Annotated in this window: 48 protein-coding genes (2 of these 48 cut by a window edge); 24 read left to right on the top strand and 24 right to left on the bottom strand. The window is 31.2% G+C overall.

Annotated features, from left to right (window positions below; genetic code table 11):
- The 6 genes from HW119_RS09180 to HW119_RS09155 form a co-directional block, all read left to right on the top strand.
- Positions 1–469, top strand: the final stretch of a protein-coding gene (locus HW119_RS09180) for a TolC family protein (RefSeq protein ID WP_255497849.1). 914 nt of this gene lie to the left of the window's left edge; the window shows 469 of its 1,383 coding nt (coding positions 915–1,383); the start codon falls outside the window, past its left edge; it ends in the stop codon at positions 467–469.
- Between the two features lie 9 nt (positions 470–478).
- A complete protein-coding gene (locus tag HW119_RS09175) occupies positions 479–1,465 on the top strand; it encodes an HlyD family secretion protein (RefSeq protein WP_177763663.1) in 987 nt (328 codons plus the stop codon).
- A gap of 20 nt (positions 1,466–1,485) precedes the next feature.
- Complete coding sequence (locus HW119_RS09170; protein WP_177763660.1) at positions 1,486–2,652, top strand: ABC transporter permease; 1,167 nt, start codon at positions 1,486–1,488, stop codon at positions 2,650–2,652.
- A complete protein-coding gene (locus HW119_RS09165; RefSeq protein ID WP_255497848.1) occupies positions 2,642–3,898 on the top strand; it encodes an ABC transporter permease in 1,257 nt (418 codons plus the stop codon). The genes HW119_RS09170 and HW119_RS09165 overlap by 11 nt, the downstream gene beginning before the upstream one ends.
- A gap of 68 nt (positions 3,899–3,966) precedes the next feature.
- Positions 3,967–4,653 (top strand): TIGR02117 family protein, encoded by a 687-nt coding sequence (locus tag HW119_RS09160; RefSeq protein WP_177763658.1) that lies wholly within the window; start codon positions 3,967–3,969, stop codon positions 4,651–4,653.
- A 72-nt stretch (positions 4,654–4,725) separates the two neighbouring features.
- Complete coding sequence (locus HW119_RS09155; protein WP_177763655.1) at positions 4,726–6,294, top strand: M28 family peptidase; 1,569 nt, start codon at positions 4,726–4,728, stop codon at positions 6,292–6,294.
- A 711-nt stretch (positions 6,295–7,005) separates the two neighbouring features.
- On the opposite strand, the gene HW119_RS09150 is transcribed toward HW119_RS09155, so the two are convergent.
- From HW119_RS09150 to HW119_RS09130, 4 genes are read right to left on the bottom strand one after another with little or no spacing between them, the layout of a single operon-like run.
- Entirely contained in the window at positions 7,006–7,509 is a 504-nt protein-coding gene (locus tag HW119_RS09150; RefSeq protein WP_177763652.1) for a GNAT family N-acetyltransferase, read from the bottom strand.
- Positions 7,509–8,441 (bottom strand): DUF1801 domain-containing protein, encoded by a 933-nt coding sequence (locus HW119_RS16635; RefSeq protein ID WP_218620345.1) that lies wholly within the window; start codon positions 8,439–8,441, stop codon positions 7,509–7,511. Before HW119_RS16635 ends, HW119_RS09150 begins: the two co-directional genes overlap by 1 nt.
- Positions 8,442–8,444: 3 nt before the next feature.
- Positions 8,445–8,870, bottom strand: a complete 426-nt coding sequence (locus HW119_RS09135) for a DUF1801 domain-containing protein (protein WP_177763649.1) — start codon at positions 8,868–8,870, stop codon at positions 8,445–8,447.
- A 58-nt stretch (positions 8,871–8,928) separates the two neighbouring features.
- Positions 8,929–9,318, bottom strand: a complete 390-nt coding sequence (locus HW119_RS09130) for a hypothetical protein (RefSeq protein WP_177763646.1) — start codon at positions 9,316–9,318, stop codon at positions 8,929–8,931.
- Positions 9,319–9,419: 101 nt separating this feature from the next.
- Here HW119_RS09130 and HW119_RS09125 point away from each other — a divergent pair, with 101 nt between their 5' ends.
- Positions 9,420–10,556, top strand: a complete 1,137-nt coding sequence (locus HW119_RS09125; protein ID WP_255497847.1) for an MBL fold metallo-hydrolase — start codon at positions 9,420–9,422, stop codon at positions 10,554–10,556.
- 42 nt (positions 10,557–10,598) lie between these two features.
- Here the strand turns inward: HW119_RS09125 and HW119_RS09120 are convergent, their stop codons facing one another.
- Positions 10,599–12,434: a hypothetical protein gene (locus HW119_RS09120; RefSeq protein ID WP_177763643.1), complete on the bottom strand. Its 1,836-nt coding sequence runs from the start codon at positions 12,432–12,434 to the stop codon at positions 10,599–10,601.
- Between the two features lie 15 nt (positions 12,435–12,449).
- Positions 12,450–13,601, bottom strand: coding sequence for an ATP-binding cassette domain-containing protein (locus tag HW119_RS09115; protein ID WP_177763640.1), 1,152 nt, complete (start codon positions 13,599–13,601; stop codon positions 12,450–12,452).
- 194 nt (positions 13,602–13,795) lie between these two features.
- Here HW119_RS09115 and HW119_RS09110 point away from each other — a divergent pair, with 194 nt between their 5' ends.
- From HW119_RS09110 to HW119_RS09100, 3 genes are read left to right on the top strand one after another with little or no spacing between them, the layout of a single operon-like run.
- Positions 13,796–14,350 (top strand): LemA family protein, encoded by a 555-nt coding sequence (locus tag HW119_RS09110; protein WP_177763637.1) that lies wholly within the window; start codon positions 13,796–13,798, stop codon positions 14,348–14,350.
- Positions 14,351–14,353: 3 nt separating this feature from the next.
- On the top strand, positions 14,354–16,387 hold the full coding sequence (locus HW119_RS09105) for a DUF2207 domain-containing protein (protein ID WP_177763634.1): 2,034 nt from the start codon (positions 14,354–14,356) through the stop codon (positions 16,385–16,387).
- Positions 16,388–16,429: 42 nt separating this feature from the next.
- Positions 16,430–18,190 carry a DKNYY domain-containing protein gene (locus HW119_RS09100; RefSeq protein ID WP_177763631.1) on the top strand — a complete coding sequence of 587 codons (1,761 nt, stop codon included), beginning with the start codon at positions 16,430–16,432 and terminating at the stop codon, positions 18,188–18,190.
- Between the two features lie 35 nt (positions 18,191–18,225).
- Here HW119_RS09100 and HW119_RS09095 read toward each other — a convergent pair whose 3' ends face one another.
- Both HW119_RS09095 and HW119_RS09090 read right to left on the bottom strand, forming a co-directional pair.
- Positions 18,226–18,675, bottom strand: coding sequence for a GyrI-like domain-containing protein (locus tag HW119_RS09095; RefSeq protein WP_177763628.1), 450 nt, complete (start codon positions 18,673–18,675; stop codon positions 18,226–18,228).
- Positions 18,676–18,739: 64 nt separating this feature from the next.
- Positions 18,740–20,014 carry a hypothetical protein gene (locus tag HW119_RS09090; RefSeq protein ID WP_177763625.1) on the bottom strand — a complete coding sequence of 425 codons (1,275 nt, stop codon included), beginning with the start codon at positions 20,012–20,014 and terminating at the stop codon, positions 18,740–18,742.
- 429 nt (positions 20,015–20,443) lie between these two features.
- Here HW119_RS09090 and HW119_RS09085 point away from each other — a divergent pair, with 429 nt between their 5' ends.
- Both HW119_RS09085 and HW119_RS09080 read left to right on the top strand, forming a co-directional pair.
- The gene (locus HW119_RS09085) at positions 20,444–21,793 is read left to right on the top strand and encodes a hypothetical protein (RefSeq protein WP_177763622.1); all 1,350 of its coding nucleotides are present in this window, start codon (positions 20,444–20,446) and stop codon (positions 21,791–21,793) included.
- A complete protein-coding gene (locus HW119_RS09080) occupies positions 21,790–23,586 on the top strand; it encodes a WG repeat-containing protein (RefSeq protein WP_177763618.1) in 1,797 nt (598 codons plus the stop codon). Before HW119_RS09085 ends, HW119_RS09080 begins: the two co-directional genes overlap by 4 nt.
- Positions 23,587–23,635: 49 nt before the next feature.
- Here the strand turns inward: HW119_RS09080 and HW119_RS09075 are convergent, their stop codons facing one another.
- From HW119_RS09075 to HW119_RS09060, 4 genes are all read right to left on the bottom strand, one after another.
- Positions 23,636–25,312: a formate--tetrahydrofolate ligase gene (locus tag HW119_RS09075; protein WP_177763615.1), complete on the bottom strand. Its 1,677-nt coding sequence runs from the start codon at positions 25,310–25,312 to the stop codon at positions 23,636–23,638.
- Between the two features lie 243 nt (positions 25,313–25,555).
- A complete protein-coding gene (locus tag HW119_RS09070; protein ID WP_177763612.1) occupies positions 25,556–28,975 on the bottom strand; it encodes a methylmalonyl-CoA mutase family protein in 3,420 nt (1,139 codons plus the stop codon).
- A 145-nt stretch (positions 28,976–29,120) separates the two neighbouring features.
- Complete coding sequence (locus tag HW119_RS09065; protein ID WP_177763610.1) at positions 29,121–34,877, bottom strand: T9SS type B sorting domain-containing protein; 5,757 nt, start codon at positions 34,875–34,877, stop codon at positions 29,121–29,123.
- 3 nt (positions 34,878–34,880) lie between these two features.
- Positions 34,881–35,303: a hypothetical protein gene (locus tag HW119_RS09060; RefSeq protein ID WP_177763607.1), complete on the bottom strand. Its 423-nt coding sequence runs from the start codon at positions 35,301–35,303 to the stop codon at positions 34,881–34,883.
- Between the two features lie 219 nt (positions 35,304–35,522).
- On the opposite strand from HW119_RS09060, the gene folE reads away from it, so the two are divergent.
- The 5 genes from folE (at position 35,523) to HW119_RS09035 (ending at position 39,911) form a co-directional block, all read left to right on the top strand.
- Positions 35,523–36,194: a GTP cyclohydrolase I FolE gene (gene folE, locus HW119_RS09055; RefSeq protein WP_177763604.1), complete on the top strand. Its 672-nt coding sequence runs from the start codon at positions 35,523–35,525 to the stop codon at positions 36,192–36,194.
- A 20-nt stretch (positions 36,195–36,214) separates the two neighbouring features.
- The gene (cysS, locus tag HW119_RS09050; protein WP_177763601.1) at positions 36,215–37,693 is read left to right on the top strand and encodes a cysteine--tRNA ligase; all 1,479 of its coding nucleotides are present in this window, start codon (positions 36,215–36,217) and stop codon (positions 37,691–37,693) included.
- Positions 37,694–37,747: 54 nt separating this feature from the next.
- A complete protein-coding gene (gene yidD, locus HW119_RS09045; RefSeq protein WP_177763593.1) occupies positions 37,748–37,978 on the top strand; it encodes a membrane protein insertion efficiency factor YidD in 231 nt (76 codons plus the stop codon).
- 53 nt (positions 37,979–38,031) lie between these two features.
- Complete coding sequence (gene lgt / locus HW119_RS09040) at positions 38,032–38,961, top strand: prolipoprotein diacylglyceryl transferase (RefSeq protein ID WP_177763590.1); 930 nt, start codon at positions 38,032–38,034, stop codon at positions 38,959–38,961.
- Between the two features lie 101 nt (positions 38,962–39,062).
- Positions 39,063–39,911: a flagellar motor protein MotB gene (locus tag HW119_RS09035; protein WP_177763587.1), complete on the top strand. Its 849-nt coding sequence runs from the start codon at positions 39,063–39,065 to the stop codon at positions 39,909–39,911.
- Positions 39,912–40,021: 110 nt separating this feature from the next.
- Here the strand turns inward: HW119_RS09035 and kynU are convergent, their stop codons facing one another.
- Both kynU and brnQ read right to left on the bottom strand, forming a co-directional pair.
- A complete protein-coding gene (gene kynU / locus HW119_RS09030) occupies positions 40,022–41,299 on the bottom strand; it encodes a kynureninase (protein ID WP_177766596.1) in 1,278 nt (425 codons plus the stop codon).
- A gap of 72 nt (positions 41,300–41,371) precedes the next feature.
- The gene (brnQ, locus tag HW119_RS09025) at positions 41,372–42,682 is read right to left on the bottom strand and encodes a branched-chain amino acid transport system II carrier protein (RefSeq protein WP_177763584.1); all 1,311 of its coding nucleotides are present in this window, start codon (positions 42,680–42,682) and stop codon (positions 41,372–41,374) included.
- A 197-nt stretch (positions 42,683–42,879) separates the two neighbouring features.
- Between brnQ and pepT the strand changes: the two genes are divergently transcribed.
- Entirely contained in the window at positions 42,880–44,133 is a 1,254-nt protein-coding gene (gene pepT, locus HW119_RS09020; RefSeq protein ID WP_177763581.1) for a peptidase T, read from the top strand.
- A 135-nt stretch (positions 44,134–44,268) separates the two neighbouring features.
- Here the strand turns inward: pepT and HW119_RS09015 are convergent, their stop codons facing one another.
- The 7 genes from HW119_RS09015 to HW119_RS08985 all read right to left on the bottom strand — a co-directional run bounded on the left by HW119_RS09015 (position 44,269) and on the right by HW119_RS08985 (position 48,036).
- Positions 44,269–44,421, bottom strand: coding sequence for a DUF4295 domain-containing protein (locus tag HW119_RS09015; protein ID WP_177763578.1), 153 nt, complete (start codon positions 44,419–44,421; stop codon positions 44,269–44,271).
- 11 nt (positions 44,422–44,432) lie between these two features.
- Positions 44,433–44,615 carry a 50S ribosomal protein L33 gene (gene rpmG / locus HW119_RS09010; RefSeq protein ID WP_125019556.1) on the bottom strand — a complete coding sequence of 61 codons (183 nt, stop codon included), beginning with the start codon at positions 44,613–44,615 and terminating at the stop codon, positions 44,433–44,435.
- Positions 44,616–44,642: 27 nt separating this feature from the next.
- Entirely contained in the window at positions 44,643–44,879 is a 237-nt protein-coding gene (gene rpmB, locus HW119_RS09005; protein WP_125019557.1) for a 50S ribosomal protein L28, read from the bottom strand.
- Positions 44,880–44,953: 74 nt separating this feature from the next.
- A complete protein-coding gene (locus HW119_RS09000; protein ID WP_177763575.1) occupies positions 44,954–46,207 on the bottom strand; it encodes a CinA family nicotinamide mononucleotide deamidase-related protein in 1,254 nt (417 codons plus the stop codon).
- Entirely contained in the window at positions 46,208–46,567 is a 360-nt protein-coding gene (locus tag HW119_RS08995; protein ID WP_177763572.1) for a hypothetical protein, read from the bottom strand.
- Entirely contained in the window at positions 46,567–47,178 is a 612-nt protein-coding gene (locus tag HW119_RS08990; RefSeq protein WP_177763569.1) for a fumarylacetoacetate hydrolase family protein, read from the bottom strand. The genes HW119_RS08995 and HW119_RS08990 overlap by 1 nt, the downstream gene beginning before the upstream one ends.
- A gap of 84 nt (positions 47,179–47,262) precedes the next feature.
- Positions 47,263–48,036 (bottom strand): 3'-5' exonuclease, encoded by a 774-nt coding sequence (locus HW119_RS08985; protein WP_177763566.1) that lies wholly within the window; start codon positions 48,034–48,036, stop codon positions 47,263–47,265.
- A 143-nt stretch (positions 48,037–48,179) separates the two neighbouring features.
- Between HW119_RS08985 and HW119_RS08980 the strand changes: the two genes are divergently transcribed.
- Positions 48,180–49,019, top strand: a complete 840-nt coding sequence (locus HW119_RS08980; protein WP_177763563.1) for a carboxypeptidase-like regulatory domain-containing protein — start codon at positions 48,180–48,182, stop codon at positions 49,017–49,019.
- Between the two features lie 214 nt (positions 49,020–49,233).
- On the opposite strand, the gene HW119_RS08975 is transcribed toward HW119_RS08980, so the two are convergent.
- Both HW119_RS08975 and HW119_RS08970 read right to left on the bottom strand, forming a co-directional pair.
- The gene (locus tag HW119_RS08975) at positions 49,234–49,653 is read right to left on the bottom strand and encodes a hypothetical protein (protein ID WP_177763560.1); all 420 of its coding nucleotides are present in this window, start codon (positions 49,651–49,653) and stop codon (positions 49,234–49,236) included.
- A 312-nt stretch (positions 49,654–49,965) separates the two neighbouring features.
- On the bottom strand, positions 49,966–51,525 hold the full coding sequence (locus tag HW119_RS08970; RefSeq protein ID WP_177763557.1) for an NAD(P)/FAD-dependent oxidoreductase: 1,560 nt from the start codon (positions 51,523–51,525) through the stop codon (positions 49,966–49,968).
- Positions 51,526–51,611: 86 nt separating this feature from the next.
- On the opposite strand from HW119_RS08970, the gene HW119_RS08965 reads away from it, so the two are divergent.
- Positions 51,612–51,866 carry a hypothetical protein gene (locus HW119_RS08965; protein ID WP_177763554.1) on the top strand — a complete coding sequence of 85 codons (255 nt, stop codon included), beginning with the start codon at positions 51,612–51,614 and terminating at the stop codon, positions 51,864–51,866.
- Between the two features lie 21 nt (positions 51,867–51,887).
- Here HW119_RS08965 and HW119_RS08960 read toward each other — a convergent pair whose 3' ends face one another.
- Positions 51,888–54,083 (bottom strand): RecQ family ATP-dependent DNA helicase, encoded by a 2,196-nt coding sequence (locus tag HW119_RS08960; RefSeq protein WP_177763551.1) that lies wholly within the window; start codon positions 54,081–54,083, stop codon positions 51,888–51,890.
- Positions 54,084–54,171: 88 nt separating this feature from the next.
- Between HW119_RS08960 and HW119_RS08955 the strand changes: the two genes are divergently transcribed.
- From HW119_RS08955 to HW119_RS08940, 4 genes are all read left to right on the top strand, one after another.
- Entirely contained in the window at positions 54,172–55,140 is a 969-nt protein-coding gene (locus tag HW119_RS08955) for an SIS domain-containing protein (RefSeq protein ID WP_177763548.1), read from the top strand.
- A complete protein-coding gene (gene tatC / locus HW119_RS08950) occupies positions 55,137–55,970 on the top strand; it encodes a twin-arginine translocase subunit TatC (protein ID WP_255497846.1) in 834 nt (277 codons plus the stop codon). The genes HW119_RS08955 and tatC overlap by 4 nt, the downstream gene beginning before the upstream one ends.
- A 7-nt stretch (positions 55,971–55,977) precedes the next feature.
- Positions 55,978–56,718 carry an LPS export ABC transporter ATP-binding protein gene (lptB, locus tag HW119_RS08945; protein ID WP_177763545.1) on the top strand — a complete coding sequence of 247 codons (741 nt, stop codon included), beginning with the start codon at positions 55,978–55,980 and terminating at the stop codon, positions 56,716–56,718.
- A 79-nt stretch (positions 56,719–56,797) separates the two neighbouring features.
- Positions 56,798–57,671, top strand: partial view of a polysaccharide biosynthesis protein gene (locus tag HW119_RS08940; protein WP_177763542.1) — the beginning only. The gene runs 1,091 nt beyond the window's last position; 874 of the gene's 1,965 nt are visible here — the first part of the coding sequence; it begins with the start codon at positions 56,798–56,800; the stop codon falls past the right edge of the window.

Genomic DNA, 57,671 nt, shown 5'->3' with positions numbered 1-57,671 from the left:
AACAGTTTTATTACATAATGACCCGGTTGCTTTTGGGATTTTAGATTCTTCAAGAGAACGTCCTTGGGTTGTTGGTGTTGGTCTTACCTATAACATTTTTGGAGGAATGAAAAACAAAAATGAACTTAAAGCTGCCAAATCAACACGTGAAACTATAGACTTTTTAGAAGCAAAAGCTCAACGTGATGTTAAAACTTTAATTGAAAATCTTTACTTTGAAATAGAAAAAAGTCAAGAAGAAATTAAAAATTTAAAAGTACAAGAAGAATTTGCTACCGAATTATTACGCGTAAGAAATAAAGCTTTTGCAGAAGGTTTAGCAACTTCAACAGACGTTGTTGATGCCGAAACTAACTTATCTGTAATTAAATTATTAATCTTAAACACAGAATACGTTTACATCATTTCATTAGCTAATTTATTAGAATATAGCGGACAAAGTAAAGAATTTTTGAAATACACAAATTAATACAACCTCATGAAAAATAAAATAATAAATGCTGTATTAGGAGTTTTTGTAATCCTTGTAATTTTAGGTGTTGCTCTTTGGTATATGAGCGCTCCATCTGTATCGTATTTACAAGGTCAAGTTGAAGCAAAACAAATTAACGTAGCTTCAAAAATCCCTGGACGAATCGATTCAATCTTAGTAAAAGAAGGTGACTTTGTTGAAATTAACCAAGTACTTGCCATTATTGGTACTCCAGAAATTGATTCGCAATTATCGCAAGTAGAATCCGTAAAAACAGCTGCAGAAGCAGTAAATCAAAAAGTTGACGCTGGTGCAAGAGCTCAAGAAGTTTTAGCGATGTACAACATTTGGCAACAAGCAAAAGCTGCTAAAGAATTAGCTCAAAAAACATATACTCGTTTAGATAATTTATATAAAGATAAAGTTATTGCAGCGCAAAAAAGAGACGAAGCATACACACAATATCAAGTTGCAATTAATGCAGAAAGCGCAGCAAAAGCAAACTACGAAATGGTAAAAAGTGGCGCTAGAGTTGAAGATAAAAAAGTTGCTCAAGCTCAGGTTACACAAGCAAGTGGTGCAGTTAAGACCATCGAACTTTTAAAAGAAGAAGGTCATGTAAGAGCTCCTCGTCGTGGTGAGATTTTAACTATTATGCCAAATGGTGGAGAAATTATCAATATGGGTTATCCAATTATCAACTTAATAGATGTAGATGATATTTGGGTTTATTTTAATATCAAAGAAACCATGTTAGCTAAATTTAAAAACGGAACTAAATTCGAAGCAATTATTCCTGGTTTAAATAATCAAAAAATCATGTTAGAAGTTCGTTATGTAGCTGCTCAAGGTGATTTTGCTACTTGGAACGCTACAAAATCTCAAGGTGATTTTGATATGAGAACTTTTCTTATCAAAGCTTATCCCGTAAATAAAGTTGAAGGTTTAAGACCTGGAATGAGTGCTTTAGTTGACGAAGCAGATTTAAAATAAAAACTTATAGTTTACAGGTTGTGAAAAAAAACTTTTATAAAATATTTTTAGAAGAATGGGTTCGAATATTTAGTACACCTCGCTTATTAGTGATTTTATTTGGGGTGCCACTTTTTATTTTTGCCTATTACACTTCTTTGATGGAACAAGGCGTTCCTACAAAATTACCTGTAGCCATTTTAGACCAAGATAAAACACCTATTTCAAGACAATTAGGTTTGATGTTAGAATCTTCGGCAACGATAGATTTAGCCTATTATGTTAATAGTGAACTTGAAGGTGAAAGCTTAGTTCGTAAAAACGATGCTTATGCTTTAATCATCATTCCTAAAAATTTCCAGAAAAATATTTTTAAAGGAAATTACACAACTGTTTCTTGTTACTATAATGGACAATATTTATTATCGGGTGCCATCATATTGAAAGATTTTCAAACTGTAGCACAAACTTTTATGGCAGGTGTGGTATTAGAAACTTTAGAGCAAAAAGGCTTATCACAAGACCAAGCTTTATCATCTATCTTACCTATAAATACAGATTTACATGTTTTATACAATCCTTACACAAGTTATAATTATTACTTAAATATTGCATTTATGCCCATGGCATTGCAAATTATGGTAATGATTATGGCTGTTTACACTTTTGGATTAGAATTAAAATATCGCAAAAAAAATCAAGTTTTAGAAAATGCAAATAATAATGTTTATGCTGTTATTTTCGGAAAAATTTTGCCTTATACCATTATTTTCTGTGCGCTTGGTTTTTTGATGAATGCTTTATTGTATTATAAAATCGGTACACCTTTAAAAGGAAGTTTTGTCGGAGTAAATATAATTTTCTTTGCATTTGTAATTGTATTACAAAGTGTCGGATTATTCATCGCATCGATTACAACAAGTTTTAGAACAGCTTTGACCATCGGTGGAGATTATGCTGCTCTTGCTTTTTCATTTGCGGGTTATACTTTTCCGGCTTTAGGAATGAGCACTTTTATTCAGTATTTATGTTACATTTTCCCGTTCACTTCGTATATGCGATTTATTGTTGATTATGCAATCAGAGGAATTGCCTTTAACGATGCCCAAAAATGGTATTTAGTTGGCTTTGCTATTTTCGCTATTTTGGGTGTGATTGGAATTCCGTTATATCAGAAAAAATTAAAGAAAGGAGGTTATGATGCTTAAAAAAATAATCAATTCTTTTGCCATAATTTTTGAAACTGCAAAAAAAGAAAAAGAACTAATTTTTAAAGATTCGGCTGTAATCGAAATATATATTTTATTCGTAACGTTGGTTTATTTTTTCTATACGTTTGTTTACAGTCCCGAAATTTTTACGAATTTACCAGTTGCTTACGTAGATAACGACCAAACAACGATTTCACATCAAATTCGTAGAATGATTAACGAAACCGAATCGTTAGAAATTACTTACGATGCAACCAGTTTAGATGAGGGTCGAAAATTATTTGAAGAAGGAAAAGTAAACGGAATAATTTTAATTCCAAAAGACTTTTCTAAACAGCTTCAAAAAAATGGCGGCGATGCTTCAATAGCAATTTATAGTGATGCTTCGTACATGTTATATTACGATAAAACACTTCAGGCTGTTACCAATGCACTCGGTGCTTTTACTGGTGAATTGCAATTAAAACAAACCATGATGAGTGGCGTGCCGATGAAGCAAGCCGAAGCATCGAGCAAACCATTTAATATCATTGCAAATCCACTTTATAATTTAGAAGAAGGATATGCCATTTTCTTAATTCCAGTAGTTTTAATTATTGCATTACAAACGCTTCAATTAACCGGAATGGGTGTATTATACGGAACTTTAAGAGAAACAGATACTTTTACGACGCATTTTGCGATGGCGAAACGTCGCTTTGGATATATCTTTATGACCATTGGACGAGCGCTTCCGTATTTAGTTATTTCAATGCTTTTATTATTATTAGGAATTTTAGTTGTCTTTCATATTTTCACGATTCCGCAACGAGGAAATCTATTTGAAGTTATCGTCTTTTTAATTCCAGTAGTTTTATCGATTACATTTTTAGGACAATGTTTGATGAATATTTTCCGAAACCGAGAAGATACCATTATGTTACTAACCGTATTTTCGATTCCTGCGTTAATGATGGGAGGTGTTTCATATCCAATTGTTGCTTTTCCGCTTTGGATAAAAGTGATGGGATTCTTCTTCCCAAGTACCATCGGAGTTAAAGGATTTTTATCACTAACTCAAGCTGGTGCTTCACTCGTAGAAATCAAAGAAATTTTCATTCAAATGTGGTTAATTTGTATTTTCTATTTCATTATTGCCGTTTGGACCAATCGAAGATTTATTTACGGTTTAGTTCCAAGTAAAATACCTACAAAATCAGAAGAGTTAGCAGAAGAAAATGCCGACAGCTTAACAAATAAATAAAAACATTTCAAAAAGACAGTTATTCATTTAGCTGTCTTTTTTGTTAAATGTGTATCTTTAATCAAAAAATGCTAAAAAAAATATTCAAATTCATCGTTTACACCATCCTTACAATAATCGCTTTGGTATTGGTTTATTTGCTAACAGAACGCATCTTATCTAGAATTTCTGTTAATGAATCTGAAAATTCAGAACCCAAAAATATAACGATGTATGTGATGAGCAACGGTGTTCATACCGATTTAGTTTTTCCTACAAAAAACGAATTTATGGATTGGTCAACTATTTTTCCGTTTGAAAATACTTTAGGTAAAAAAGAAAATTTCAAATACATTGCGATTGGTTGGGGCGACAAAGGATTTTACCTGAACACTCCCGAATGGAAAGACTTAAAAGTATCGACAGCTTTTGTTGCCGCAACCGGAATTGGCGAAACGGCGCTACATGTTACCTATTGTAATGCAATCCATTTAGATGAAACAACAAAAAGTATTCAAATTTCAGAAAAACAATATGTAGCATTGATTGATTATGTTGAAAATAGTATTGAATTGGGAAGCGATTCAAAACCTCAACTTATCGAAACCTCAGCGCAATACGGACAAAACGACGCCTTCTATGAAGCTCATCGCTCCTACTCTATTTTCTTTACTTGTAATTCTTGGACAAATGACGCTTTAAAATCTGCAGGAATCAAAGCTAGTAAATGGGTTGCGTTTGATAAAGGCATACTTTATCAACATTCTACAAACTAAAAATCTTAATAATTATTTTTGGTATTTAGATAAAAAATCTAAAAAAAATATTAGTTTAGAAAAAAAATCAAAATGTTTAAATCAACTCAAAAAATAAGTTTATTAACTGCTTTTGCATTATCTTTTTCATCGCAAGCACAAGTAGTTGTAGCACAAGAAAATGCACCTCAATATGTGGTAGATATTATTGAAAAAGCGAATAACGAATCGCAATTAGAAAATATGGCATTCGAATTATTAGATGTTATTGGACCGCGTTTAGTCGGTTCGCCAGAAATGAAACAAGCTAGTAATTGGGTGATTGATAATTACAAAAATTGGGGAATTGAAACCGAAGTTCAACCTTACGGTCAATGGAAAAGTTGGCAACGTGGAACTTCGCAACTTGAAATGACTTATCCAAGATTAAAATCGTTGGAAGGAACACAATTAGCTTGGAACGTCGCAACCAAAAAACCAGTAGAAGCAGAAGTAATTGCAATTCCGATATTTAAAGATAAAACCGATTTTACAAATTGGTTAAAAACGGTAAAAGGTAAAATTGTTTTAGTTTCAATGTATCAAAAATACGGAAGACCCGATAGCCAATTAAAAGAGCATTCGCTTCCGGAAGATTATGAAATAATTAAACAAGAAAAAGCTACAGCCTTAGAAGAATATAATGCTAATTTAAAATTAACTGGTTATACAGTGAATCAGTTAATCGAAGCTTTAGAAAATGCTGGAGCTGCAGGAATCGTTTCTTCTTTTTGGTCTGGTGAATTAGGTGCCAACAGAATTTTTAGTGCCAAAACAAATAAAATCCCGATGGTTGATGTGGCGCTTGAAGATTACGGAATGTTGTATCGATTGGCTTCAAAAGGAAAACAACCGAAAATGAAAATCAACATTCAATCTAAAGATTTAGGTAAAACCGAAACTTTCAATACCATTGCAACCATTCGCGGAACAGAAAAACCAAACGAATATGTGTTACTTTCTGCACATTTAGATTCGTGGGATGGTTCGCAAGGAGCTACCGATAACGGAACTGGAACTATTATCATGATGGAAACGGCTCGAATTCTAAAAGAAATTTTACCTAATCCAAAACGTACCATTATCATCGGACATTGGGATTCTGAAGAACAAGGTTTAAACGGTTCTCGTGCTTTTGCTGAAGACAATGTGGAAATTATGCAAAACACGGTGGTTTCTTTCAATCAAGATTCTGGAACTGGAAGAATTGTAAATTTAACGGGACAAGGTTTCATCGATTCATATAATTATTTAGGTCGTTGGTTAGATAATGTTCCTTCAGATATTACAAAAGATATCAAAACAACATTTCCAGGTACTCCAGGAACAGGCGGAACTGATAATGCTGCATTTATTCCCTACGGAGTTCCTGCATTTAATTTAGGTTCGCAAAATTGGGGGTACGGCGGATATACTTGGCACACCAACCGAGATAGTTATGATAAGATTTTGTTTAATGAAATAAAACGAAACGTTATTTTAACAGCTATTTTAACGTATCAAGCAGCACAAGACGATGAAGAAATTTCGAAAGAAAAACGTGTAATGCCTTTAGATAAAGATGGTAAAACGCAAGAATGGCCTAAACCAAAAAGTCCAAACAGAAGCGGAGATTATAAATAATACAAAAGCCTTTAGACATTTCTAAAGGCTTTTGTATTATTTATAATTCGTTTTATTAAAAACAAGTTAAGAAAATTTACAAAACCTTATATATATGATTTTATAAAAATTTGTTACATCAAAATTTGGAAATTATAAGTGCAGGTAGAATAAAAATCAGCATCGAAGAAATACTATAAAAATCGTAAACCCATCTTTTGTATTTAGACTTACGTTGTAATAATTCAGTTCTTTGATGAGAATTTAAAACTTTGTAAAAGAAAAAACTATTAATAAATAATGTTACAAATATAGGAATACATAATATTAAAATGTTCAGCTCAATTTTAAATAAAAAATGTAATATAAACACAAAAAATGTATTAAAATTAATCGCTTGAATGAATGATATATGAAATAATGTACTAAATGGGGTTTCATATTCAGCATTTTTCATCAATCTCTGATGAAATGAAGCAAAAAAATCTAACCAAAAATTTTTAATAAAATTTAATAATTTCATTTTTATAATTCTTAATGAATATTCATATATTCTAAAGGCATTTCTTGAAAGCGATTTTAATAAATTGTTTCAGTTACATTTAAGAGAATTCTTTAAAAGAGTTTGGCTTCAAATGTAAATACAATACTATTCATTTATAGAACTTTAAATTTAAAAATTTTAATTATCTATTGAAAATTTAAAAGCATTAAAGTCAGCTTTATACCTAGTTATACAATTCGCTTTCCTAAAATAATCAATGTTCGTTCGATGTTATCTAAAACTGCGATGTTCGGGAAATTACCCCAAACTTCAAATCCAAACTTTTCAAATAATTTTAAACTTGGTTGGTTATGTGCAAAAATAAAAGCCAAAACATCTTTGATTCCAAACGTTGATGCTTGTTGTAAACTATAATTTAGAATTTGTTTTCCGAAACCATTTCCTCTAAAATTCTCATCTAAATAAATACTTATTTCTGCAGTTCCGTTGTAAGCAGGACGTCCATAAAACGATTGAAAACTTACCCAACCAACCACTTCATTCCTTTCGTTTTCAACCATCCAAAGCGGACGAAAATCATTTGAATGTTCATCAAACCATTGTCTTTTATCTTCGATCGAAACAGGATCCGTATCGGCAGTAACCATTCGAGTTGCAATGGTTGAATTATAAATATCTACGATTTTAGGTAAATCATTTAAAGTTGCATTGCGATATCTTAAATCTGACATTATTTTTTCTTCTGATATTTATCGTTTAAACCTTTAGCTTCCAAAATCATTGACGTTATTTTCTCGATACGCGAAATTTTGGTCTTTTCTTGTTTGGCATCATCTATATAAATAATGTATTCGTTTTGTTTACTAATTGATAATTTATAAAAAGCATCATTCAAATTTTTATTGCTGGAAAGTGCTTCTGCAAATAATCCTGAAGCTACTTTTGGTGGCGCTTTAACTGGTTTAAATTCGATTCCGTTTTTAACTAATTGAATGGCTTCATTTATGTATTTCAAAATCAAAACTTCATCCATTTGATTTGCATCCGTAAATCGCCATTGACGTTGCGCATGCGTTCTTCCTTCAGAAGCCGCGATTAAAACTTTAGCCTCGTCTTGCAAATAAACGCCTTGAAAAAACCACAACGCAAAATGATTTTTAAAACCTGCATACGAAATCACATTTTTACCGTCAAAAACATACACATCTCCACCCCATTTAAAGGTTTTATCTAATGGTGTTTGGGCAATGATTTGTTCCATGATTTCAATGGCATCGCTCCATTTGTTGTGATGTTTTTTCCAATCAGGAACTTGTTTATCTTTTAATTTTTCTAAATTGTATAAAACCAATTCCTGAATCAATTGCACATTGATTTCTTCATCCAAAGGAAGTTGAATGGCACCTTTTGAAGTTTTGTAATCTGTTAATTTTTCTGCAAAAGCTTCAATAGTTTCGGGTCCGGGATAAATTCCTAAATGGTTTTTATACATTGCAAAATGAATCAGATTTCCATTAAAACGAAACGTTGGCATATTGTAATTAATGGTTTCTGTTGCTTCGGGAGCAGCCTCACAAATTGCGTCACGAACCACATTTAATACATTTTGTTTATCAGAATCGAACTGCAAAATATATTCGTCAATAGTAAAAAAAGCACTCATATTTTAAGAAATTCGTTCATACTTTTCCGATACAAAATCGATAGATTGTTGCATCAATTCATTTAAAACTTCTAGATCGATATCGCTCATTTTTTTGACATAAATACAAGCTTTTCCCATCGTGAATTTTCCTAATTTTTCGACCGTTGGTAGATGTTCTTCGGCACCCGAAAAAACATATAAAGAAATAGCTGCTTTTCGTGGCGAAAAACCTAAAACAGGCGCATCGCCTTCGTGACCGCTTGCATATTTATAATGATATTGTCCGAAACCAATAATCGATGGTCCCCACATTTTTGGTTCTTGACCTGTGATTTCAGACATTAAATGAATCAATTGATATGAATCTGATTTTTTAGTTTCGTTTTCTAATTTTTCGATAAATTCGATTACGCTTTCATCTGTAAAAACCGTTTTATTTTTTGCCATAACAATGTTTTTTGATGTTGTAAATAAAAGGAATTTAATTGGATTTTAGAAATACTCTTTAATTTTGATAATTCAAATTCTCTAACAAATATTTTCTTGAATTTGCGGTTACTTCATGGTCGACATTTGTTGAAATATCTTGATAACTTTCAATTAGTTTGAATCCATTATCGTAAAAAAAATTCAAAAGCGCTAGATATGAGAAAAATTCCATTTCCGAATTATCTCGTTTTAACATGGTTTTATTTTTAAATTCCTTGTTAGAAAATCTTTCTTCTAATTGTCCATAATCTACAGAAACGTAAGCTTTTTCAAACAATGTTCTCGGAATGATTTGAATTTGAATATACTTTGCAGGAATTTGTTTTATTGGAATTTGATTTACTTCTTGAGCTTGAGTTGTCAGTACAACTAAAAGTAAAAATAGGGTTGAAATAACTGTTTTCATGTTTATCGATTTTTCAAAAAAATATCAAAAGCCATTCCAAAAACATTAATATAAATTTAAGAAGTAAAACCGTATTTTTACCAAGCCCATTTAAATCAAAAATGAAACAAAAAACTAGAAAAAGAATTCGAAAAATGCTTTATATATTTTTATTTCTAATTGTTGGGTTAACAATTGGAACAGTTGTATTCTTACAACATCCGCTGTTTGGAAAAACGCCAAGTAGAGATCGACTTAAAAAAGTTGAAAATTCTGAAAATTATAGCGATGGTAAATTTCAAAATTTATCTGAAACTCCAGATTTAACAGAAGGTGTTTCGTACACAGATATTTTTAAAGATATGCTTTTTAATAAAGCAGAACATGCGATTCCATTAGATTCCATTCCATCAGAAAAAACAAATCTTATCGACAGAGATACTACTGAAAATTTTATCGTTTGGTTTGGACATTCGTCTTATTTTATGCAGATTGATGGTAAAAAATATTTAATCGACCCCGTTTTAACCGAAAATGCGTCTCCGATTTACGGAACAAATAATGCATTTAAAGGAGCTACAAATTATACTTTTGAAGATTTACCCGAAATTGATTTTTTATTGATTACACACGATCATTACGACCATTTAGATTATACAACAATCAAAAATATCAAATCGAAAGTAAAACAAATAGTTTGTCCGTTAGGTGTTGGTGAACATTTTGAATTTTGGGGATTTGATGCATCAAAAATCATTGAAAAAGATTGGTATGAAAACTACGAAATCGATGCAGAAACTTTAATTATGTTTACACCAGCACGTCATTTTTCTGGTCGTGGATTTAAAAGAAATCAATCGCTTTGGACGTCTTATGTTTTAAAAACTAAAAATTTTAATTTGTATTTGGGTGGCGATAGCGGTTACGATTTTCACTTTAAAGAAATTGGAGAAAAATACGGTCCGTTTGATTTGGTTATTTTGGAAAACGGTCAGTACGATTACAAATGGAAATACATTCACATGCAACCCGATGAAGTTTTAAAAGCATCAAAAGATTTACAAGCTAAACGTTTGTTTCCGGTACATTCGGCAAAATTTAAATTGGCTAATCATGCTTGGAAAGAACCATTAGAAAAAATTACAACTTTAAACGATGCTGCTTTTGTGGTTCCGATTATTACTCCAAAAATTGGAAGTTTAATTGATTTAAATAATCCAAATCAAAAATTTGATTATTGGTGGAAAACAGTTGAATAAAAAATGCCTTCAGAATTTGAAGGCATTTTTGCTTTTATAGATTTATTCTGGTGAAGCTTTCCATTTTTTAATTACACTTGAATATAAGAAAATGAAAATAAAACCTGAAATCAACATAACCAAACTGGTTCCTTGAATATCTAATGTTTCTAAAATAGTATCGCACGGAATATAATTATGATTTATTCGATTCAGCTTATCACAGGCTTCTTCTTGATGAAAACTTATAATTCCTAAAATTAAAAACACATAGAAAACAAATCCATTTACGCTAATATTAATCAAAATTGAACGGAAAAGTTTAGAGCCAAAATTAGGCGCAAAAACCGGAATAAATATAATTAATGAACTTATTAAAAGTCCATAATAACTTACTAAGAAAATAATTTTTTCTTGTAAAAAGAACGCGATTCCAACAAAAATGATAGAAGAAACTAAACTAACAACTCCAGCCGAAATAATACCAAAAAGCAATGCTCGCAAATTTGTTACTCTGAAACTAAAGATTAAAGTGCTAAATGCGAATGAAATCCATAAAAATATAGCAATAGATTCCATGAAAAAATTACTATCTTTTACTTCATCAACATTGGCTAAAAGCGACTTCAAATTTTCAATTTCATAATAATTTTTAGTTGTTGCCTTTCTAATAAATTCTCGTCTTTCGGTAACCAAAGGGTCTTCAGCTGTGTTACCTTCTCCATAAGAAACATCTGCTACTGCAACAGCTACTTCGCCATATTCATCTTCATAATAAGTTGGATAATCGTAGTTACCATTTACTATTGGTTTATTTTTTAGAATGAATTTTTGAACATCGAAATTTGGAGATTCGAAAACTAATTTTAACCAAACCTCATCGGTTAAATTATGCTTGATTTGGTATTCATCTGAAAGTGCTAAAAATTCGCTAAATAATTTTTTAAATTCTTGCTTATTGTTGCGTTTCAGAAGTTCAACAATTTGTTTGTTTTGTTGAATTCCAATTGATTTATCAACTTCTTTTTCAGCTTCTGGATAATCGTAATAATTACTATGTCCGTAACTTGTTCCTTTACCTGAACCAAAAATATATAATACATCTGAAAAGTTCCCGTAATTCATATTTGCATTTTTTATAAACTCAGAAACATCTGCAACATTCTTCTTAAAATAAAAAATACATTTTTTTTCTTGTTCGTTTGTATATGCTAGCGGTATTGCATTTAACTCTTCTCGTTTTGGATAAATAAATCTATTTAAACTATCGCGCTCTGTTACAGTTATTGAATACAAATCATAAAACTGATAAAAGGAATTATAATAGGTATAATATTTTTTTGAAGTATCAATTTTGTTAGGATCCGTTTCGCAATATAATTCTGAAAAAGCTTCTGGATATTGCTTATTGGTAACTAAATAGGTACTTGGTTCAAAAGTAAGAAATGGATAAACTTTATTTACTAAATCAATTTGCTTAATCATTTTAGCATCGTCATATTTTACATTAACATAAGTCTGAAAACCAAACATATATGAATAATAAAATGTCGTACTAAATAAAACAATTATAAAATATTGAAAAAATTGCCCAAATAAATGCAAGCTTGATGTTGGATAAAAATTCTTAAATGAATTGTTCTTAAACATATAAACCAGCCATCCAACGAGTAATAAAATAGAAATTACAATATTGGCCAAAACCAAACCATTATTGAAATAATCGTCAAGCACATAATAATTCTGCAAACTTGTTGGATTTGAATGAGATAACAATCCAATTACGAAAAATAAAAGATGAACGCAAAATGCTATTGATAAAATCCAAACAATTTTTGTGTTCCAAATTGATGGATAACGTTCTAATAAGTTTTGATTAATTTTTGAAAAAATATTCATGATTAAGTGCTTTAATTAGTTCATAAAGAATCGACGTGTCGAAGCAGAAATATTACGGATGTATGTCAACGGAACTTTAGCTTTTCCTAACAAAAACAGCACATCACTAAATTGAACTTCATTGCTAAAATACACAACGTAAATTCCGCCATTGTAAACCATTTTTAGTAAACCAACTTCTGCAAATACTTCTTGAAGAATTTCACGCGAAACGGAACTATCGATTTCAATAATTAAATCATTTTGTAGTTGAACTTCTTCTTCTAAATTATCTTTATAACGACCATTCTTCAAAAAGATAACTTTATCAGACATCTTTTCGACTTCATATAATTGTTGCGAACTTAATATCAAAGCAATCGGGTTGTTAACCGAATTGGAAATTGCCTTTAAATCTTCGAGAATAACTTGTTGCGCAAGAACATCTAAATTCGCCAAAGGTTCATCTAACAATAAAATTTCGGGTTTTCGTAGTAAAGTTCGAGCCAATTCAAAACGCATTTTGTAACCTGAAGATAATTCGTTCCATTGCAAATGTTTGTATTTCCAAAGTCCTAAACGAGCAATCATCATTAAAACGCGTGTTTCAATTTCTGATGGTTTTTCGCCATAATTTGCTAAAACAAATTTTAAATTATCTTTTAAACTTCCGTACCAACGTTCAGTTCGTTGTGGAATATAAATCAAACGTGTTCGTAAATCGTAATCGCTTTTAGCTTCTGCACTAAAACTGAATTTTAAATTGCCTTGATTAAATGAAATTTCTTTAGCTAAAATTCGTAGTAAAGTTGTTTTTCCGTTTCCGTTTTCGCCAACCAATCCATAAACTTGTCCTTTTTTAATTTGAACAGAAACTGGTCCTAAAGCGAATTTAGAAAATCCGTAGGTTTTACAAATATCTTGAGCTTCAAGAACAGATATTTCTCGCGAAGTTTCAACAACTTCAATTTGATTGATTTTTTCTAAAACTTTTTTTGAACGTACGATTAATTCATCAATTTCATTCGGATTATTTTCTTTCCAATCTGTAAGATTAATTGCTTCTTGATAAATCGACATATTTTGCGTATCCATAGCACAATCTAACAGCTTTCGAAATCCCAAAAGAATGTCTTTATTGTCTAAAAAGCTATAAACTTCTTTAACTCTTATTTGATGTAAATTCATAAGTGATTTTATTTTTTAAGAAATAAAAATAGACATTTAATTCTAAATCAACTATAAATACGTAAATTATTTCGAACATAGCTTTAACAAATAAAGCAATACTAAATAAACATTTTATTATAATTAAGTATATTTACATAAAAAATTAACACAAATAAAAAGAAACAAATAACAAAACTCACAATTTTAAAATTATGGCTGTATTATTATACTTATTTATACCGTTGGCAATACTAATTTTATATGCAATTTCAATTTATAACGCATTAATAAAAAATAGAAATTTAGTTGAAGAAGCTTGGAGTGTGATTGATGTGATGCTAAAAAAACGTTACGATTTGATTCCGAATTTAGTCGAAACAGTTAAAGGATATGCAACGCATGAAAAAGAAACACTGCAAAATGTTATCGAAGCTAGAAATCAAGCTGTTAATACAAAAGATGTAGAACACAAACAAATTGCAGAACAAACTTTAAATCATGCGATGATGAATTTGTTTGCACTTTCTGAAAATTATCCGGATTTAAAAGCAAATACAAATTTTCAACAACTTCAATCTGATTTAACAGACATCGAAACAGACATCGAAAAATCAAGACGATATTATAACGGAACTGTTCGAGAATACAACATTAAAATTGAAATATTTCCGAATAATATGATTGCTAATATGTACGGATTTCAAAAATCAAAATTCTTCGAAATCGAAAATCAAGAAGAAAAAACCACACCACAAGTAAAATTTTAATCAATGAAAAAACTACTTTGTTTTTTAATATTCATTTTATCCTTCATTTCTTTTGGACAAAATAGAGAAAATGTAGATAACGTAATTCAAGTGAAATCTGAAGAAACTACAACAGAAGACTCTGATTTGTATTTTGAAAAAAATGATAATTATTACGATTACGAAAAAATTCTTGCATATCAAGTTGACGTAATTGTAAATACAGATTCAAGTTTAGAAGTTACAGAAACCATAAAAGTTAATAGTAAAGGAAATAACATCAGTCGTGGTATTTACCGAACTTTACCAATTAAACGAAATCTTAATAACCAAACTTTTCCTGTTAAGCACAACATTATTTCGATAAAAAGAGATGGTGTAAAAGATGGTTATCTTACCGAAAAAAGTGATGAATGGTTAAAGATTTACATCGGAAAAGAAGATGTAATTCTAGACCCTGGTATTTATACTTATGAAATTAAATACAGCGTAAAAAAACAAATCGGTTTCTTTACAGATTATGACGAATTGTATTGGAATGCTACGGGAACCGAATGGGACTTTTCGATTGATAATGTAGAAGTAACTGTGCACTTACCAAATGGTGCAGATATTATTCAAAACGCTTGTTATACTGGAAGTTTTGGAAGTAATGAACAGAATTGCAGCAGTCAAAAAATTGATAATACTACAATGGTTTGGCACGCACAAAATTTAAATTCAAGTGAAGGTTTAACCGTCGCTGTCGGATTTAAAAAAGGAATTGTTCAACCTCCACCACCACCAGGTTTTCTAGAAGTTTATGGAATAACTGCATTGTTAATTATTGTGTTTATTTATTTAAGTTATGTTTGTTATAACCTTTGGAAAACACACGGAATCGACCCTGAAAAACCAACAGTTCATCCGCAATTTAGTCCGCCAGATAATTTATCTCCTGCGGCTTTAGGTTTTTATCATTTTGAAAAAATAAAGAAAAAATCAATTACAGCTACATTAACTTATTTGGCTGTTCATAAATTTATATTAATCGAAGAAATAAAAACCAAAAAATTCTTTGGGTTATCCTCATCACAAAGTTTTAGATTAACAAAATTAAGAGACAAAAATTCATCTTTTTTAAAAGAGGAAGAAAAATCGTTGATGCGTGAACTTTTCAAGAAAAAAAACACCATCGATATTGATGGAGATTACGACCCAAGTATAAAAAGAGCTTTATCTGGTTATGAAATTGCAATTAAAAACGAATATGAACCTCTTTTAAAAGAAGGAAATAATGCCAAGTTATTAACCAAACCTGCATTATTATATTTTATTGCATTCTTAGTTAGCTTCATCATTTCTAATTTTCTAAACGAAAATTCGCAAATCACAGACTTAACACAATTTTTAGTTGCTAGTATAATTTTACCGGTTGTATTTTTCTACGCTACCAGAAATCAAGCTAAGTCAGTTATGGTTGGTTGTTTAAAAGTTTTTTTCGGACTGATGATTTTCTTTCAAGCAATAGCAACAATTTTCACATTAATCTTTTCTTTTTTTAACAGTGAAAACACAATTGCTTTAAAATCTTGTTATGCTTTCTTCTTTATTGGCGGAATTGGTTTACTTATTATGCGTAAACTAATTAAAAAACCTACTGTAGAAAAATTGAGAATTCAAGCAGAAATAGAAGGTTTTAAAATGTATATGGCAGCAGCAGAAAACGAACAATTAAAGTTTTTCAATGCTCCGAAATTAACTCCAGAAATTTTTGAAAAATACTTGCCTTACGCTATTATGTTTGAAGTTGATAAAATTTGGGGAGATAAATTCAACCAATTAATTTTAGAATCAGCATTAAGTTATGAACCAACTTGGTACAGTGGCAGTAGTTTTAATGCTGCTTATTTTGGTTCTTCAATCGCAACAAGTTTAACCGATTCGTTTACTTCATCGTCAAGAGAACCTTCACAAAGTTCGAGTTCGGGCGGAAGTTTTGGAGGCGGAAGTTCGAGCAGTGGTTCGTCAGGTGGAGGTTCATCTGGCGGCGGTAGCGGTGGCGGTGGCGGCTGGTAGTCGCAACAGCTTTTACATACAATTGACTAAAAAAAGATAAAAATGACATTATATAAATATAGATATTTACTTTATACCGTCATTCTTGCACCGTTAATTTTTCTGACGTTATTCATTTTTGGTATCTTTACTAAGAATAATAATTATTCTGAAATTGATAGAAATGGAATTGATATAAATGAAAGTATTTTTCAAATTTACGATAACCAAATTTATGCATTAACACCAAGTAACGGTTATTATAAAGTTGAAGATGCTTCTGTAAATACATTTCAAACTTTAAATAATCCTAGTTTTCAGAACGGACATATCGGTAAAGATGAAAAAAATGTATATGCTGGTAATGTGATTTTAGAAGATTTAAATCCTCAAAATTTGAGAGTTTTAGCTAATAATTATTATACCGATGGAATTGTAACCTATTACAGTTCGAGAAATAGTGAACAAAATCAATCATTAAATACGTTTGAAGAAATTTTTCAACAAACTTTTTACAATCTTAATTTAGGTAGTAAACCTCAAACTTATTGGTATCCTTCAGTAAAACTTCCTGACAATGTAAATTACCAAAGCATAAATGGAAATGGATTAACAGCTTCTTCTGATAAGGTTTATTTTAAAGGTCTTGAAATGCCTGAAGCGAATCCGAAAACTATAAAACCTATTTATAACAATTATGAAAATAATCGACGTGAAAGCACTTCTTATTTTACTGATAATAAACATCTTTATTATGAAAATAAGCTTTTAGATATTGATTATAATTCTTCGATTTATGAATTATATATCGAAGGAGATGTTCCGTCTCGAAATGATTATTTAATCGATGCTAAAAATGGAAATATTGTTGCTGATGGTGTTTTATTTCCAACAGAAAACGCTCCGTATAAATTACTTAGTAGCAATCTAAAGCATGCTTATCAGGTTTTATTTGCTTCAAAAAACGGAATTTATTTTTATAACGAATACAATAAAAAAGTAGAAAAAATAAGTGATAATCCTTTTCCGAATAACGATTTTAAACAGCTTTATGGTGATATAATTATTTCAGGTAACAACGTTTATTATCTAATCGGTTCAGAAAATTGGGGTCGCGGAACTGGCCTTAATAGTAGAAGTACACATCTAAATTTAGTTGAAAATCTTAATGCAAACGATTTAGTTGAGGTAGCCAATATCAATAATTCTGGTAGTATTTGGAAAGCAAAAAATGCATATTATTATTTTGATAATTTAGGTCGAGGACAATTAATCGGTGGACCTATTTTTCAATTTAATAGTAGTCAAGATGTTTTAAATTTTGTAAAAAACGAAGACATTAATTATCAAGCTGTTTTAGATTTAATGCATTCAAATCAAATTTTTCTTCCTGATAGCGTAAATATTGCGGAAGCTAAAACTAAATCTTCGTTTAATAATAATTACAATTCTGTTTATTACATTTTAGGTTTTGCTTTATTTATTCTGATTGTAATTTTGATTGTATTTCGCAACAAAGTTCTTAAACCATATTTCTTTGAAGATGGTTATCTGATAATAAATACATTGTTGTTTACCAAATACAAAATCACAGACATCGAAGAAATTACTTTTAAAGTAAATGAAAGTAATATTACTCATAGATATACCAATGCCGTTTTTAAAATAAAAACCAAAAATGGAAAAACGTCTAGAAATTATATGTATTCACCTGAAGTGACTATTTTTTCTACACCAAAAGTAGTTTTTATAGAATACATCCAAGAATTACAAATTGAACTTGATTCAAAAAAAATAAAATCGACATTAAAATTAAATGACTGAAAATAAAGTTAGTTGCTCAATATCTATTATAATTATCAATTTGTTAAAGATAGATAAATATCAATTTCAGCATTTGCCCAATCGTGACTTCTTTGGTCGTATATTTCAAAATCAAATCCATATTGACGATTGATTTTTGTACTCCAAATTTTTCTCCAAGCGTTTGCAACGCAATCGGGCATTTGACCTTTTGCAGTTTCTAATTGGTACTTTTGTACTGGGATTGTCAATTCGTCTAAATCTTCAGGTTTTAGTGTTTCGGACGCAACTTTACAACCTATAAAAAAAGAATACATTCCATGTTCGTCGCTTTCATAATCGTAGTAAACAGCAACAATTTCATTGGAGATTTTATTTGGTATTTTTTTTATGATTTCATCTTCCATAAAGGCTTGCCAAAGCGAACCACAATCTATTGCAGCTTGTCCGTTTTTATTACAAGTTTGCATCATTAATTTTTTACCTACGAGTTTAAATCCTTCCATAATTCAAATTTGTTTTTAAAGTTACTAATTATTAAAAGTATTAGAATACTATTAATCTAAATCGTTAGTAATAAGTGTATTCAAAATAACACTTGACAACCCTTTTTCGCTTATCGTAAACAAAGGTCTCAACTAAATTATTGTCATTAAATTTAAAATTATAATCAGCTACAACTTCGTTTGAATTATCTGAAATAGTGATAATCATTTCACGATTTTCTTTTTTAACCATTTTAAATCTGATTTTTTGAATTTCATCTAATCTATCATTATAAGATGTAAACGCAAATATTTCGTTAGGTTCTGTTTCATTTTTGACACAACTTGAAGTTTTTAAAACTCCATTCAAATAATTATTAATACAACCTTTTTCATATCGATCTTCGTACATATAATCGTATTCTTCAATTTTTTTTCCTTGCTCAACAAAAAAACGTTTTTCTAGCAAATAACCATTTTCTAAAGTAACTATGTGAGTTACATCTTTTTGAATATAATCTACTGTATAAAAAAGTTGATTGTCGTTAAATTGAATTTGTGTTGAATTACCATTTTTTATTATATTTTTCAAGATATCGTTTTCATACTCAAATTCTGTGATTTCGAATAAGCCGTTTCTATCAAATTCATTTATTTTTACAGGTTTTCCAAGTTTATTAAGTACAATTTCTTGACTTTTGAATTTTGGTTCTTTTGAATTGTCTTCATACATTATTATTGTATGAACATTTTTTTGATCTTGTTGATAGAATAAAGTATTTTGGGTTTTAAATACATTTGGTTGTGTGTATTGCTCTAAAAAAACATCCATCAATTGTTTTGATTTTTCTGTAAAATTGTTCATATCGTTAAGTTGATTATTTTCATTTTTTATTATGCCTATTTTATTCAAATAGGTTATCAATTTGTCTCGATTTAATTCTTCTGTAACAAATTGGGTTGAATTTCTATTTGTTTCTAACTTTTTAAGTTTAGAATCTTTTTTTCCATTCCAGAAAACAATAGCACGATAAGGATCATATGAACTACTAAGATCTATAATTTCTCCGTTTTCTAATTGAATATACGATGGATTTACAATGTGATTTAATTTAAATTCTTTAACATTCAAATGATTTTCAAGTCTTTTCTTTTCGACATTATCTTCATTTGATAAATAATTATTATGCATTCCTGGAATTTGAATTAAAAAAACTTGTGGAATACCAGATTTAAAATACAATGTATCTACAGAACTATTTTGAGAACTTAACATTCCTTGTAAGTGAATTGTTTCATTCTGCGCATAAGCGTTTATAGTAAAAAGAATTAATAGAATTATTAAATTTAATGTTTTCATTTTTAGATTGGTTATTAGTTTCAAATACAAAAGTTTATATAGTTTATAAAAAAACAACTTTCATTTTGAACTTATTACATTTTAGCATTTACATCAGTCGGTTTATACTTCTACACATTTGTAAATTACAACTTTAAATTTAAAAAAAACATTTACGATTACCTTATTTTCAAATTATGCGTTTTATAAAAAAAGCAATAATAGACAGATGACAACTCAGATATTGATTATCACAAATTCAATATATTTCACTATATTTATTTAACATACAAAATCTTAAATGTACATCTCATTTAAATACTCGTTTTAGTATGTAGAAGATTGTCGTTATTATTTTAAAGCATAACTAACTAAAAAAAAACTTGAAACTAAATCAATATTAATGGTAAATCAGCAATTAATACCTCGTTAAAATCAAAACCAACACTTATGAAAACATTAAAATCAAATGTATCAATCTTGTCTTTTTGTTTTTTTTTATTGCCCATTTTCATGTTTGCACAAAAAGAAATTGATTTTGGAAAATACGATTCGTACGAAAAAGTAAAAACGTTTTTCAACGATAAAACAAACGAATCTGACTTTGCTTACGGTTATTACAAAACCTATAAAAAAGGACTTTGGAACGGCATTCCAATAACTGAAATTGTGATGTATGAAAATGAAATTTCGTTTGCAATTACCAAGGAACAAAAAAATGCAACACTACAAATCGTTAATTATCTTACCAAAAAGTACAATAATAGTTTGGATATCGACACCAGTTATTGGGACATAATTTATCGTGTAAAAACCAACGAAATGTCATTAAATTTCGAGGTTGATGTCGATAAAGATGAAAAAATATCAGATGAAACTACTTCTAAAATGACACTAAGATATAAAAATGTCACCGATAATAAATTAGCTAAAATTTCTTCGGATTTAGAATCGATTTCAAACGGAAGTGAATATTATTTAAATCTGGATTATTTTCAAGTATCACCACAAGTTTATATTAATGGTTTACCTGTTTTTAAAGAAACGGCAAAAAGCAGACATGTGAATGACGGAATCATTTTCTTAAATAAATTTATTTTAGAATCAGGTTCTCCAGTTAATATAAAATTTGTAATTGAACCCGGAAACGACAATGACGGAAAACCTTATGATAACATCATCAAAGAATCTTATTTTACAGCATTAATAGAAACTGTAAATGCTAACGGAGCAAACAGTAGAAAAGAAAAACTTTATTCCAATAAAGAATATGTAACCGATACCATCACAGAAGATGGTAAAACAAGATATTCATCTTATCCGGGAACTTACAGTTATGGAAAAAAGAAATTGGAGTTTAAATACACATTAAATCCTCGAGTTGAATATAAAGTATCTGCTTGGAATAACGGAAAAGACTTACGTAACGAAAAAGATTTAGAACAAAAAATCAAAACCTTTTACAGCGATTTTTCAAAATTAATAATGGAGAAAAACATCGATAAAATCACAGAAATTCTCTATCCAAAATATGCTGATTTTTATACATACAGTTATAATTTTGGAACAAGTAAATCTATCGATGATTATGAATCTTGGCTCGAAACAGTTCAACGAACTTTTAAAACCAGTAGCGCCGAGAAAACAAAATTACATATCAGTTACGACGGAAAACTCGCCTATTTAGAATCTTTGGATAAAACTACAAATCTAAAAACAATTGGTAAAGAATATGTAAAAGACATTGATTTTATTTTTTATATCGATGAAACAACCAATCAATTAATTCCTATCCGATGAAAAAAATCATTTTTATATTAATCACAATATTGTTTGCGCAAACTTCATTGGCTCAATTTGAAGATTTCGATAAAGCAACTTCTACAAAAGAATTAATTTCGATGTTAGAAGAACAGGCAAATGATTTAGAATATTTTATCACTTTTTTTAATAACAAAAACGATGAACCTTCGAAACCACGAAAAGTAAATGCGTTAAAGCACACATTTAATCAAAGTAAATTTGATAATGAAATCGAAGAAAAAAGTCATTATAATTACAGGTTTATCAACGATTTCAAAAACGGAGAAATTGTAGTTTACATCTATAAAGACGAAAATATTTATGGTTCTTTAGATGATTTAGGAGCTTCTATTTATCCAACAAAAATTTATTATCACGATGGAACGACAGAAATTCCATCAAAAAAAATCAATTTATCAACCCGTTTTTCAAACGAACTGAATCTGAAAAAAGCCGTTAAGCAAATCGATATTGAAATGGTTTTCTCAGCAGCAAGAAAATTGGATAGCATTGTTATTCCGGTTAAAAACAATTCAAAAACAAAAAAGAAAGGTTTTGATTTTGAAATCATCAAACAGAACAATCAAGAAGTTACCATTAAAACCAATGCAACGGATATTGATTTCATCGAAACACAAGCAATTGCTACAAACAACGACCGAATAGAAAGTCAAGGTAAAACAAAATTAACTGTGTCTCCTGAATATTTTGAAAGCGTTTCTAACAAACTTTTAAAGCAACTTAACAAACTAGTCGAAACTTCTAAAAAAGATTCTTTAATGAATTTTGATAAATTTAAAGCTAAGTTTTATTCCAATTTAAATGAATTAAAAAAAGAATCCGGAAAAATCTTCAATAACGATGCAAACGATTATTATATTACTTACACTTTTGGCGCACCCGTTAAAGAAATCGTTTTATACTATAATGAGGATACCTACGAACGAAAAATTGTAAATAAAATCTTGCCGAAGAAAATTCAGCCGTATCTAATCGATTATAAAGATGAAAATCAAATTTTTTACGACCTTAACGGGAAGTCGATTACTGAATTAAAAAAATATTATGGTTATGAAAATGATTATTTCTTTTCTGGAATCAATCAATATTATTATTTTGATTTAAGCAAAAAACAAATGATTGATTTACCATATTATAAAATCGAAACCATTTCAAACAATTTTATTTTAGCTAAAGAAGATGACGAATCACCATTTTATTTAGTCGATACTAACAATAAAAAACTAATGCAAGTAGATGGTTATCATTACGATAAAGATTTTAATTTAACTTTGATACATGCTAACAATTCTTTTTATATCCTAAATAATTCAAGTTTAAAACCCATTGAAATAAAAAATATTGATAGATTAACTTATGCCGAAAAAGGATATTTCGTTGCTAAAAAAAATGACAAATTTGGATTTATTGATGCCAACGGAAAAATCATCGTTCCGATTGAATATGAAGATGTTCAACCTTTTGACGATTTTGTAGATTTAACTGCAAAAGATGTACTATTTGGTGTGAAAAAAAATAACACTTGGGGATTTGTAAATGCGCAAAATCAAACTGTGATTCCGTTTATGTATAGCGATATTCAAGGGCCATTTTCATACGGAGTTGCGCCAGTTTATATCGATGGAAAATTAGGTTTGATTAATTTAAAAAACGAAAAGCTAACTCAATTCACTGGTTCTAGCTATGGCAGTTCATCTAATTTTGGTAAAAGAAGCATGAGTTTATCTGACGGAAATTATAATCATCTTGGTGAATTAGATAAGAAGTAAATTGTAATAATAAGAAAAGGAAATTCTTTAATTAGAATTTCCTTTTTTATTAACTCAAACCAGATATAACTCCGTTTTTATCTATCGTCATTCCTTCGGCCGCCGGAACCGATGGCAATCCAGGCATTCGCATCATATCTCCTAAAATTGGAATGATAAATCCAGCGCCTGCTGCAAATTCAAATTCGCGAACGGTTACTTTAAAATCAATCGGTCGTCCGATTTTGGTTTCAACATCACTTAACGATTTTTGAGTTTTAGCCATACAAATCGGTAATTTATCAAAACCTAAATCATATATATTTTTCAATTGATTTTTTGCCTTTACGGAATAAACCACATCGGTAGCACCATAAACTTCGGTTGCAATTTTTCTAATTTTATGTTCAACAGTATCGAGTACATTGTACAACGGTTGAAAATGATTTGGATAGATTTCAATTGCTTTGACCACTTCTTCTGCAAGTTCAATCATACCTTTTCCACCTTGTGTAAACTCATCAGCAACAATAGCTCGAACTCCCAAACTCGCACAAGTTTCTTTAATGAACAAGATTTCAGCTTCGGAATCAGTTGCAAAATGGTTGATAGCAACAATCGGTTTTAATCCAACTTTAAAAGCATTTTCGATATGTTTTTTTAAATTCTCAATTCCCTTTTCCAAGAAATGAATTCCAGGATTTTCATATTCGCCTTTCTTAGCACCACCATGATAACGTAAAGCCCTTACGGTAGCAACAATAACATAAGCATCAGGTTTTAGATTTCCGTAATGACATTTGATATGCATGAATTTTTCAGCTCCTAAATCGGCACCAAAACCTGCTTCGGTTACCACATAATCGGCTAAAGACATTCCCATTTTTGTTGCTATAATCGAATTTGTTCCTTGAGCGATATTTGCAAATGGTCCACCGTGAATAATCGCAGGATTGTTTTCTAAAGTTTGAACTAAATTCGGTTTTATTGCATCTCGAAGTAGAATTGCCATGGCTCCTTCTGCTTTTAAATCGCGAGCAAAGATTGGTTTCTTATCGTAAGTAAATCCGACGAAGATATTACCTAATCTATTTTTTAAATCTTCAAAATCTTTACTCAAACACAAAATCGCCATGACTTCAGATGCAGGCGTAATATTAAAACCTTCTTCTCGCATCACGCCATTTGCGCTACCGCCGACACCAACTATGATATTCCTAAGCGAACGATCGTTCATATCCATTACTCGTTTCCAAACAATAGTTTTAGGATCGATATTTAGATTGTGATTTTTGTTTTGAAGATTGTTATCTATCAAGGCAGAAAGCAAATTATTAGCTTTTTCGATTGCTGAGAAATCACCTGTAAAATGTAAATTAATATCAACCATCGGAATCACTTGTGCATAACCGCCACCAGCAGCACCACCCTTGATTCCGAAAACAGGACCTAAACTTGGTTCGCGAATAACCACAATCGATTGTTTACCTATTTTATTTAAACCGTCATTTAAACCAACAGAAACCGTTGTTTTTCCTTCTCCTGCAGGTGTTGGATTTATCGCTGTTACTAAGATTAATTTTGATTTTTTAATTTGTTCATTGTTGATATAACTTAATGGGATTTTGGCTTTGTATTTACCGTAATATTCTAAATCATCTGCAGCGATATTTATTTTTTTTGCGATTTCTCGAATATGAAGTATATGTGCTTTTTGCGCAATTTCAATGTCTGATGGAAAACTCATAAATGTTGATTTTAAAAGGTTCATTTTTATTAACTTATCCTAAGTTACGAGTTTATATTAAGGTTTAAAAACTTCTGAAAAATAAATTTTATTTGAAGTTGCGTTAGGGATTGGAGCGATATCCTTTTTATGGAATGAAATGGAATAAAAAGATTTAGCGGAAAGCCCGACCGAAGGGAACGCACAAATAAAAAACGCACCCAAAATGAATTGGATGCGTTTCTTTATATAATGAAAATGCAATTACATGTTTCTACGGTACTGACCTCCTACTTCGAATAAAGCCGAAGTGATTTGACCTAACGAACAAACTTTTGTTGCATCCATCAAGACTTCGAAAATATTCTTGTTGTTGATTGCTGCAGTTTGCACATCTTCTAATGCTTGTTCAGCCTCTGAAAGATTACGCGCATTTAATTGCTCTTTTGTTTTGATTTGGAATTGTTTCTCTTCTTCTGTAGCACGAATTACTTCTGCAGGTACGACCGTTTTAGAACCCGTTGAACTCAAGAACGTATTCACACCAATGATTGGGAAACGTCCGTCGTGTTTCAAGGTTTCGTAATACAACGATTCTTCTTGAATTTTTGAACGTTGATACATCGTTTCCATTGAACCAAGAACACCACCACGTTCTGTAATACGATCAAATTCTGCTAAAACAGCTTCTTCAACTAAATCAGTTAATTCTTCGATAATGAACGAACCTTGAATTGGATTCTCATTTTTCGCTAATCCTAATTCTTTATTGATGATCAACTGAATCGCCATAGCTCTACGAACCGATTCTTCTGTTGGTGTTGTAATTGCTTCGTCGTAAGCGTTTGTATGTAGCGAATTACAGTTGTCGTAAATCGCATACAAAGCTTGTAACGTAGTACGAATATCGTTGAAATCGATTTCTTGTGCGTGTAACGAACGACCTGAAGTTTGAATGTGGTATTTCAACATTTGCGCTCTTTCGTTTGCTCCGTATTTTTGTTTTAAAGCTTTTGCCCAAATTCTACGAGCCACGCGACCGATTACAGAATATTCTGGATCGATTCCGTTTGAGAAGAAGAACGATAAGTTTGGCCCGAATGCATTGATGTCCATTCCACGAGATAAATAATACTCCACATACGTAAATCCGTTTGCTAAAGTAAATGCCAATTGCGTAACCGGATTTGCACCTGCTTCTGCAATATGATATCCTGAAATAGAAACCGAATAGAAGTTACGCACATTTTTATCAATGAAATATTCTTGCACGTCACCCATTAAACGCAATGCAAACTCCGTTGAAAAGATGCACGTATTTTGGGCTTGATCTTCTTTTAAAATATCCGCTTGAACCGTTCCACGAACTTGAGCTAATGTATTTTTCTTAATTTCAGCATACACATCTGCAGGCAATACTTGATCTCCTGTTACACCTAAAAGCATTAATCCTAGACCGTCATTTCCTTCAGGAAGTTCTCCGTTGTAACGAGGACGTTCTGCATTTTTAGCTTTGTAAATAGCTTCAATCTTAGCTTCAACTTCAGCTTCTAAACCGTTTTCTTTAATGTATTTTTCACAGTTTTGATCAATGGCTGCATTCATAAAGAACCCTAACAACATCGGTGCTGGTCCGTTAATCGTCATCGAAACTGATGTCATTGCATGCGATAAATCGAAACCGGAATATAATTTCTTAGCATCGTCTAAACAACAAATAGAAACTCCGGCATTACCAATTTTTCCATAAATATCTGGACGATGTCCTGGATCGTTTCCGTATAAAGTTACCGAGTCAAAAGCTGTTGATAAACGTTTCGCTGGCATTCCTTTTGAAACATAATGGAAACGACGATTGGTACGTTCTGGCCCTCCTTCTCCAGCAAACATACGCGTTGGATCTTCTCCTTCACGTTTGAACGGATATAAACCTGAAGTAAATGGAAATTCTCCTGGAACGTTTTCTTGTAAAATCCAACGTAAAATATCTCCCCAAGCTTCGTATTTAGGTAAAGCTATTTTAGGAATTTGTAAGTGTGATAACGATTCTGAATGTGTTTGAATCTTGATTTCTTTATCACGAACTTTAAACGAATAAACTGGATTTTTATACTTATTTACCTTTTCATCCCAAGTAGTAATTACTTCCCAGTTGAAAGGATCTAAATTCATTTTTAACTTATCGAATTCGGCTAACAGCACTTTAGTTAATTCAGGATTATCCGTTCCAGTAATATCAATTCCATATTGATTGATTGTTGGAACTTTTCCAGAAATGGTTTCAAGCGTTTTAAAGAATCCGTATAATTTTTGAGCTACTTCTTTTTGAGCATTCGCTCTTGAATCATATCCACGATTATTCTCTGCGATTTCAGATAAGTAACGTGTACGCGAAGGTGGAATTACGAAAATCTTCTCACTCATTTCTTTCGTGATTTCGAAATTCGATTTTAAATCGGCACCTGTTTTTTCAACCACTTTATCCATGATTGATTTGTACAATTGATTCGTACCTGGATCATTGAACTGAGATGCGATTGTTCCGAAAACAGGCATTGTATCAGGATCAGCATCCCATAAATTATGATTGCGTTGGTATTGTTTTTTCACATCGCGTAAAGCATCTAAAGCACCGCGTTTATCAAATTTATTAATTGCAACAATGTCAGCAAAATCTAACATATCGATTTTTTCTAGCTGAGTTGCAGCTCCAAATTCTGGAGTCATGATATATAAAGACGCATCTGAATGGTCTAAGATTTCTGTATCTGATTGACCAATTCCAGAAGTTTCTAAAACAATTAAATCATAATGGGCAGCTTTTAAAACTTGCAATGCTTCTTCAACGTATCTTGATAAAGCTAAGTTCGATTGACGCGTAGCCAACGAACGCATATAAACACGTGGATTATTGATTGAGTTCATACGAATACGATCTCCTAATAATGCTCCACCTGTTTTCTTTTTAGAAGGATCGACAGAAACTAAAGCAATAGTTTTTTCTGGAAAATCAATTAAGAAACGACGAACTAATTCATCAACCATAGACGATTTACCAGCTCCACCTGTCCCAGTAATTCCCAAAACTGGAGTTGATTTATTTTCAACTTTATCAAAATCGAATAACTTCAAAAAGTCATCTTCTCTATTTTCAGCTAAAGAAATTAATCGAGAAATCGTAGTTACATCTTTATCCGAAAGAGATTGATACACATCTTTTCCTTCAGGAAGATTCAAATTTGGAGTTGGAAAATCAGCTTTCTGAACCATATCATTAATCATTCCTTGAAGTCCCATTTCACGACCATCATCCGGAGAATAAATACGTGTAATTCCATGATCCATTAAATCTTTGATTTCAGTAGGAAGAATTACTCCACCTCCACCACCAACGATGCGAATATGTCCAGCACCTTTTTCTTGAAGCAAGTCATACATATATTTAAAATACTCATTATGTCCGCCTTGATAAGATGTCATTGCAATCGCATTAGCATCTTCTTGTATCGCAGTGTTTACGACATCTTCAACAGATTTGTCATGACCTAAATGAATGACTTCACATCCGGTGGATTGAATGATTCGACGCATGATATTGATTGCTGCATCGTGTCCATCAAATAGAGCGGCAGCAGTTACTATACGTACTTTATTTTCTGGTTTATAAGGGATATTATTTTCCATATCGAACTTAATGTTAATAGTAGAGCAAGATACAAATTTTATCAAAAACATAAAAACATTTCATATCAACGCTTCAAAATATTTTATTCATAAAAAAAAGGAGAAAACCTTTCGATTTTCTCCTTTTTATATAATCTGCTAGTGGTTATCTTTTTAATGTAAAGTGACCTGTAGCTTCTTTTTGTAATCCTGTGTTTGGTTCAATATATTCAGCTTTAAACCAGTAATCTGTTGATGGTAATGGTTTGTTGTTAAACGTCCCATCCCATCCTTCACCTGCTGGACTTAATTGCTTTAATAATTTTCCTTGTCTGTCAAAGATATAAATTTTTGCTTCAGGTTGATCTTTTAATGCAAAAATATTCCAAGTATCGTTATATCCATCATTATTTGGTGTAAAGAATTTAGGATAATTCAACACATTTATAACTTTTGATGTTGCACATGCGTTTAATCCTTTTACTTTAACCCAGATAATATGTGTTCCTGGAGCAACATCTACAAAGATATTACTATCTTGATAAGCTCCTTCATCCATAGCATATTCCAATAATGTTCCTGGTGTAGCTGATGCTATAACTTCTACAACATTTGTTTCTGAGAATCCTTCACTTATTTTGATTTCATCTATAGAAACTGCCGGTGCTACTTGAACGTTTATCGTTTGTGTTACTGAACATCCTGTTTCATTTGACGTTACAGTAACTGTATAATTTCCTGCAGCTGTTGCTTCATGAGATGGTCCATTATTTGCTAATATATTACCATTTTGCATCCAAGTAAATGTGTACTGTCCTGCTGGTAATTCTGTATCCATTAAGTAACCATTTACTCTTCCTGTTCTGAAATCTGTACAAACATATCCGTTTGGTATTGGTTCAAAACTTGGAGCTTTACTCATTGTTACAAAGAACTGAACTGTTGCAGTACATAATTCCTCATTATCTAAATTAAACACTTCTGCAATTACTAACTGAGGATTACTTGTTATCGGGAATTGCGTTGATGATGATGCATTTCCTGCGTTGTAATTCGCCCAAGATGAATAATATCTCACTCCTAAATTTCCTGTTAAATTTTGTGTAGAGATAATTCCTGCATTCAATGTTGTGATATCAGCTGGTCCAAATCCATCATTTACACCATCTGTATCACAGAATGCTAAACTTACTGATGGTGGATATGCAAATACTTTTTCTTCAACTTTTAAATCTAGAGATGCTATTGAATAACATCCTGTAACTCTATGTTGAACTCGCACCCAAATTGTCTGTAAATATGCTGCTGCATTCGTATAAATATAAGGAATCGGTGCTGCTCCTAACAATGCTGCTGTTTCAGTTACATAATAACGAACATCAAAATTCGCTGGGTTTTGATTTCCTAAAACTTGTGGATCTTTATCGCGTAAGTCAAAAGTATAAATTCCGTCTGTATTCAATTCACATGCTAACAATGGCGTTAATGTTCCAATTGTTGGTAAAGAATTTACTATCAATTGTAATGGCACAATTACAAAACAACTTTCTGATAAGATAGTTGGTGTATTTGACACACGAACGTAAACTGTCATTGATCCTGTTAAGAAATCTTCTGGTGTACCAATAGCACCAACATTATTTATCGCTTCTTGTTCTGTTATAAAATATTTATATGTCAAAGTAGCGTTTCCATTACTTAGGTCTGGTTGTGCTAATCTTAAATCAAAGGATGCCTCTCCACTTCCTAAAGCTGTTTCACATTTTTGTAAAGCTGTTGGGGTTAAATTTGGTTCTGGTAATGGCAATACACGAATTGTCAATGTAGTATATGAAAAACATCCATGCATATTCTCTACTGAAACCCAAATTGTTTGTGGATTTGATGTATTTACATATGAAGTTGGATTGGTAATATGATTAAATCCTGCTTTTGCTTCTGCTTCATTTGTATAATATTTCAATGTTACTCCAAAAATTTGACCTTGCGTAATTTGACCTTGTCTCATTGTTAAGTCAAATGTTGTTTGTCCATCATTTGGTAAGCCGTTATCACACAATGCAATTGGTGATGGTAATCCTAATGGTAACGGTGTATTTACTACAACATTAAAACTTTTCACCTCAAAACATGACGTTGGATGTGCTGCATTCTGAACTCGTACCCAAATCGTTTGTGGATTTGATGTATTCAAATAAGTTTCTGGATTTGCAATCCAATTGGTTCCAACATTTGCTAAAACTAATGATGTAAAATAACGTACTTCATAAGTTCCTGGTATAGTTTGCGCTGCTAGAATCAATGGTGTTTGTTGTGCTAAATTGATCGGCGTTATTCCGTCAAATAAATCAGCATGAACATCACATGTTACTACATCTGGTAAAACTACTGGCATTTTAGGTGAAACTAATAAACGGAAAGTCACTTTGTAAACAGAGAAACATCCTGTTTGTGGATTTGTTGCTCTTACCCAAACTGATGGGTTTGATGGCTGTAAGTTATTATATGCTTCTGGTCCTAAAATAGGTAATACATTATTTTGTGCATTAGCTTGTGTTTCGAAATATTTCAATTCATATGCTGGTCCTCCATTTAAAAACTGCGCATTGTAACTTGTTAAATTTATTGTTCCAAAACTTGAATCTGTATTACTACAAACATCAATTGGTGCAATTGGAATATTCAATACTGGTATTGGTGTTACACGAATATCCATAGTTGTTGTTGTAAAACAACCTGTGCTTAAACGCTGTACACGAACATGTAAAGTTTGAACATTTTGTACAACATTTTGATATGGTGATGCCAATGGATTTGATCCTGAATTTGCATCTGCTAATGAATAATGGAAAGTTACTTGTAACCCTGTTTGTGAACCAGTTATTACTGGTATTTTACTCGCTAAATCAAAAACTTGGAATCCATCAAAATTATCATCACATAACGAATAGGTTGCTACTGGATTTGCAACTACTGGCGTTGGATCAGTAATTAAAACTAATTTAGTTATTTTAAAACAACCTGTAGCAATATTCTGAACTCGAACTATTACAGTAGATGCAGTTAAGTTAGAATAATTTGCTGGCGCAGTAATTTCATTTGTTCCTGCGTTTGCATTTGCAGAATCAGTATAAAAAGTTACAACATAATCTAATGGATTTAAACCATTTAAAATCTCAGCTATTTTAGATGTTAAATCAAAATTAGCAATACCATTATTATCTGCATCACATGCATGCAATGGTGTAGGATCAACAATTACAGGTGAAGCATGCACTATTAACTGTAATGGAACAATTGCACTACAAGTTGAATTCATATACCCCACTCGAACATAAATTGTTTGATTATTTACCACAACATTTTGATAAGCTCCAATATCTTGAATCTTATTAACATTATTGTTAGCATCAGCTAAAGTTTCATGATAAGTAACCTGAACTCCAGGAGGAATCGGATTTCCTGCAATCATAATTGTTGTTGGTATCAAATTGAAAATTGCAAAACCATCATTATTAGTATCACAAATTTCTAATGGATCAATTTGATTTGCACCAGGTGCATCAACTACATTAGTTACTAAAGGCATTATAGTAAAACATGCTGTATTAGGATTGTATGCACGAACATATATAATTCCTTGGTATCCTGTATAATTTAAAGGTAAACTTGTAGCAATATCACCGATTTCAGCTTCAGCAATAGTTGGATAGAATGTAACTTCAATATTAGGAGATAATCCACTTGCTTGTGCTTGAACAGAAGATAAATCAAAATTAGCTAATCCACTTCCAGGAATCTCACAACCAAAAACTGGAGTTAAATCATAAAACTCAGGAACAGGATAAACAAATAATTTGAAGAATGTAATTCCAAAAGCAGCTACATTATTTATATTCTGAACTCTTACCCAAATCGTTTCATTGTTAGTTCCTACATAATTTGCAAGTAAATTAGCGTCAATTGCACTAACTTGATTGTTTGCATCAGCTTCTGAATTATAGTAAGTAACTGTATAATTTAAATTATTGTTATAGACTATTGGAGAATATTGAGATAAATCAAATGTATTTACTTGACCATCACAAATCGACAAGTCAGGTAAATGAACCAAATTCAAAGTACAATCAGTAGCCTGAGCTGTAAAAGATGTTACTTTAAAACAACCAGTAACAACATTATAAGCACGTACCCAATAAGTAACTAGACCATCAGAAACCGTTTGTACTTGAGTTGTAGCTAAAGCATTCATAGCTTCATTTGCTTCAGTTTCTGAAGAGTGAATTGAGAAAACTAATAATTGATTATTTGATAAATCTGAAAACACAGGTTGGAAATCGAAAATAAATACTCCATTATCATCAATACATCCTTGGAATTCTCTCGGCTCATTTAATACAATTTGAGCTCCAACATTAGTACAAATTCTTTTTACAAAAGGACAACCGAAGTCATTTATAATAGTAACATCATAACATAATTCTCCTTCAATCTCAGGATTAATTGTGAATTGATTACCTGTTACATCGACAACTCCATTTTCTGAAGGTACCGCTATTGACTCCATTACAGGTTGGAAAGAAAATTCTGCTGGTACAATATCTTCTGAAAAATCAATAGACCACCAAAAAATATAACCGTTGTCTTGTCCTAATTGATCATGAATTTGTAAAGTCCAAATACCATTTACAGGTGAGTCAATAAAATTCTCAAACCCTGTAATTGGAAGATAATCACCAGGAGCCCACATGTTACGGGTTTCATTACTTGGAACAACTTGTCCTTGATTTACAATTGTAGCAGCATCCATAGTAAAACAATAAGTTTCACCAACACCTGGAATCGGTGCATTACTCGTAGGAGCGTGACCAAATGTTGTTGCTCCTCCACCTTGATCATAAAGAATAGCAATAGAACCATCTGGCGCTATCAATCGCATGGTTAAATCCCCAGAAAAAGAATGCTCCATATTTATACAAAGACGTGCAACCTGAGAAGCATCAGTGATTATTTGATCGTTATTGAAACAGTCAATCAAAAGAGAAGTTGAATATATATCATCATCACCATCAGGCAAATACGTTGTACCTGTCACAGGTGCCGCACATTCACGAGTAATTTCTGGATATACTGCATCTACAGTTACAACTGTATCCACACCAAAACAAATATCAGGTGGTAAATCTATAGTAACTTCAGGTTCAGGAGAAACTTGTATTGTTTGATTAATAATATTATTATTTCTACAATCAAGTTCATCAGTTACCCAAACATTTACTCTATAAATTCCAGGTACATTATAAGTTACAGTTACATTTTGACCAACTGCAGTACCTCCATTATCTAAATCCCAAGTATAAACAGAATTTGCTCCATTTCCAGAAAATGTAGCTTGAGCGCCTAATGAAATTTCTTGACCTACACAGGCTCTAATGACACCTTGAGCATTTCTACTTGGATAACTATAGTCTAAATAAGCCATAATTACTTGACAAGGTGTAACACAATTAATTTCAGCATCCCAACCTCTACCTGTTACATATCCATCAGAAATAAATCTAAAAGTCAAACATCCTGTAGGATTATTACCTGAAGCCATTTGTACTAAAGGAATTTCTGATCCAGTCAAAGTTGTAATTAATGGTGAGTTAATATCTGGTCCGTCATATACAAATAAAATATCATTATTTTCTTGTAAATCAAAATCATTAAAAACTACTTGAATTGCTGATTCAGGAAAATCAGGACAAAAAGTCATAATTTGTTGCTGTGCATTTTCATAATCACCGTCTGGTCCTCCACTATCGTAGAATTTACCAGTACAAGTATTTACAACAAAACCGTCTGTCATATTATAAACCTGAGCATAATTATTATGCCAGAATAATAACATCGTAAAAAATAAGAGTAAACGCTTTATCATTATCTATTCCTTTAAATTTTGTGATAATATTTTTATTAAATAATCAGTATTATCTACTCTATAATACTTAATCTCTCGATTTGAAAAGAAACTTAAATTGTATTTCAAGACATTAAACGTATTAACATCAAAAACCTCATCTCGTTTTAAATCTTTATTATAGGAATTATTCAAAGTAAATTCCGATAATTTGGGATATTTTTCATTAGTAGCATAAGGCTCAATAATGATTTTAACCCTTTTCTCTAATAAAAGATTCAGTCCATTTAAACGATCTTTGTCATTTAAAACTAATTTTTCTAATTGATCTCCATAGACTTCAACAAGCCGTGGATCAATTTTTGTCTCATCGTTCATTTTACCCTCCTGAGACATTGCCCGAAAAGATAACAGCCCTAACAAGATAAGTAAACTTATTCTTCTCATAATACTACATTATTTTAAAAAGCGAAATTTACATAAATTTAAGAAACAATTATCTTTTTTTTTCAAAAAAAAACATATAACCACTTTTTTAACATTCTTTAGCCTTGTGATTTCAAAATAACTTAATCAAAATATTTGTATAACTAATTCTAAACTTCATTAAAATCAACAATTATAATTATATTTGCATCTTATTATACTCAAACAAATTTATAATATATGTGCAAGTCAGATATGTTTAACGATGAACTAGGAGAAAACCATATTGGTACTAGTGACCACACTCCTTTAAGAGCGGATGCTTTTGATCGTACAGATGATGAAAAAATAGAATCTATAAGAAAAGATTTCGAAAATATTTTAACTACTTTAGGAATGGACCTTACTGACGACAGTTTAAAAGGTACACCAAAACGTGTTGCAAAAATGTTCGTGAAAGAAATTTTTGGAGGATTGAATCCAGAAAAAAAACCAAGCGCTTCTACATTTGATAACAAATATAAATATGGAGAAATGCTTGTTGAAAAAAACATTGTAGTTTATTCAACATGTGAACACCATTTATTACCAATCGTTGGTCGTGCTCACGTAGCTTACATTTCTAACGGAACGGTAGTTGGTTTATCAAAAATGAATCGAATTGTAGATTATTATGCCAAACGTCCACAAGTTCAAGAACGTTTAACCATTCAGATTGTTGAAGAGTTGAAAAAAGTTCTAGGAACAGAAAACGTAGCTTGTGTAATTGACGCAAAACACCTTTGTGTAAACTCTCGTGGAATTCGCGATATCGAAAGTTCAACAGTAACTGCAGAATTCGGAGGCTTATTTAAAGAAGAAAAAACAAGAAGAGAACTTTTAGATTACATTAAATTAGACACACAATTCTAATTTCAAATTAAATTAATAATATGTTTTACAAAAACAACACCTTAAAAATTTACAATTCGCTTAGCGGACAAAAAGAAGTTTTTACTCCTATACATGAAGGAAAAATAGGAATGTATGTTTGTGGACCAACGGTTTACAACTATGTACATTTAGGTAATTGTAGAACATTTATTTCTTTTGATTTAGTTTTCAGATATTTAAAACATTTAGGATATCAAGTTCGTTACGTCCGTAACATTACAGATGTTGGTCATATTGTTGACGATGCAGATTCTGGCGAAGATAAAATCGCTAAAAAAGCACGTTTAGAACAAGTTGAACCAATGGAAATTGCTCAAAAATACACCGTGAATTTTCATAATATTTTAAAGCAATTTAATAATTTACCTCCAAGTATTGAACCTACTGCAACTGGACATATTATTGAACAAATTCATATTATCGAAGGAATCATAGCAAACGGATATGCTTATGAAGTAAACGGTTCTGTATATTTTGATATTTTAAAATTCAACGAGGATTACAATTACGGTGAACTTAGCGGAAGAAATATCGAAGATATGATTTCGAATACACGCGATTTAGACGGACAATCAGATAAGAGAAATCCGCTTGATTTTGCGTTATGGAAAAAAGCAGAACCTGAACATATCATGCGTTGGCCTTCGCCTTGGGGAGATGGTTTTCCAGGTTGGCATTTAGAATGTACAGCCATGAGTACAAAATATTTAGGTAAACATTTTGATATTCACGGTGGCGGAATGGATTTAAAATTCCCACATCACGAATGTGAAATTGCTCAAAACGAAGCTTGTACAGGTAATTCACCTGTAAACTATTGGATGCACGCAAACATGCTTACTTTAAACGGTAAAAAAATGGCAAAATCTACGGGTAACAACATTCTTCCACAAGAATTATTTACCGGAGAAAATACTATTTTAAGCAAAGCATTTTCACCTTCGGTAGTTCGTTTCTTTATACTTCAAGCACATTACAGAAGTATTCTAGATTTTTCTGACGAAGCCATTTCAGCATCTGAAAAAGGGTTTTACAGATTAATAGAAGCTTTAAGAAATTTAAAAGACATCAAACCAAGTGAAACTTCGACAGTTGATGTTCAGTCTTGGAAACAAAAATGTTACGATGCCATGAATGACGATTTTAATAGTCCGATTTTAATCGCACATTTGTTTGATGCTGTTAAAATGATAAATCTTTTAAAAGAGCAAAAAGAAACCATATCAAAGTCTGATTTAGAAATTTTATCAACTACTTTAAATGCTTTTGTTTTTGATGTTTTAGGATTGGTTGACGAAACTCAAGAATCAGGTAAAACAACTAACAAATTAGAAGAAGTTGTTGATTTACTAATTAGCATGCGAAACGAAGCTCGTGCAAACAAAAACTTTGCTTTATCTGACGAAATCAGAGATAAACTTCTTGAAATTGGAATTCAATTAAAAGACGGAAAAGAAGGTACTTCTTTCACTTTATAAAAATTTTAAAGCTACATTTTTTTTGTAGCTTTATTTTTTTCTTACATTTAAAAAATGAAAACACTTCAAAAAATACTAATATTTCCGTTTATCTTTCTGATTCGTTTTTATCAAGTTTGTATTTCACCATTCACACCTTCGGCCTGTAGGTTTTCACCTACTTGCTCAAGCTATACTTTACAAGCTTTAAAAAAATACGGCCTTTTTAAAGGTGGATGGTTAGGAATAAAACGCATTGCAAGTTGTCATCCTTGGGGAAAAAGCGGATACGACCCAGTTCCGTAAAATAATCTTGTTTAATACAAGCGAATCGGTTACATTTACCAAAATTTATTTTTATGATTACATCAATGCATATGATTTGGAATCCATCAGAAGGAATTGATTTAGGATTTTTCAAATTACGTTATTATAGTTTAATGTTTGTTGTTGCCTTTGGTCTAGGTTGGTACTTAATGAAAAAAGTTTACGACCGCGAAGGAGAAACCACAGACAATTTAGACAAACTTTTTATTTATACCGTTTTTGCTACTTTAATTGGTGCACGATTAGGACATGTTTTCTTTTATGATTGGGATTATTATAAAAATCATTTAGCAGAAATTATTTTACCAATTCGTTTTTCACCGAAATTTGAAATCGTAGGTTTTTCTGGATTAGCAAGTCACGGAGCTGCAATTGCAATTATTTTAGTGATGATTTATTACAGCAGAAATGTGATTAAAAAACCAATTTTATGGATTTTAGACAGAATCACCATTCCAATTGCAATTGGCGGAATGTTTGTACGATTTGGTAACTTTTTCAATTCAGAAATTATCGGTTATGAAACCTCTTCTTCATTCGGAATCAAATTCATAAGAGACAAGTTCTCTGCACAAGATGCCATAAATGCAACAGGTATTCAAGATGTTAATAAAGCATACGAAGCAATTGCTACAAACCCACAATTTGCACCTTTGTTAGAAGCTGTAGTAGCAAAACATCCAACACAATTATACGAAGCTTTTGGGTACTTTATAACTTTTTTAATTGTTTTATATTTATATTGGAAAACAGACGCAAGATTATATTTAGGAAGAATTTTCGGAGTTTTCTTAATTCTGCTTTGGGGAGTTCGTTTCATTGTTGAATATGTTAAAGAAAGTCAAGGTGGATTCGAAGAAACACTAGGATTTTTCTCAACAGGACAATGGTTAAGTATTCCGTTTATTATTTTAGGAATATACCTACTAATAACTTCAAAGCAAAAAAAGGCTTCACAATAATTTAACAAACAGCTTATATAGCTGTTTTTTTTTATGATTATTTTTAACTTTTATATCAATATAATTTATTAGTTTTGACAAACTATAAATAAAATAAAATTATGAGAAAAATTGTTTTATATCCAACATTGACTTTAATGTCTGCTTTGGTTTTAACAAGTTGTGTGAGTAAAAAACAACACGCTGCGTTACAAAGTGAATATTCAGAAATGGGTAAAAAATATCATCAAACGCAATTAGAGCTTACTGAGGCTAGAACTAGAATAACTAGTTTAGAATCTCTTTTAGCAGCTGAAAGAGCTAATAACGAGAGTTTGAAAAAACAATTTGAGTCGTTACAAGGTGTTTTAGATAAAAGTATTTCTCAAGGTAACGTAAACATTTCTAAATTAGTTGATGAAATTAATTCATCAAACAAATACATCAAACATTTAGTAGAAGCTAAAAGTAAAAGCGACTCTTTAAACATGATTTTAACGAACAATTTAACGCGATCTTTAAGCCAAGACGAGTTAAAAGATGTTGATATCAAAGTTATCAAAGGTGTAGTTTACGTTTCTTTAGATGATAATATGTTATACAAATCTGGTAGTTATGAAATTTCTCAAACTGCAGAAAAAACATTAACTAAAGTTGCTAAAATCATCAACGATTACAAAGATTTTGAAGTACTTGTAGAAGGAAATACAGACAACCAACCTATTACACGCGAAAACATCAGAAACAACTGGGATTTAAGTGCTTTAAGAGCTTCTTCTGTTGTTCAAGCTTTACAAAACAAATTTGGTGTTGATCCAAAACGTTTAACTGCAGCAGGTAGAGGTCAGTTTAGCCCAATTGCTACAAACGATACGCCAGCAGGAAGAGCTAAAAACAGACGTACACAAATCATTATTACGCCTAAGTTAGATCAGTTCATGGAATTGATTGACCAAGCTCCTAAAAATTAATTATATTAAATAATTATAAATCTAAAAGGTCGAAAGTATAATACTTTCGACCTTTTTAGTTTTGTAGATAAAAAAAAAACGGTCAAAAATATTTGACCGTTTTACATATATTATTTAGTTTGAATTCCTCTTTTTAAGATTTGACCAAATTCATACATTTCTTCATAAGAAGAGTATAAAGGAACTGGTGCTAATCGAATTACTGCAGGTTCTCTCCAATCTACAATTACACCTTCTTTCATTAAATAATGGAATAACGATTTTCCTTCGCCGTGCAACAAAACAGATAATTGTGAACCTCTTTCTGATAGATTTTTAGGTGTGATTAATTCAAAATTCCCATCAACTTCTTTAGCAATTTCTTCAATGATAAACTCTAAATAAGCTGTGATTTTATCGCGTTTTTCAAATAAAGCTTCCATTCCAACTTCTTCAAACATTTCTACAGAAGCCAAATAAGGTGCCATTGCCAAAACTCCTGTACATGAACTTTGCCATCCTAACGCACCTGGATTCGGGTCATAATTTGGTTCCATTAAAAAACGACGCTCTTTGTTGTGCCCGTACCATCCACCAAAACGTGGCAAATCTTTGTTTGAATGATGTTTTTCGTGTACAAAAATACCTGAAACACTTCCTGGCCCAGCATTCATATATTTATACGAACACCAAGCAGCGAAATCAACATTCCAATCATGCAATTCTAATTTGATATTTCCAGCAGCGTGTGCTAAATCCCAACCTACAAAAGCGCCAACTTTATGCCCAGCTTCAGTTATTGCTTTCATATCTAAAACTTGACCTGTGTAATAATTGATTCCACCAATTAAAACTAAAGCTAACTCATCTCCTACTTCATTTATTTTTGCAATAATATCTTCGTTACGTAAGTTATGTTCACCTTCTCTACGTTTTACTTCTACAATAGTTTCAGCAGGATTAAATCCATGAAACTTCACTTGTGTTTGTAATAAATATTGGTCACTTGGGAAAGCTTTTTCTTCACAGATGATTTTAAATCTCTTTTTTGTTGGTTGATAAAATGATACCATCATCATGTGTAAATTCACAGTTAGTGTATTCATTACCGTAACTTCAGATGGCAATGCTCCAACGACTTTACTCAATGGTTTAGAAAAACGCTCGTGATAATCCCACCAAGGTTTGTCTGCAAAAAAATGTCCTTCAACGGCCATATCTGCCCAATCGGTCATTACCTCATCAATGTATGTTTTTGCAGATTTTGGTTGTAATCCTAATGAATTTCCTGTGAAATAAATTGTTTTCTTTCCGTTTACTTTAGGAAAATTAAATTCATTTCTATATTTTGCTAATGCATCTTGAGCATCTAATTGTTGCGCGAATTCACGACTATTTTCAAAAGTCATCATTTAATAGTATTTAGTTTTTGTAAATTTACTAAACCATTTAAAAGTTTCAAGTAAAGTTTGATTTTATTTCTAAGTAGTAACTAAATTCTTCTTAGAAGCTTTTGTTACCAAGTAGGTTATCACAAATCCGATAAACGAAGGAATTACCCATTCTAGATTATGATTTCCTAAAGGTAAAAAATCTTTATAATATCTGATTTTTTCAGCTCCAATATTAAAATGTTCCAAAACTCTAAAAGCAGAAATAAACGTCGTAATTAACAAAGCAACAACATAAGGCATTTTTTGTGTGACTTTATTTCCGAATAAAACCACGTAAATAACCAATGCAAATGTAATCGGATAAACAAATCCTAAAATCGAACCTGCGTAAGCTATAATATCATCTACAGAATTAATAGAAAACAAAGCTGAAATCAAAGTACATAAAATAACACCTTCGGTATATCCTAATTTATTATTTGTCAATTCAGCAAAGAAAGTTCCTACCGCGCAAGTCAAAGCAATAGCTGTAGTTAAACAAGCTAATGCCATAGAAATACTGATTGCTAATGTTCCGTATGAACCTAAAATGGAATTAGATATATGAAGTAACAACTGGGTTCTTGATGACGATTCTGAAAACTCATAATCGGTTGTAGCACCAAGATAAATCAATCCGCCGTAAATAAACAACAAACATCCCATGGCTAAAATTCCCGATTTTAAAACAACATTTGTTCGGTCTTTTAAATTTACGAACCCTTTTTGCTTGGCAGCAGAAATAATAATTCCGGCAAAAATAACAGAAGCCAAAACATCCATGGTTTGATATCCTTCTTGAAATGCCATCGCAAAATCTGTTGAACTTGAAATTTCGGTTGCCTTTGGTAAAATTTGAGGATTAAAAATTCCGACTAAAACCAAAATAGTTAAAAGAATTAAAAGTAATGGCGTCAAATACGAACCAATAATATCGACAATTTTGGAAGGTGAAATAGACAAAACCAAAACAATTGCAAAGAAAATAACAGACGACCAAATTGCAGAAGCATTGGGTATTAAAGGTAGAATTCCAACTTCGTAAGTTGTAGCTCCAGTTCTGGGAATGGCAACCAATGGACCAATACATAACATGATAATTGTTGCAAGTACTAATGCCATTTTTAAATTTACGCGTTTACCTAAATCAGTAAATGAATCGCCCGATTTTAAAACTGCGATAATACCAAGAAACGGAGCAATTATACCCGAAGCTGCAAAACCCAAAATAGCTTCAAACCAATTATCTTTTGCTAACAAACCGATATAAGGAGGTAATATTAAATTCCCAGCTCCAAAAAACATAGCAAACAAAGCAAATCCAAGTGTAAGGATTACGAATGTATTTTTATTTTGCATTAATATTGATTAAAAAATTAATAAGAAACAAAAATTAAAAAATAATATGAAATACCCTAATTATTACAAACAATAAATATAAAATATAAAATCATTTAACATTTTAACCAAACAGTAAACTTTTAATATTTAATAGGATTTTAAACACTTATAAAATGATAATTTGCTAAATTTGTATTTCAATTAAACAATAAATTATGCAACACATCATAAATCGTTTCATCAGCTACGTAACGGTTGATACCGAATCAGACCCAAATTCTGAAACTACACCTAGTACAGCAAAACAATGGGATTTAGCAAATCAAATCGTTGAAGAATTAAAACAAATTGGTTTAGAAGACGTAACCATTGACGACAACGCTTACATTATGGCAACTGTTCCAAGTAATGTTGATTTTGAAGTTCCGACTATTGGATTCATCGCTCACTTTGATACAAGTCCAGATTTTACAGGAGCAAATGTAAAACCGCAAATCGTAGAAAATTACGACGGAAAAGATATCGTTTTAAATAAAGATTTAAACATTGTTTTATCGCCATCATATTTCGAAGATTTATTATTATACAAAGGTCAAACATTAATCACTACAGACGGAACAACACTTTTAGGTGCTGATGATAAAGCTGGTATTACAGAAATTGTTTCGGCAATGGAGCATTTAATTAAAAATCCAGAAATCAAACACGGAAAAATCAGAATCGGATTTACACCTGATGAAGAAATTGGACGTGGCGCACATAAATTCGATGTAGCTAAATTTGGAGCTGATTACGCATATACGATGGATGGTAGTCAGATTGGAGAATTAGAATACGAAAACTTTAATGCAGCTGGAGTTAAATTACTTTTCAAAGGTAAAAGCGTTCACCCAGGTTATGCAAAAGGTAAAATGATAAATTCGATGTTACTTGCTAACAAATTCATCAGTAAATTACCTAAAAAAGAAGTTCCAGAAAAAACAACAGGTTACGAAGGTTTCTTCCACGTAAATCATATTCAAGGTTCTATCGAAGAAACAGAAGTTCAATTAATCATCCGCGACCACAGTATGAAAATTTACAAAGAACGCAAAAAATTAATTGAAAAAATGGTTAAGAAATTCAACAAAAAATACGCTTCTAAATTCGGAGAAGATATTGTTGTTGCCGAAATCAACGACCAATATTTCAACATGAAAGAAAAAGTTCAACCAGTTATGCACATTGTACATATTGCAGAACAAGCAATGAAAGATTTAGGCATCAAACCTTTAATCAAAGCAATTCGTGGCGGTACAGACGGTTCTCAACTTTCATACATGGGATTACCTTGTCCGAATATTTTTGCAGGAGGACATAATTTCCACGGAAAATACGAATATGTTCCGGTTGAAAGTTTAGTAAAAGCTACAGAAGTAATTGTTCGTATTGCTGAATTAACAACTCAAAGAGCAGAACAAGAAAAATAAGATATTTCTATTTAAATAAAAAGGTCGTGAATTAAAATTCACGACCTTTTTTAATTTTCAATGTTTGATATAAGAAAATTTGAAACAAAAAAAAACCATCGAAAATCGATGGTTTTTTATATATCTAAATATAGATTATTTCTTTTTTAAGAAATCTGCTACTAATTCAGGAGCCATAACTGACTCAACGAAAGTATAAGCTCCAGTTTTTGGAGATTTAACCATTTTAATAGCTTTGGTTAACTTCTTAGAAGCTCCTTGTAATGTTGCTACGGTTTTCTTTGCCATGACTAACTAAATTATTTAATTTCTTTATGAACTGTAACTCTTTTTAAGATTGGATTGAATTTTTTAATCTCTAATCTATCTGGAGTATTTTTTTTATTTTTTGTAGTGATGTAACGAGATGTTCCTGGTAAACCAGTCCCTTTGTGCTCAGTACATTCTAAAATAACCTGGATTCTGTTTCCTTTTTTTGCCATCTTAATATATTTTTAAAGGTATCGGAATTATTTCATTAATCCTTTTGCTTTTGCATCTTTCAATACAGCAGCAATACCGTTCTTGTTAATAGTTTTTAATGCAGATGTAGATAATTTTAAAGTTACCCATCTGTCCTCTTCTACGATGTAGAAACGTTTTTTAACTAAGTTTACAGAAAACTTTCTCTTAGTTTTGTTCATTGCGTGAGATACGTTGTTTCCAACCATCGCTCTCTTACCTGTGATTTGACAAACTCTTGACATTATTTCTTACTTTTATTTTGTTATTCAAAATGTGAGTGCAAAATAACGAAAAAGAAAAATGTTATACAAACTTTTCAGGAAATGTTTTTAATAATTTCTTCTCGAACAATTTCGAAAGCTTTATTAACCGCAGAATCTACAACCTTTTCACGAGGTTGTCCGAAATTAAAAGTAAATGTTTTATTTCCGAATTTAGACACAATGGCCATACAAACTGTTCCAACTTCAACATCAGCATCTCCTTTAGACGGACCAGCATTTCCGGTAGTTGCAATAGCCATATTCGTTTTAAACAAACGTTGCGCGCCTAAAGCCATTGCTAAGGCAACCTGTTCGCTAACTACAGAATATTCATCAATCAAAATTTTAGAAACTCCTAAAACGTCAATCTTTGATTGCGTTGCATAAGTTACAACTCCACCATTAAAATAAGCAGAAGCTCCAGGAATTTCATTCAGCAGTTTTGCAATTTGTCCACCTGTACAACTTTCAGCGCAAGCAATCGTTAAATCATGCTGCTTTAATAAATCAGAAACCACTTTAAAAATCGTTTCATTTTCATTTAAACCAATTAAACAATCGGTAATTAAAGGTTTTAATTTATTTACTTGTTCTTGAATGGCACTTTCTAAAAGCAACTTATCGTAACCCGAAGTCGACAAACGCAACTTAACCATTCGCGGACTTGGTAAATAAGCTAAGGAAATAAATTCAGGTAAATTATTTTCCCATTCGGTAATGCGTTCTGCAAGTAAACTTTCACCAACTCCATGTGTGATTATCGTTTGATGCACATTATAATAAGGAGTAAATATGTTTGAAACATACGGAATCAAAACTTCTGAAACCAAATACTTCATTTCGTACGGAACTCCAGGGAGCGAAACAAAATACGTTTGCTCTTTTTGCATTAACATGCCCGGTGCAGTTCCAACTTTATTGAATAAAACGGTTGCTTGAGATGGTACCAAAGCTTGGTCTTTATTCATTTGTGTGATTTTACGTTTGTAAAAATCTTCAATTAAAATGGTTACGTGTTTTAGAACTTCGTCATCTGAAATCAAAACATCGTTGAAATAAGAGCAAAATGTTTTCTTGGTGACATCGTCTTTTGTAGGTCCTAAACCACCAGTCATCACAACCAAATCTACTTGATTCTGAAAACGTAACATAGTTTCGGAAATCGCATGTTCGGTGTCAGAAATCGAAACCGATTCAATAATTTTAAAACCAACTTCATCTAAAGCTTTTGCAATAAATGCCGAGTTGGTATCTACAATCTGACCAATTAAAATTTCATCGCCAATAGTAACAATTGCTGCTTTCATTTACATTATAGGTAAAACAATTTTAAAATCTTTTCGCATTTCTTTCAAAGCTTTTTCAATACGTACTTTGTACACTTTAAAAACTTCTTCAATCGATTTTTTCGAACCTTGATTATCTGCCCACATCAAAAGACCTTCCGCATATTCCACGCATTCATCAATTTCAAAAAGAACCAAAAATTTATTTAATTTAGAAACATGTTTGATAACCTTATCGTACTTTTTTTTGGATATGGCTTTCTCTAATTTCAACAGTTTCGTTTCTGCCAAAACAACAAATTCTACTACCGAATTTTTAATTTCAATAGCATCGTTTCCTTTTTGCTCGTTTAATTTAGTAATGTTATAATACAACGCCATTACAAAACATTTACGCCAAACATTTTTTCATCACCAATAAAACCTTCTAAAACATCGCCCGATGCAATTTTAGAAACCCCGGCCGGAGTACCTGTATAAATTAAATCGCCGATTTTTAATGTAAAAAATTGAGAAACATAAGCAATTAACTCATCTATTTTCCACATCATGTCTTTAGAATTTCCAGCCTGAACCACTTCACCGTTTTTAGTTAATGAAAACGAAATGTCGTTTAAATCTGCAAAAGCATTCTTATCCATAAATTCACCAACAACGGTAGCACCGTCAAAGCTTTTAGCTATTTCCCAAGGCAAACCTTTGGCTTTTAATTTTGCTTGTAAATCACGCGCTGTAAAATCGATTCCCAAACCAATTTGGTCGTAATATTTATGTGCAAATTTCGGACTGATGTATTTTCCTACTTTATTAATTTTCACAACCAATTCAACTTCGTGATGTACTTCTTGAGTAAATTCGGGAATCACAAACGGAAACGTTTTTAATAAAATAGACGAATCGGGTTTCATAAAAACCACCGGTTCTTCAGGTCTTTCATTATTCAATTCATTAACATGGTCTGAATAATTTCTTCCAATACAAATAATTTTCATCTTTATATGAAGCTTTTTCCTGCTTTGCGCTAAATCTTTTAAAATATAAAATTTTAAAAGGACACCGCTTCAATCAGGGCTAGATTAGAATTTCGTAGTTAATTTTCGTAGTTTAATTGCCGTAAGTACTTTTTTAGTATACAACGGAAAATCGGCATTCTGAATCCATCCAAAATAACCAGGTTCACGTTCTAAAACATCGTCAACCAAAGCACCTTTATGTTTTCCGAAAGTAAAGATTTCTTTGCCATCTTCGTTCAAAGCGATAAAACCCGCAAAGTCAACCGATTTTTTACGAGTGGTAAATTCAGCCAACGTATTCATGTTGTTTTCTAAATCATCGTAACGGTCTAATTGCGCCTTTAAAATTTCGTAAGTCGCTGTTGTATCTGCCATTGCACTGTGTGCATTTTCTAAGGTTTCGTTACAATAAAAACGATAAGCTGCGCTCAATGTACGTTCTTCTTTTTTGTGAAAAATGGTTTGTACATCAACCGAAACACGATTTTTCATATCAAAATCAACCTCAGCACGAAGTAATTCTTCAGCTAATAACGGAATGTCAAAACGGTCTGAATTAAAACCTGCCAAATCCGAATCTTTAATCATATTATGTATCTGAGAAGCCAATTCTTTGAACGTTGGTTCGTTTGCTACTTTTTCGTTTGTGATTCCATGAACAGCGGTCGATTGCGGTGGAATTGAAATCGTTGGATTTACCAACCACGTTTTACTTTCTTTATTTCCGTTCGGATATACTTTTAATATAGCTATTTCTACAATTCGGTCTCGGGCAACATCGATTCCTGTTGTTTCTAAATCGAAAAAACAAATCGGTCTATTTAGTTTTAACTCCATAATTTTTGTTGTTATCTATACAAAGATAAAGTTTTGAATTTTATAAGCTCTGTATTTGAGAACGAATTATAAGAAAAATAACCTTAACACAATAATAAAACAGATTTTTTCATTTACATAGTATAAAACCAACTCACTTATATATGATAAATAAATTTATTTTTTTTGCGTTCCTAAGTTGTTTCAGTGCTTTTTCTCAACAAAAAATTACTGGAATAATTACAGATTCACTTAACAATCCGATTGCATATGCAAATATTGGAATTGCAAGCAGTTCTTTTGGAACCGTTTCAGATTCAAACGGAAATTTTTCTTTCGAAATACAAAATTATAATCCAAATGATACCTTAAGAATTTCATCTTTAGGTTTTAAAACAAAAGATTTGTTTTTTAAAAATATTACTCAAAATCTAAACCTAGAAATTAAATTAGCGGAAGAAGTAACTATTCTTGAAGAGTTAAAACTTTTAACTGGAAATTTAAAATTACATACTGAAGGTAAAACCAAAACGGATACAAAAAATCACGTGATTTTTGCAAATTCTAAAATGGCAAATTTAAATTTAGGAACTGAAATCGGCAGAAGATTTGATTTAGGTTCTAAAAAACCAAGTTTATTAACGGAATTTAAATTTTATATTAAAGAAAATAATTTTGAATTTAATCAATTTAAAATCAACATCTATTCTATAAAAAGTAACAAACCAAACCAATTATTAAACACTGAAAACATTTACATTTCAACAACTAAAGATTATGTTGGTTGGATAAATATTATTTTAGAAGATTATAACATCATCGTTGAAGAAGATGTTATTGTTTCCGTTCAATGGATAAAACATTCAAACGACGGCAACACTCTAAATTTGCCTGTGATATTTCCTTCGTTAGGTTCAACGCATTATTATAAATTCGGAAGTCAAAATACTTGGGAGAAATATGGTAAAGTTTCTTCTGCAATGGTTTTGAGTTATAAGCAATAAAATTTTCAAATATTAGTAAGTGAAATAGATAAAGACTTATTTCGTTTTTCTCAAAAGTTAAAGCTATTTAAGTGCAATATCAGTAAAGTGTTTTATAAAAAAGGAGCTGACTTTTTTACGGTCAGCTCGCTTTGTTTAATTGGTTTACATATGCTACTTAATGTAGTAGTAAGAAGGCTTACAGCGAAAACATCACTTTTGATATGTTACCTCTTTATTCCTTTTTAAAAATATAATTTGTTTGTTCAGCTAAAATAAGGTGAACCATTTCATTATCTTTCTCTTTATACCAACTCCCACCACTTCTATAAATTATATATGGTTCAGTAATGAATATATTTTCATCTACTCCATCCTCATAACATTCAAGCCAATTTTGTAATTTAATTTTAATTCCGTCAACATACATTTTTCCATAATTTTCATATAAAATATCTCCATCTCTTTCAGAATATAAAGTCTGTTTAAAAGTATAATCTTTATTTATTTCAAGCTTTTGGAACAATCCAGTTCGAAGTTCATATGTGTATATCCCTGATAAATAGCCTTTATCTTGTCTCTCTCTATTTTGACAAGAAGATATTACAAATATTAATATTATATAGCTAAAAACATTCTTCAATATTTTTTTCATATTTTATTATTTTAAACAATTACCATCATTTATTTGAGAAGTCATAAGCTGAGTAAATAAACAGCAACATATTTTTAAAAAAAAATCATAATAAAAATAAACTATACTATTAAACCTTCTTTACTTAGCCCATCTAACTCACGTATCATAAATTAGGGATATAATTTTTATACTCAAGCGTTTTTTCATTTGATTCTTTTTTCAATGAATTATTAAAAATACGTAAAAATGATATTAGAAACTTATACCAGAAAAAAAAACGACTCAATTAAAATTAAGTCGTTCAATTAATATTTATAAAACCTGTCAAAATTAAAACATACTTTCAACACATTTAATCGCACATTTTTCGCCATCGATGGCAGCAGAGATAATTCCGCCAGCATAACCAGCTCCTTCGGCACACGGATACAAACCTTTGATTTGTAAATGTTCTAAAGAAATCTCATCTCTTGGAATACGAACCGGTGAAGAAGTTCTACTTTCTGGCGCATGCAAAATAGCTTCGTTTGTAAAATAGCCTTTCATCGATTTTCCGAAATCTTGAAAACCTTGGCGCATAATCTGTGTTAAGAAACCAGGAAAAACCTGACCTAATTCTACAGAAGTTGTACCCGGAACATAAGACGTTTGCGGAATACTTTCGGATATTTTCGATTGCGAAAAATCGACCATTCGTTGAGCCGGAACGCGTTGCGTTTCGCCAGCTAAATGAAATGCTTTTTGTTCAATCGCTTTCTGAAATTCCATTCCTGCCAAAGCACCAAACTTTTGGAACGGTTTAAAATCTTCTAATTTCAATTCAACAACAATTCCTGAGTTTGCAGTTGCTTGGTCACGTTTAGATGGCGACCAACCGTTGGTAACCACTTCTCCAGGTGCTGTTGCACAAGGCGCAATTACTCCACCCGGACACATACAAAACGAATACATGCCGCGTCCGTTCACTTGCTTCACAATAGAATACGGAGCCGGAGGTAAAAAATCACCACGATAATCACACGAATATTGAATACTATCAATCAAAGTTTGTGGATGTTCTGCTCGAACTCCCAAAGCAAAAGGTTTCGCTTCTATTAAAACTTGTTTTTTATCTAACAATTCAAAAATATCACGAGCCGAATGTCCAGTTGCTAAAATTACTTTTTTAGATTCAATTGTAATATCGTTGTTTACAATCACGCCGTGAACTTCATTTCCTTTGATGATGAAATCGGTAACTTTATTTTCAAATCGAACTTCGCCACCAAATTCAACAATTTTATGACGCATGTCTTCCATGATTTTCGGAAGTTTATTTGTTCCGATGTGCGGATGCGCTTCTACTAAAATATCTTGAGTTGCACCAAATGCAACCAACAATTCTAGAATACGATTAACATCGCCACGTTTTTTTGAACGTGTATATAATTTTCCATCAGAATAAGTTCCGGCACCACCTTCTCCAAAACAATAATTCGAATCTGGATTTACGATATGGTCACGATTAATCGCTTTTAAATCTCTACGACGTCCACGAACATCTTTTCCTCTTTCAAGAACAATCGGTTTTGCGCCCAATTCAATCAATTGTAATGCAGCAAAATATCCAGCAGGACCAGCTCCAACAACAATTACCGGAGCAGCATCTTTTACATTTTTATAATTTGGAAAATGAATTTCGCGATGAATCACATCTTCATCCGCATAAAAAATCTGAACTTTTAAATTGATTTTAACCGAACGTTGACGCGCATCAATAGAGCGTTTTAGAATAGTGATGTGTTTGATATCTGAAATTGAATTGTGTGTTAACTTAGCAACATACTGCGTTAACAATTCGGCCGAAGCCGCAACTTCCGGAAGTACTTGTAATTGTAATTCTTGTGGCATTTTGTTATAAAGCAAATAAAAATTAGATTGCAAAAATACATCAAAATATAATAAAGCGTAATTTTGTAATGGATAAAATAAAAATCATGGAAAGACAGATTAAACTTATTTGGGATTTTAGAGGTGAAGGCGCATTACGTACAGCTGAACATCATAAAATCCATTTGAAGGAATATATCGTTATGGAAAAACTAAACATCGCTATCACCGGATTTTCTGCAATTAACGACATGCATGCGATTGCTTTTATGGTTGTAAACGATGAACAAATGATTGCTTTACGCGATATTTTAAAACCGCATCGTGGCGAGTTGTTTGAAGATAAAAAAAATACTCCTTAAACATATTTAAGGAGTATTTTTTTAATTAGCAACTTCGCTTATGAACTTAATTCGCATTAATCGAAGTTCTTCTATATCATAATCTCCATCGAATTCAGAAAGTGCAGCTTTGATTGCATCACTTTGAGAATCCATAAAGTAATCATAAATTTCTTCTTGTTGATCTTCGTCCAAAATATCATCAATCCAATATTTGATATTTAGTTTGGTTCCAGAATACACAATTTGTTCCATCTCTTTCACCAAAGCATCCATATCCAAACCTTTAGCAGAAGCAATATCCGTTAAAGGCAATTTACGGTCCAAACTTTGGATAATGTACAATTTCAAAGCTGAATTAGCACCTGTAGATTTTACAACTAAATCGTCTGGACGGATGATATCGTTTTCTTCAACATATTTTGAAATTAAATCGATAAAATCTTTTCCATATTTTTTAGCTTTTCCTTCGCTGACACCATGCACAGAAGCCAATTCGTCCATTTTAATTGGATATTTTAAAGCCATATCTTCTAAAGACGGATCTTGAAAAACAACAAATGGAGGAACTCCTAATTTCTTTGCGACTTTTTTACGTAAATCCTTCAACATTGATACCAAAACTTCATCAGCTACATTTGATGCTTTTGAATTTGTAACAATATTTTCGTCTGCATTTTCAGAATATTCGTGATCCTCTGTCATCATAAAAGAATGAGGATTTTGAATGAATTCATTTCCTTTTTCTGTTACTTTCAAAACTCCGTAACTTTCGATATCTTTTGAAATCATACCCGAAACCATTACTTGTCGAATTAATGCCATCCAATAACGATCATCGTGTTCTTTACCAGACCCAAAAAGTTCATGTAAATCTGTTTTGTATGATTTAATTACTGCATTTATTTTACCAACTAATGCAAAAATTATTTCTTTTGATTTATAAATCTGTTTGGTTGCTTGTATAACATTTAAAAGTTTCAGAACTTCATTCTTAGCTTCGATTTTATTTTTAGGATTTCTGGTATTATCATCCATATCCCAACCTTCACCAGCTAATTCATCAAATTCTTCACCGAAATAATGTAATAAAAATTTACGTCTAGACATTGAAGTTTCAGCATAAGCAACTACCTCTTGTAACAACGCAAATCCTATTTCTTGTTCAGCTAATGGTTTTCCTGCCATAAACTTCTCAAGTTTTTCGATATCCTTATAAGAATAATAAGCCAAACAATAACCTTCTCCACCATCTCGACCTGCTCGACCTGTTTCTTGGTAATAACTTTCTAATGACTTTGGAATATCATGATGAATTACAAAACGAACGTCTGGTTTATCGATTCCCATTCCGAATGCAATAGTTGCAACAACTACATCAACGTCTTCCATTAAAAACATATCTTGATGTTTGGCACGCGTTTTTGCATCTAATCCGGCATGATATGCAACTGCACTTATTCCGTTTACTTGTAAAACTTGAGTTATTTCTTCAACCTTTTTACGGCTTAAGCAATAAATAACTCCGGACTTTCCTTTAAACTGATTAATGAAACGAATAATATCCGATTCGACATTTTTGGTTTTAGGACGTACTTCGTAAAATAAATTTGCTCGGTTAAAGGATGCTTTGAAAACTTTAGCATCTGGAATTTCAAGATTTTTTAAAATATCTTCTTGAACTTTTGGCGTTGCAGTTGCAGTCAATCCAATAATTGGAATGTCGCCTAATTTTCTAATTATATTTCTAAGATTTCTATATTCTGGTCTAAAATCATGTCCCCATTCCGAAATGCAATGTGCTTCGTCAATAGCAATAAAGGACAATTTAACCGAATTTAAAAACTCTACATATTCATCTTTGGTCAAAGATTCTGGTGCAACATAAATTAATTTAGTAATTCCGTTTTTGACATCTTCTTTAACTTTAGCAATTTCAGTTTTGTTTAATGAAGAATTTAAAACATGAGCAACGCCAATTTCAGAAGATAAACTTCGAATAGCATCTACTTGATTTTTCATTAAAGCAATAAGAGGAGAAACAACAATCGCAGTTCCTTCCAAAGATAAAGCTGGCAATTGGTAACAAAGTGATTTACCACCTCCAGTAGGCATTATAACAAAAGTATTATTTCCAGAAATGATGTTTTTCACAACCTGTTCTTGTAATCCTTTGAATTGATTAAATCCAAAATACTTTTTTAATTCTTTGTGTAAGTCAATTTCGTCTGATTTCATTATAATATAATGCTATTTTAGCTAAATTTGCAAAAGATAAAGATACGCTTTTCTAATTAAGCAAACAATTTTTAACACTTTTTAGATTTTGAACACAAAAAAAGATATCATAGAATATGCAAAAAACACTTTACTATCTGAAAGTGAAAGCATTACAAAAGCAATCTCTAATTTAAACAATGATTTTGCAGAAGCTGTTATCAAAATTTCTGAAACTAAAGGAAGACTAGTCATTACAGGAATTGGAAAAAGCGCTCATATTGCAAATAAAATTGTTGCAACATTAAATTCAACAGGAACTCCTTCTATGTTTCTTCATGCAGCTGAAGCAGTTCATGGCGATTTAGGAATGGTTACTGCAGATGATATCATCTTATGTATCTCTAACAGTGGAAATAGTCCTGAAATTAAAGTTTTGGTTCCGCTATTAAAACGAGATGGAAATATTTTGATTGGAATGACTGCAAACAAAGAGTCTTTTTTGGGAAAAAATTCAGATTATGTAATCAATTCACATATCGAAAAAGAATCTTGTCCAAACAATTTAGCACCAACTAATAGTACAACTTTACAATTAGCATTAGGCGATGCGATTGCAGTTGCGCTAATGAAAATCAAAAACTTTACAAGCAATGATTTTGCAAAATTTCATCCTGGTGGTGCGCTTGGTAAAAAACTTTTATTAAAAGTTGAAAATCTACTTATAAACAAAAATAAGCCCGAAGTTTCTCCGAATGCAAGCATCAAAGAAGTTATTATTGAAATATCAAGTAAACGACTTGGGGTAACTGCAGTTATAGAAAATAACAAAATTTTAGGAATAATTACTGATGGAGACATCAGAAGAATGCTTGAAAAAACAGATTCTTTTATAAATTTGCAAGCTAAAGATATAATGTCTAAATCTCCAAAAACAATAGAATCAAACGAATTGGTCTCAGTTGCTTTAGAAATTCTAGAATCATATGCTATTACACAATTAATTGTAACTGAAAATCAGAAATATGCTGGTGTCATTCATTTACACGATATTTTAAAAGAAGGAATTGTATCATGAGCAATCAAAAAACAACAAAAGAAATGTCTTTTTTAGGACATTTAGAAGAATTAAGATGGTTATTAGTTAGAAGTACAATTGCTATTTTAATTGGTGGTATAATTGCCTTTATGTTTAATGAATTTATATTTGACACCATTATCTTTGGCCCTAAACGCGGAGATTTCATTACATACCAATTCTTTTGTGATTTAGCAACCAGATTTGATTTAGACAAAAGTTTTTGTAATCAAATTTTACCATTCGAAATTCAAAACAGAACCATGGACGGTCAACTTTCTGTTTTAATTTGGACATGTATTACAGCCGGATTTATCATCTCTTTTCCTTACTTTTTATGGGAACTTTGGAAATTTATCAGTCCTGCCCTATATAAAAATGAAAAAAAATACGCAAAAACATTTATATTTGTCTCGTCATTATTATTTTTCTTTGGTGTTCTTTTTGGATATTATGTATTAGTTCCTTTGTCTATTAACTTTTTAGTGAATACACAAATTAGTTCAATTGTAGAAAATTCAATTGATATAAATTCATACATAGGTCTTGTAAAGACAACATCGTTAGCAACAGGTTTAATTTTTGAATTACCTGTTATTATTTTCTTTTTGACGTATTTAGGTTTAATAACCGATTCGTTTTTAAAAGAATATAGAAAATATGCGTACGTATTAATACTAATTGTTGCAGCTGTAGTTACTCCTCCAGACGTAATTAGTCAAATAATTGTGTCCATTCCTATGGTTATTTTATATGAAGGTAGTATCTTAGTCGCGAAAATAATTACTAAAAGAAAAAACAATACTGAAACAAAGCCACTGGTAAAATAACAATTTCATGAAGTTAAGAGCAGAGAATTTAATAAAAACCTACAAAGGCAGAAAAGTTGTTAAGGGAATTTCAGTTGAAGTTAACCAAGGAGAAATCGTTGGATTACTTGGACCAAACGGTGCAGGTAAAACTACTTCTTTCTACATGATTGTAGGCTTAGTTAAACCAAATGGAGGTAGTATTTATTTAGACGAGACCAATATCACAAACTTTCCAATGTACCAACGAGCTCAGCACGGAATTGGATATTTAGCTCAAGAAGCTTCTGTGTTTAGAAAACTTAGTATTGAAGACAACATCCTAAGTGTTTTGCAATTGACCAAATTATCTAAAAAAGAGCAAGAAGCAAAAATGGAGTCCCTAATCGATGAATTTAGTTTACAACATATTCGTACAAATCGAGGAGATTTATTATCTGGAGGAGAACGTAGAAGAACTGAAATTGCAAGAGCCTTAGCTACAGACCCTAAATTTATTCTACTTGATGAACCTTTTGCTGGAGTTGACCCAGTTGCAGTAGAAGATATTCAAAGAATTGTTGCACAATTAAAAAACAAAAACATAGGCATTTTAATAACCGACCACAACGTTCAAGAAACATTAGCCATCACTGACAAAACATATCTTATGTTCGAAGGTGGTATCTTAAAAGCAGGAAAACCGGAAGACCTTGTTCAAGATGAAATTGTTAGAAAAGTATATTTAGGACAAAATTTTGAACTTAGAAAAAAGAAGATAACATTTTAAAAAATTAGACTAGCCCAAAGAAAAAGAAAAAAAAAACAAACCAAAACACAAAAACAAACCAAGATCAAACTAAAAACACATGAAAACCGAAAAAGATGATACTGTAGATTCAAGTATTGTTAGAGAAATTCTTAGGAATTTTTTCAAAAAAACCAATCTAAAAAATTTAGGTTACATTCCACGATGGATTATATTACTTATTGATATAATCCTTGTTCTTCTGGCTGCTGTAATAACACATTTTCTTTTACTAGGAATTGGACTTGATTACACCAATCCAAATAAAGTAGGAACCCTAATTCTACTTCTATTAATAGTTCATATTTTTTATTTTTGGCGATTCAAAACCTATTCTGGGGTGGTTCGACATTCAAGTATTGTTGATGCAATTCAGCTTTTCATATCAGAATTTGCCTCACTTATTACTTTATTTCTAATAAACACAATTTACTCTTTAATTTATGGCGAAAAATTATTTTTAAACACTCGTCTATTAATTATAGTTATATTTTCTTATTGTTTATTATTATCTTTTAGAATTTCAATAAAAATTATTTTCGAACAGATATCAAAATTATCAGAAAAAGAAAATAAAGAAAACGTATTAATTTACGGAAAAGGAGATTTAGCGATCGCAATTGCAAAATCAATCATTTCAGAAAAATCTAATAAATTCAGAATAATCGGATTTATTGATCCAAAATCAAAATCAGGGTATACAAAAATTCTAAATTTACCAGTTCATAATTTAGGCAGAAGAACTTCTGTAATTGCAAGAAGTTTGAGAAGTAACACCATTATATTAGGTGATCAAGATATTAGCAACGAAGACAAAATCAATTTAATTGAAGATTGTATTAATTATAATATAAAAATTCTTACACTTCCGCCTTTAGCTGATATTAATGATTCTAAAAATATCTATTCTAAAATTAGAAACATTAAAATTGAAG

The sequence above is a fragment of the Flavobacterium sp. I3-2 genome (genome assembly GCF_013389595.1).
GTDB lineage: Bacteria > Bacteroidota > Bacteroidia > Flavobacteriales > Flavobacteriaceae > Flavobacterium.
This window is presented reverse-complemented; position numbering and strand designations above follow the sequence as displayed.

Bases quoted from the DNA above. Each gene is read 5' to 3' on its own strand.
- HW119_RS09150 (WP_177763652.1), bottom strand. From the start codon at position 7,509: ATGTCAGATTTAAGATATCGCAATGCAACTTTAAATGATTTACCTAAA.
- rpmG (WP_125019556.1), bottom strand. From the start codon at position 44,615: ATGGCAAAAAAAGGAAACAGAATCCAGGTTATTTTAGAATGTACTGAG.
- HW119_RS09125 (WP_255497847.1), top strand. From the start codon at position 9,420: ATGAAACAAAAAACTAGAAAAAGAATTCGAAAAATGCTTTATATATTT.
- HW119_RS08990 (WP_177763569.1), bottom strand. From the start codon at position 47,178: ATGAAAATTATTTGTATTGGAAGAAATTATTCAGACCATGTTAATGAA.
- HW119_RS08980 (WP_177763563.1), top strand. From the start codon at position 48,180: ATGATAAATAAATTTATTTTTTTTGCGTTCCTAAGTTGTTTCAGTGCT.
- HW119_RS09090 (WP_177763625.1), bottom strand. From the start codon at position 20,014: ATGAAAACATTAAATTTAATAATTCTATTAATTCTTTTTACTATAAAC.
- HW119_RS09175 (WP_177763663.1), top strand. From the start codon at position 479: ATGAAAAATAAAATAATAAATGCTGTATTAGGAGTTTTTGTAATCCTT.
- folE (WP_177763604.1), top strand. From the start codon at position 35,523: ATGTGCAAGTCAGATATGTTTAACGATGAACTAGGAGAAAACCATATT.
- brnQ (WP_177763584.1), bottom strand. From the start codon at position 42,682: ATGCAAAATAAAAATACATTCGTAATCCTTACACTTGGATTTGCTTTG.
- HW119_RS09120 (WP_177763643.1), bottom strand. From the start codon at position 12,434: ATGAATATTTTTTCAAAAATTAATCAAAACTTATTAGAACGTTATCCA.
- HW119_RS09165 (WP_255497848.1), top strand. From the start codon at position 2,642: ATGATGCTTAAAAAAATAATCAATTCTTTTGCCATAATTTTTGAAACT.
- HW119_RS09100 (WP_177763631.1), top strand. From the start codon at position 16,430: ATGACATTATATAAATATAGATATTTACTTTATACCGTCATTCTTGCA.
- HW119_RS09085 (WP_177763622.1), top strand. From the start codon at position 20,444: ATGAAAACATTAAAATCAAATGTATCAATCTTGTCTTTTTGTTTTTTT.
- HW119_RS08985 (WP_177763566.1), bottom strand. From the start codon at position 48,036: ATGGAGTTAAAACTAAATAGACCGATTTGTTTTTTCGATTTAGAAACA.
- HW119_RS09075 (WP_177763615.1), bottom strand. From the start codon at position 25,312: ATGAGTTTTCCATCAGACATTGAAATTGCGCAAAAAGCACATATACTT.
- HW119_RS09155 (WP_177763655.1), top strand. From the start codon at position 4,726: ATGTTTAAATCAACTCAAAAAATAAGTTTATTAACTGCTTTTGCATTA.
- lptB (WP_177763545.1), top strand. From the start codon at position 55,978: ATGAAGTTAAGAGCAGAGAATTTAATAAAAACCTACAAAGGCAGAAAA.
- HW119_RS09130 (WP_177763646.1), bottom strand. From the start codon at position 9,318: ATGAAAACAGTTATTTCAACCCTATTTTTACTTTTAGTTGTACTGACA.
- rpmB (WP_125019557.1), bottom strand. From the start codon at position 44,879: ATGTCAAGAGTTTGTCAAATCACAGGTAAGAGAGCGATGGTTGGAAAC.
- cysS (WP_177763601.1), top strand. From the start codon at position 36,215: ATGTTTTACAAAAACAACACCTTAAAAATTTACAATTCGCTTAGCGGA.
- HW119_RS08965 (WP_177763554.1), top strand. From the start codon at position 51,612: ATGGAAAGACAGATTAAACTTATTTGGGATTTTAGAGGTGAAGGCGCA.
- HW119_RS09000 (WP_177763575.1), bottom strand. From the start codon at position 46,207: ATGAAAGCAGCAATTGTTACTATTGGCGATGAAATTTTAATTGGTCAG.
- tatC (WP_255497846.1), top strand. From the start codon at position 55,137: ATGAGCAATCAAAAAACAACAAAAGAAATGTCTTTTTTAGGACATTTA.
- HW119_RS16635 (WP_218620345.1), bottom strand. From the start codon at position 8,441: ATGAGTGCTTTTTTTACTATTGACGAATATATTTTGCAGTTCGATTCT.
- pepT (WP_177763581.1), top strand. From the start codon at position 42,880: ATGCAACACATCATAAATCGTTTCATCAGCTACGTAACGGTTGATACC.
- HW119_RS09080 (WP_177763618.1), top strand. From the start codon at position 21,790: ATGAAAAAAATCATTTTTATATTAATCACAATATTGTTTGCGCAAACT.
- HW119_RS09095 (WP_177763628.1), bottom strand. From the start codon at position 18,675: ATGGAAGGATTTAAACTCGTAGGTAAAAAATTAATGATGCAAACTTGT.
- HW119_RS09070 (WP_177763612.1), bottom strand. From the start codon at position 28,975: ATGGAAAATAATATCCCTTATAAACCAGAAAATAAAGTACGTATAGTA.
- HW119_RS09105 (WP_177763634.1), top strand. From the start codon at position 14,354: ATGAAAAAACTACTTTGTTTTTTAATATTCATTTTATCCTTCATTTCT.
- HW119_RS09135 (WP_177763649.1), bottom strand. From the start codon at position 8,870: ATGGCAAAAAATAAAACGGTTTTTACAGATGAAAGCGTAATCGAATTT.
- HW119_RS09060 (WP_177763607.1), bottom strand. From the start codon at position 35,303: ATGAGAAGAATAAGTTTACTTATCTTGTTAGGGCTGTTATCTTTTCGG.
- HW119_RS09110 (WP_177763637.1), top strand. From the start codon at position 13,796: ATGGCTGTATTATTATACTTATTTATACCGTTGGCAATACTAATTTTA.
- HW119_RS09160 (WP_177763658.1), top strand. From the start codon at position 3,967: ATGCTAAAAAAAATATTCAAATTCATCGTTTACACCATCCTTACAATA.
- HW119_RS09115 (WP_177763640.1), bottom strand. From the start codon at position 13,601: ATGAATTTACATCAAATAAGAGTTAAAGAAGTTTATAGCTTTTTAGAC.
- kynU (WP_177766596.1), bottom strand. From the start codon at position 41,299: ATGACTTTTGAAAATAGTCGTGAATTCGCGCAACAATTAGATGCTCAA.
- HW119_RS08960 (WP_177763551.1), bottom strand. From the start codon at position 54,083: ATGAAATCAGACGAAATTGACTTACACAAAGAATTAAAAAAGTATTTT.
- HW119_RS08975 (WP_177763560.1), bottom strand. From the start codon at position 49,653: ATGAAAAAAATATTGAAGAATGTTTTTAGCTATATAATATTAATATTT.
- lgt (WP_177763590.1), top strand. From the start codon at position 38,032: ATGATTACATCAATGCATATGATTTGGAATCCATCAGAAGGAATTGAT.
- yidD (WP_177763593.1), top strand. From the start codon at position 37,748: ATGAAAACACTTCAAAAAATACTAATATTTCCGTTTATCTTTCTGATT.
- HW119_RS08970 (WP_177763557.1), bottom strand. From the start codon at position 51,525: ATGCCACAAGAATTACAATTACAAGTACTTCCGGAAGTTGCGGCTTCG.
- HW119_RS09035 (WP_177763587.1), top strand. From the start codon at position 39,063: ATGAGAAAAATTGTTTTATATCCAACATTGACTTTAATGTCTGCTTTG.
- HW119_RS09015 (WP_177763578.1), bottom strand. From the start codon at position 44,421: ATGGCAAAGAAAACCGTAGCAACATTACAAGGAGCTTCTAAGAAGTTA.
- HW119_RS09065 (WP_177763610.1), bottom strand. From the start codon at position 34,877: ATGATAAAGCGTTTACTCTTATTTTTTACGATGTTATTATTCTGGCAT.
- HW119_RS08995 (WP_177763572.1), bottom strand. From the start codon at position 46,567: ATGGCGTTGTATTATAACATTACTAAATTAAACGAGCAAAAAGGAAAC.